The 47,150-nt window shown below is 73.7% G+C and carries 35 protein-coding genes and 1 rRNA gene; 26 read left to right on the top strand and 10 right to left on the bottom strand.

The window, feature by feature from the left end:
- Together rrf and ACFCY1_RS35985 are read left to right on the top strand one after the other, a co-directional pair.
- A 5S ribosomal RNA gene (gene rrf, locus ACFCY1_RS35990) occupies positions 1-91 on the top strand; the annotation flags it as partial.
- A gap of 59 nt (positions 92-150) precedes the next feature.
- Positions 151-996, top strand: coding sequence for a phosphatase PAP2 family protein (locus tag ACFCY1_RS35985; RefSeq protein ID WP_079272802.1), 846 nt, complete (start codon positions 151-153; stop codon positions 994-996).
- Between the two features lie 8 nt (positions 997-1,004).
- Here ACFCY1_RS35985 and ACFCY1_RS35980 read toward each other — a convergent pair whose 3' ends face one another.
- Together ACFCY1_RS35980 and ACFCY1_RS35975 are read right to left on the bottom strand one after the other, a co-directional pair.
- The gene (locus ACFCY1_RS35980) at positions 1,005-1,568 is read right to left on the bottom strand and encodes a GPR1/FUN34/YaaH family transporter (RefSeq protein ID WP_049658771.1); all 564 of its coding nucleotides are present in this window, start codon (positions 1,566-1,568) and stop codon (positions 1,005-1,007) included.
- A 316-nt stretch (positions 1,569-1,884) separates the two neighbouring features.
- A complete protein-coding gene (locus tag ACFCY1_RS35975) occupies positions 1,885-4,446 on the bottom strand; it encodes a SpoIIE family protein phosphatase (protein WP_049658769.1) in 2,562 nt (853 codons plus the stop codon).
- A gap of 573 nt (positions 4,447-5,019) precedes the next feature.
- Between ACFCY1_RS35975 and ACFCY1_RS35970 the strand changes: the two genes are divergently transcribed.
- From ACFCY1_RS35970 to ACFCY1_RS35930, 9 genes are all read left to right on the top strand, one after another.
- Positions 5,020-9,528: a hybrid sensor histidine kinase/response regulator gene (locus tag ACFCY1_RS35970; RefSeq protein ID WP_074005718.1), complete on the top strand. Its 4,509-nt coding sequence runs from the start codon at positions 5,020-5,022 to the stop codon at positions 9,526-9,528.
- Between the two features lie 293 nt (positions 9,529-9,821).
- A complete protein-coding gene (locus ACFCY1_RS35965; RefSeq protein ID WP_049659044.1) occupies positions 9,822-10,460 on the top strand; it encodes a response regulator in 639 nt (212 codons plus the stop codon).
- Positions 10,461-10,608: 148 nt separating this feature from the next.
- Positions 10,609-13,284: a DNA translocase FtsK gene (locus ACFCY1_RS35960; protein WP_117489687.1), complete on the top strand. Its 2,676-nt coding sequence runs from the start codon at positions 10,609-10,611 to the stop codon at positions 13,282-13,284.
- 283 nt (positions 13,285-13,567) lie between these two features.
- Positions 13,568-14,431: a helix-turn-helix domain-containing protein gene (locus tag ACFCY1_RS35955; protein ID WP_375877275.1), complete on the top strand. Its 864-nt coding sequence runs from the start codon at positions 13,568-13,570 to the stop codon at positions 14,429-14,431.
- Positions 14,432-14,527: 96 nt separating this feature from the next.
- Complete coding sequence (gene rimO / locus ACFCY1_RS35950) at positions 14,528-16,033, top strand: 30S ribosomal protein S12 methylthiotransferase RimO (RefSeq protein ID WP_049660304.1); 1,506 nt, start codon at positions 14,528-14,530, stop codon at positions 16,031-16,033.
- Entirely contained in the window at positions 16,030-16,668 is a 639-nt protein-coding gene (gene pgsA, locus ACFCY1_RS35945; protein ID WP_049660306.1) for a CDP-diacylglycerol--glycerol-3-phosphate 3-phosphatidyltransferase, read from the top strand. The genes rimO and pgsA overlap by 4 nt, the downstream gene beginning before the upstream one ends.
- A 79-nt stretch (positions 16,669-16,747) precedes the next feature.
- Positions 16,748-17,242: a CinA family protein gene (locus ACFCY1_RS35940; RefSeq protein ID WP_199823226.1), complete on the top strand. Its 495-nt coding sequence runs from the start codon at positions 16,748-16,750 to the stop codon at positions 17,240-17,242.
- Between the two features lie 349 nt (positions 17,243-17,591).
- Positions 17,592-17,960, top strand: coding sequence for a helix-turn-helix domain-containing protein (locus ACFCY1_RS35935; RefSeq protein ID WP_049660741.1), 369 nt, complete (start codon positions 17,592-17,594; stop codon positions 17,958-17,960).
- A gap of 55 nt (positions 17,961-18,015) precedes the next feature.
- A complete protein-coding gene (locus tag ACFCY1_RS35930; RefSeq protein ID WP_375877274.1) occupies positions 18,016-18,315 on the top strand; it encodes a hypothetical protein in 300 nt (99 codons plus the stop codon).
- Positions 18,316-18,384: 69 nt separating this feature from the next.
- On the opposite strand, the gene ACFCY1_RS35925 is transcribed toward ACFCY1_RS35930, so the two are convergent.
- Positions 18,385-23,097: an ATP-dependent helicase gene (locus ACFCY1_RS35925; RefSeq protein ID WP_375877273.1), complete on the bottom strand. Its 4,713-nt coding sequence runs from the start codon at positions 23,095-23,097 to the stop codon at positions 18,385-18,387.
- Positions 23,098-23,256: 159 nt separating this feature from the next.
- Between ACFCY1_RS35925 and ACFCY1_RS35920 the strand changes: the two genes are divergently transcribed.
- From ACFCY1_RS35920 to rny, 7 genes are all read left to right on the top strand, one after another.
- A complete protein-coding gene (locus tag ACFCY1_RS35920; RefSeq protein ID WP_375877272.1) occupies positions 23,257-24,768 on the top strand; it encodes a S8 family serine peptidase in 1,512 nt (503 codons plus the stop codon).
- Between the two features lie 92 nt (positions 24,769-24,860).
- Entirely contained in the window at positions 24,861-25,451 is a 591-nt protein-coding gene (locus ACFCY1_RS35915) for a GNAT family N-acetyltransferase (RefSeq protein ID WP_074005700.1), read from the top strand.
- The gene (locus ACFCY1_RS35910) at positions 25,448-25,642 is read left to right on the top strand and encodes a DUF3046 domain-containing protein (RefSeq protein ID WP_375877271.1); all 195 of its coding nucleotides are present in this window, start codon (positions 25,448-25,450) and stop codon (positions 25,640-25,642) included. Before ACFCY1_RS35915 ends, ACFCY1_RS35910 begins: the two co-directional genes overlap by 4 nt.
- Positions 25,643-25,760: 118 nt before the next feature.
- Positions 25,761-26,906 (top strand): AI-2E family transporter, encoded by a 1,146-nt coding sequence (locus tag ACFCY1_RS35905; RefSeq protein ID WP_117489693.1) that lies wholly within the window; start codon positions 25,761-25,763, stop codon positions 26,904-26,906.
- Between the two features lie 195 nt (positions 26,907-27,101).
- Positions 27,102-28,214, top strand: a complete 1,113-nt coding sequence (gene recA / locus ACFCY1_RS35900; protein WP_049659177.1) for a recombinase RecA — start codon at positions 27,102-27,104, stop codon at positions 28,212-28,214.
- A gap of 4 nt (positions 28,215-28,218) precedes the next feature.
- Positions 28,219-29,271: a recombination regulator RecX gene (recX, locus tag ACFCY1_RS35895; protein WP_375877270.1), complete on the top strand. Its 1,053-nt coding sequence runs from the start codon at positions 28,219-28,221 to the stop codon at positions 29,269-29,271.
- Positions 29,272-29,404: 133 nt separating this feature from the next.
- Entirely contained in the window at positions 29,405-30,874 is a 1,470-nt protein-coding gene (rny, locus tag ACFCY1_RS35890; RefSeq protein ID WP_375877269.1) for a ribonuclease Y, read from the top strand.
- 28 nt (positions 30,875-30,902) lie between these two features.
- Here the strand turns inward: rny and ACFCY1_RS35885 are convergent, their stop codons facing one another.
- The 5 genes from ACFCY1_RS35885 to ACFCY1_RS35865 all read right to left on the bottom strand — a co-directional run bounded on the left by ACFCY1_RS35885 (position 30,903) and on the right by ACFCY1_RS35865 (position 36,093).
- Positions 30,903-32,618, bottom strand: a complete 1,716-nt coding sequence (locus tag ACFCY1_RS35885) for an FAD-dependent monooxygenase (protein ID WP_375877268.1) — start codon at positions 32,616-32,618, stop codon at positions 30,903-30,905.
- Positions 32,619-32,740: 122 nt separating this feature from the next.
- Positions 32,741-33,589 carry an amino acid ABC transporter permease gene (locus ACFCY1_RS35880; protein WP_074005696.1) on the bottom strand — a complete coding sequence of 283 codons (849 nt, stop codon included), beginning with the start codon at positions 33,587-33,589 and terminating at the stop codon, positions 32,741-32,743.
- Entirely contained in the window at positions 33,586-34,236 is a 651-nt protein-coding gene (locus tag ACFCY1_RS35875) for an amino acid ABC transporter permease (RefSeq protein ID WP_049655583.1), read from the bottom strand. The genes ACFCY1_RS35880 and ACFCY1_RS35875 overlap by 4 nt, the downstream gene beginning before the upstream one ends.
- A gap of 53 nt (positions 34,237-34,289) precedes the next feature.
- The gene (locus ACFCY1_RS35870) at positions 34,290-35,198 is read right to left on the bottom strand and encodes a glutamate ABC transporter substrate-binding protein (RefSeq protein ID WP_074005695.1); all 909 of its coding nucleotides are present in this window, start codon (positions 35,196-35,198) and stop codon (positions 34,290-34,292) included.
- Positions 35,199-35,319: 121 nt separating this feature from the next.
- The gene (locus ACFCY1_RS35865; RefSeq protein ID WP_049655580.1) at positions 35,320-36,093 is read right to left on the bottom strand and encodes an amino acid ABC transporter ATP-binding protein; all 774 of its coding nucleotides are present in this window, start codon (positions 36,091-36,093) and stop codon (positions 35,320-35,322) included.
- A gap of 391 nt (positions 36,094-36,484) precedes the next feature.
- On the opposite strand from ACFCY1_RS35865, the gene ACFCY1_RS35860 reads away from it, so the two are divergent.
- Positions 36,485-37,264, top strand: a complete 780-nt coding sequence (locus ACFCY1_RS35860) for a response regulator transcription factor (protein WP_375877267.1) — start codon at positions 36,485-36,487, stop codon at positions 37,262-37,264.
- Between the two features lie 6 nt (positions 37,265-37,270).
- Positions 37,271-38,704, top strand: coding sequence for a HAMP domain-containing sensor histidine kinase (locus tag ACFCY1_RS35855; RefSeq protein WP_049655577.1), 1,434 nt, complete (start codon positions 37,271-37,273; stop codon positions 38,702-38,704).
- 15 nt (positions 38,705-38,719) lie between these two features.
- Here the strand turns inward: ACFCY1_RS35855 and ACFCY1_RS35850 are convergent, their stop codons facing one another.
- Positions 38,720-39,739, bottom strand: a complete 1,020-nt coding sequence (locus ACFCY1_RS35850; RefSeq protein WP_074005693.1) for a TAXI family TRAP transporter solute-binding subunit — start codon at positions 39,737-39,739, stop codon at positions 38,720-38,722.
- A gap of 95 nt (positions 39,740-39,834) precedes the next feature.
- Here ACFCY1_RS35850 and miaB point away from each other — a divergent pair, with 95 nt between their 5' ends.
- Together miaB and ACFCY1_RS35840 are read left to right on the top strand one after the other, a co-directional pair.
- Complete coding sequence (miaB, locus tag ACFCY1_RS35845; RefSeq protein WP_255357448.1) at positions 39,835-41,337, top strand: tRNA (N6-isopentenyl adenosine(37)-C2)-methylthiotransferase MiaB; 1,503 nt, start codon at positions 39,835-39,837, stop codon at positions 41,335-41,337.
- Positions 41,338-41,415: 78 nt separating this feature from the next.
- Positions 41,416-42,114 (top strand): class III extradiol dioxygenase subunit B-like domain-containing protein, encoded by a 699-nt coding sequence (locus tag ACFCY1_RS35840; RefSeq protein WP_375877266.1) that lies wholly within the window; start codon positions 41,416-41,418, stop codon positions 42,112-42,114.
- Positions 42,115-42,139: 25 nt separating this feature from the next.
- Here the strand turns inward: ACFCY1_RS35840 and ACFCY1_RS35835 are convergent, their stop codons facing one another.
- Positions 42,140-42,409, bottom strand: coding sequence for an antitoxin (locus tag ACFCY1_RS35835; RefSeq protein ID WP_241853171.1), 270 nt, complete (start codon positions 42,407-42,409; stop codon positions 42,140-42,142).
- A gap of 163 nt (positions 42,410-42,572) precedes the next feature.
- On the opposite strand from ACFCY1_RS35835, the gene miaA reads away from it, so the two are divergent.
- The 4 genes from miaA to ACFCY1_RS35815 all read left to right on the top strand — a co-directional run.
- Positions 42,573-43,517, top strand: coding sequence for a tRNA (adenosine(37)-N6)-dimethylallyltransferase MiaA (miaA, locus tag ACFCY1_RS35830; protein ID WP_375877265.1), 945 nt, complete (start codon positions 42,573-42,575; stop codon positions 43,515-43,517).
- Positions 43,518-43,745: 228 nt separating this feature from the next.
- Positions 43,746-44,258 carry a hypothetical protein gene (locus ACFCY1_RS35825; protein WP_049658893.1) on the top strand — a complete coding sequence of 171 codons (513 nt, stop codon included), beginning with the start codon at positions 43,746-43,748 and terminating at the stop codon, positions 44,256-44,258.
- A 32-nt stretch (positions 44,259-44,290) separates the two neighbouring features.
- Entirely contained in the window at positions 44,291-45,196 is a 906-nt protein-coding gene (gene dapF, locus ACFCY1_RS35820; RefSeq protein ID WP_375877264.1) for a diaminopimelate epimerase, read from the top strand.
- 259 nt (positions 45,197-45,455) lie between these two features.
- A partial coding sequence (locus ACFCY1_RS35815) for a RelA/SpoT family protein (protein ID WP_375877263.1) occupies positions 45,456-47,150 on the top strand: 1,695 nt, incomplete at its 3' end.

Here is a 47,150-nt window from a genome sequence, read left to right as displayed (position 1 = left end):
GCCCGGTTACATTCCGAACCCGGAAGCTAAGCCTTACAGCGCCGATGGTACTGCAGGGGGGACCCTGTGGGAGAGTAGGACGCCGCCGAACAATTATTCCGAAAAGCCCCTTCCCATCCGGGAAGGGGCTTTTTGCGTTACCCTCTGCCAATGCAGAACCTGACCCTGACCTGGCAGTCCGCCGGGGCCGTCTCCGTCGGCCTCTACGCGGGCGCGTACGCCGCGGCGAAGGGCCGGAAGCCGGCGCTGTCCGCGTTGTTGCGGGAGGCCGGCACGCTGCTGGCGCTGTTCGCCCTCTGGCAGTTGGTCGGGCACCTCTCGGTGATGAGTACGGACCACGCGCTGGACCGCGCGAGCTGGATCCACCACACCGAGCAGGTGATCGGACTGCCGGACGAGGCCTCCTGGCAGAAGGCGGTCACGCCGTACCCGGTGCTGGTGAGGCTGGCGAACTACTACTACGCGGCCATGCACTTCGCCGTGATGCTCGGCGTCCTGCTCTGGGTGTTCGTGCGGCACCGCGAGCGCTACGCGTGGGTGCGCAACACGGTGGTGATCACGACCGCGGTCTGTCTGCTGGTGCAGTTCATCCCGGTGGCGCCGCCGCGGATGCTCCCGGAGAGCGGCTTCGTCGACGTGGCCGCCCAGTACGGGCAGTCGGTGTACGGCGGAGCGGTCGGCGGTGTGCTGGTGGCCGACCAGCTGTCGGCGATGCCCTCGGTGCACGTCGCCTGGTGCGTGCTGGCGGCGGTCGCGGTGATCCGGGTGTCGCGCAGTTCGCTGCGATGGGTGATGGTGCTGCACCCGGTGCTGACGGTGGCCGTGGTCGTGGTGACGGCCAACCACTTCTGGCTGGACGGCATCGTGGCGGTGGCGATCCTGCTTCTGGCCTACGCCGTGCTGGCGGTGGCGGCACGGCGCCGGGGCCGGGCCTCCGCCGGGACGGAGGTCCGGCCCCTCAGCGCCGCCGAGGAGCGGCTGGAGCAGGTGGGCTGAACCGACGGTCACTTGACCGGCAGGGCGAGCTTTCCCCAGGAGCCGTTGCTCAGTGCGGAGGTGGCCCGGTACCAGGCGGCGAGCCCGGAGGCGGCCGCGATCCAGCCGCCGGTCTTGGCCAGGCCGCCGTAGCCGCCGAAGCTGGCGACGGCGGAGAGCACCAGGGAGACCGTCAGCAGGCCGTAGACGGCGCGGCCGAGCAGGCCGGCGCCCCAGCTCGCGGCGGTCAGGGTGAGGCCGAGCAGGGCCCACAGCAGCAGGAAGAGGCCGGCGGCGTTCTTTCCGGCTCCGCCGGCCGCGGACCAGGCCGCCCAGAAGGCGCCGAGGCTGGTGAAGGCGGTTCCGGTGAAGCCCTCGCCGCCGCGGAGCTGCCAGAGGCCCGCGATGAAGAGGGTGACGCCGCCGAGGAGGAGGGCGAGGTCGGCCGCGTTCCCGACTCCGGCGCCGTGCAGGACGCCGGTGGAGAGCAGGCCGTAGGCGAGCAGTGTGAGACCGAGCGCGAGGTAGCCGAGGTTACCCGCGTCGGCTCCGGTGGAGCGGGCGTTCGTTGCCCCGGTAGCTTCGTTGCTCACCGGAGGCTCCTTTCACTCTGGGCGCGCGCAGGGCGCAGTGACGCTGTGGTGTCGTCCGGATGAGTGCGGAGAGGAGTGCAGAGAGGTGGAGAGAAGGAGTGGGGATGAGGGCCGCGCGCGACCGCGCCGAGGGCGCACGGCTGTGAGCGTGCGCGGCTGCGGTCGAAGGTGATGGGCCGGCGGACGTGGTGGGCCGGCGGAGAGCCGCCGGTCACGTCCCGGCCGGGGGATTCCCCGGTGGGATCGGTCTACCCGGCCGAAGGCGCTTGTACCATTGTGAATATAACAATTTGTGACTGCGTCAGCGGATGACCGCTCACACCTGACGCCGGGTGGGCACCCGCAGGGTCAGGATCGCCATGTCGTCGGACGGCGGCTCCGGGGCGAAGCGCTCGACCGCGCGCTGCACCCGAGCCGCGACCGCTCCGGCCGTCAGCCCGGTACAGCCGGTGAGCACCTCGGCGAGGCCGTCGTCGCCCAGCATCCGCCGGCCCTCGCGGCGTTCGGTGACCCCGTCGGTGACGCAGAGCAGGACCTCGCCGGGCGCGAGCACCAGGCGCTCGGCGGTGAGGTCGAGGTCGTCCATGACGCCGAGCAGCGGCTGCGGGGTGGCGGCGCGGTCGACCTGGCCGTCGGTGCGCAGTCGCAGCGGCAGCGGATGGCCGGCGCAGACCAGGGAGAGCTCGGTGCTGCCGTCCGGAAGGGGCGTCAGCTCGCCGTAGAGCAGGGTGAGGAAGCGGCTGCGCGAACCCTCGTCCAGGATGGCCGCGTTGAGCCGGCGCAGCACCTGTGGGGCGTCCAGGCCCTCGCGGGCGAGCAGCCGCAGTGAGTGCCGGGCCAGGCCGGTGACCGAGGCGGCCTCGGGGCCGGTGCCGCAGACGTCGCCGATGGCGAAGCCGTAGGTGCCCTCGCGGATGGTGAACAGGTCGTAGAAGTCGCCGCCGACCTCGTTGCCCTCGCCGGCCGCCTGGTAGTAGACGTCCACCTCGACGCCGGGGATCTCCGGCAGGTCCGGAGGGAGCAGGCTTCGCTGGAGGGCCTGGCTGGTGGCGGTGCGCTCGGAGTAGAGGCGGGAGTTGTCCAGGGCGAGGGCGGCCCGGCGGGAGAGGTCCTCGGCGAGTTCGAGGATCTCCTGGCGGAACCGGACGCCGGCCGGGACGCCGAGCACCAGCAGGCCGATGACGCGGTTGCGGGCGGTCAGCGCGAGGACGACGGTCTCGCCGAGCAGGCCGGCCAGGTCCGGGCCGTCGGTGAGGCCGCCGGCCTCGGCGGTCTCGGCGGGGGCCGTCCAGAACCGGACGCCGTGCGAGGGGCCGGCCTCCGGGACGGGGGTCTTGTCGAGCAGGGCGCGCAGCGGGTCGATGCGGTCCTCGTCCTCGTGCAGGACGAAGGCGAGCCGGGCCGGGGAGGAGTGGTCGGCGGTGGTGTAGACGGCGCACCAGGAGGCGAGGGTGGGGACGGCCATCTGGGCCATCAGCGCGAGGGTCTGCTCGTGTTCGAGGGTGCCGGCCAGCAGGTCGGAGGCCTCGACCAGGAAGGAGAGCGAGCCGCGGCGCAGCTGTTCGAGCTCGGTCAGCCGGGTGCTCTCGACGGCGAGGGCGACCCGGTCGGCGGCGAACTGGAGGCGCAGCGCGTCCTCGTTGTCGTAGCGGCCGGGCACGGCGGCGGCGATGCCGAGCGAGCCGATCAGCCGGCCCTCGACCTTGAGCGGGACGGTGATCAGGGAGCGCATGCCGCTGTCGGAGAGCAACGGCAGGCCGGTGGGCCGGGTGGCGAGGTCCTCGTGGACGGAGGGCAGCCGGGCGGAGTCGTAGCGGTTGCCGGTGCCGACCGGGAAGCGGGCGTGCCGGCGGTGCCCGGAGGTGAGGCCGGTGGCGGCGCGGACCTCGAACTCGGCCTCGTCGTCGGTGGTGAGCAGCAGGTACGCGGCGTCGCCGTCGAGCAGGTCGCGGGCGCGTTCGACGGTGCGCTGCAACAGGGTGTCGAGGTCGTCGGTGGCGACCGGGCCGGCCAGCAGGTCGAGCCGGGGGCCGGCCGGGTCGGGGCGCTCGCCGGGCAGGGCGCGGGCGGGGGAGCGCAGCACCGCGCGGTCGGGTTCGAGGACGAGCAGGCAGAGGGTGGAGGGGACGCCCTCGGTGTCCCGCAGCCGGACCTGGACGCCGTACACCTCGACCTCGCGGCCGTCCTGGCGGCGGACGCCGTAGCCGCCCTCCCAGCGGGCCATCCGCAGGGTGTCGGTCAGGCCGAGGCCGCGGGCGGGGGCCTGCGGCCAGACCGCGAGGTCGGCCCAGGGACGGCCGAGGACGGCGGCGGCGGGGTGCTGGAAGAGCGCCTCGGCGTCCGGGTTCCAGGCCAGCACCCGGCCGTCCTCGTCGAGCTGGACGACGGCGACGTGCACCGGGCCCGGACCGCTGGGCAGGTCGCTGCCGGGGGTCGCGGGAACGGCGTAGCGGGTGCCGGACACGTGTACGGGCAGGGCGAGGCGGAACCAGACGGTCTTGCGGCCAGCCGCGTACTCGACGCCCCACCGTTCGGCGAGGGCGGAGCACATCAGCAGGCCGCGGCCGCCCTCGCCGTCCGGGTCGGCGTAGCGGTCGGAGTCGACGACCGGACCGTCGCCGAGCGAGGGCAGGCCGCGCTCGGGATGGTGGTCGGTGACCTCGATCCGGACGCTCTCCTCCTCGCGCAGGCAGCAGACCTCGGCGGCGGTGCCGGCGTGCACGACGGCGTTGGTGACGAGCTCGCTGACCAGCACGACCGCGTCGTCGACGACCTCGGGCAGCCCCCAGCCGAGCAGCGCGTCCCGGACGAAGCCCCGTGCGGCGGCCGCGGACCGGCCGTCGGGGTCGAAGGTGGCGGCTGCGCGCGCGGTGACCACGTTGCCACTTCTCCTCTGCTGCTCTTGCCCTGGCTGTCCGGGGGCGCGGCGCCGACTCCCCGTGCGCGCCGTCGGGGTGAGCGGCGGCGCTGGGTCGGGCCGTGGCCCGGTGCAGCGCTCCACCCTACTTTCCGCTTGGTTCCCCGTGGGGGCGGGGAGTCGAAACTGGCACCAGAGGGTGATTCTGCCCACCTGTTTCGGACGGTGCGGTACGAACCGAGCGCAACCGGCCCTTCACCCGGTGCCGGTGCTGCCAGACTGGGGGGTCCGCGACGGCCGGTGGGAGCAGTACGGTCGTCGGGGTGCCGGCGCGCCGCGGGCCGCCGGTACGCAGCCCGACCGGGCCGGTGCCCGGGTGCGTGCCGCACCGGCACGGGTCGGTCACCGGACAGTTCACGATGTGGGAGGGGCCCGTTGAGTTCGGCCACCAAGGACGCAACCGGAACGACGCCGCCCGCCCCGCGCGGTGGGCGCCCCGGGGCCGCGCCGCGGAACGCGGCCGGTCGGCGGGTGAGTCACAACCGTGGCGCGGAGCCCGCCGAGCTGCGCAAGCTGCTGTCGGCGCTGACCGCGATGCGGGACGGAAACTTCCGCCGCCGGCTGACCGTCCCCGGGGACGGGCCGTTGGCCGAGATCGCCGCGGTCTTCAACGAGGTCGCCGAACGCAACCAGCACCTGACCGGTGAGCTGGCGCGGGTCCGCCGGGCGGTGGGCCGCGAGGGCCGGCTGAACGAGCGGCTGGAGACCGGCGCGGGCGAGGGCGCCTGGATGGCGGCGGTCGACAACTGCAACGCGCTGATCGACGACCTGGCCCGCCCGATGGCCGACGTGGGCCGGGTGCTCACCTCGATCGCCGAGGGCGACCTGGACCAGAAGATGGAGCTGCGCTCGCTGCACAGCAACGGGGTGAGCCACCCGCTGCGCGGCGAGTACCTGAAGATCGGGCGGACCGTCAACGGGCTGGTGGACCAGCTCTCCGAGTTCACCGACGAGGTGACCCGGGTGGCCCGCGAGGTCGGCACCGAGGGCAAGCTCGGCGGCCAGGCCAAGGTCCGCAGCGTGTCCGGGAGCTGGAAGGACCTGGCGGACTCGGTCAACACCATGGCGGGCCGGCTGACCGCCCAGGTCCGCAACATCGCCCAGGTGACCACGGCGGTCGCCAAGGGCGACCTGTCCCGCAAGGTCACCGTCGAGGTGGCCGGCGAGATGCTGGAGCTGAAGAACACCGTCAACACGATGGTGGACCAGCTGAACGGGTTCGCCGCGCAGGTCACCGGGGTGGCCAGGGACGTGGGGACGGAGGGTCGGCTCGGCGGTCAGGCCCAGGTGCCGGGCGTGGCCGGGGTCTGGCGGGACCTGACCGACTCGGTGAACTTCATGGCCGACAACCTGACCGGCCAGGTCCGCAACATCGCCCAGGTGACCACGGCGGTGGCGCGCGGGGACCTCTCGCAGAAGATCGAGGTGGACGCGCGCGGCGAGATGCTGGAGCTGAAGAACACCATCAACACGATGGTCGACCAGCTCTCCGGCTTCGCCGAGCAGGTGACCAGGGTGGCCCGCCAGGTGGGCACCGAGGGGCGGCTCGGCGGGCAGGCCCAGGTGCCCGGGGCGGCCGGGGTCTGGCGGGACCTGACCGACAACGTCAACTTCATGGCGAACAACCTCACCGATCAGGTGCGCAACATCGCCCAGGTGACGACCGCGGTCGCCAAGGGCGACCTGTCGCAGAAGATCCAGGTGGACGCGCGCGGGGAGATCCTGGAGCTGAAGAACACCATCAACACGATGGTGGACCAGCTGGGCGCCTTCGCGGACGAGGTCACCCGGGTCGCCCGGGACGTCGGCACCGAGGGCATCCTCGGCGGCCAGGCCAGCGTGCCCGGCGTGGCCGGCATCTGGAAGGACCTGACCAACTCCGTCAACCTGATGGCCAACAACCTGACCAGCCAGGTCCGGAACATCGCCGAGGTGACCACGGCGGTGGCGCGCGGCGACGTCTCCAAGAAGATCACCGTCGACGCCCGGGGCGAGATCCTGGAGCTGGTGACGACCGTCAACACCATGGTCGACCAGCTGTCGGCGTTCGCCGACGAGGTGACCCGGGTGGCCCGCGAGGTGGGCACCGAGGGCATCCTGGGCGGCCAGGCCCGGGTGCGCGGGGTGTCGGGCATCTGGAAGGACCTGACCGACAACGTCAACTTCATGGCGTCGAACCTGACCGGACAGGTGCGCAACATCGCCGAGGTCGCCGGTGCGGTGGCCCGCGGCGACCTCTCCAAGAAGATCGCGATCGACGCGCAGGGCGAGGTGGCGGCGCTCGCCGCGACCCTCAACACCATGGTCGACCAGCTGTCCTCCTTCGCGGTGGAGGTCACCCGGGTGGCCCGCGAGGTCGGCACCGACGGCACCCTGGGCGGCCAGGCGAGCGTGCCGGGCGTGGCCGGCATCTGGAAGGACCTGACCGACAACGTCAACCTGATGGCCAACAACCTCACCGGCCAGGTGCGGAACATCGCGCTGGTGATCACCGCGGTGGCCCGCGGCGACCTCTCGCAGAAGATCGACGTCGACGCGCGCGGCGAGATCCTCCAGCTCAAGACCAGCATCAACACCATGGTCGACCAGCTCTCCGCGTTCGCCGACGAGGTCACCCGGGTCGCCCGCGAGGTGGGCACCGACGGACGGCTCGGCGGCCAGGCCCGGGTACCCGGCGTGGACGGCACCTGGCAGGACCTCACCGAGTCGGTGAACGAACTGGCCAACAACCTGACCCGGCAGGTGCGCGCGATCGCCCAGGTCGCCACCGCGGTCACCAGGGGCGACCTGAGCCTGCGGATCGACGTGGACGCCGCGGGCGAGCTCGACGAGCTCAAGGACAACATCAACCAGATGATCGCCAACCTGCGCGAGACCACCCGCACCAACCAGGAGCAGGACTGGCTCAAGACCAACCTGGCCCGGATCTCCGGCCTGCTCCAGGGCCGCCGGGACCTGGAGGCCGTCGCCTCGCTGATCATGACCGAGCTGACCCCGGTGGTCTCGGCCCAGCACGGCGCCTTCTTCCTCGCCCAGCCGGCCGGCCGCACCGCTGAGCTGATCACCGAGGACGACGACGAGAACGACACCGTGCTGCGCCTGATCGGCAGCTACGGCTACCAGCGGCGGGCGATGCCGACCACCTTCCGGCCCGGCGAGTCGCTGATCGGCCAGGCCGCGGTGGAGAAGCGGGCGATCATCCTCAAGGAGGCGCCGCCCGGGTACCTGAAGATCGCCTCCGGCCTCGGCGAGGCCTCCCCGGCCCACATCGTGGTGCTGCCGGTGCTGTTCGAGGGCCGGCTGCTGGGCGTGATCGAGCTGGCCACCTTCAGCTCCTTCACCACCGTCGCGCTGGACTTCCTGAACCAGATCGCCGACCTGATCGGCGTCACCGTCAACACCATCAGCGTCAACACCAAGACCGAGGGCCTGCTGCTGGAGTCCCAGCGGCTGACCGCCGAACTCTCGATGCGGTCCGCCGAGTTGGAGGCCCGCCAGGAGGAACTGGAGCGCACCAACGAGGAGTTGCAGGAGAAGGCCGAGCAACTCGCCCAGCAGAACCGCGACATCGAGATCAAGAACGGCGAGATCGAGGAGGCCCGGCAGGTCCTGGAGGAGCGCGCCGAGCAGCTCGCCCTGGCCTCCCGGTACAAGAGCGAGTTCCTCGCCAACATGTCGCACGAGCTGCGCACCCCGCTCAACTCGCTGCTGATCCTGGCCAAGCTGCTCTCCGACAACAACGAGGGCAACCTCTCGCCCAAGCAGGTCGAGTTCGCCGACACCATCCACGGCGCGGGCTCCGACCTGCTCCAGCTGATCAACGACATCCTCGACCTGTCCAAGGTCGAGGCCGGGAAGATGGACGTCCGCCCGGCCCGGATCGCCCTGGTCCAGCTGGTCGACTACGTCGAGGCCACCTTCCAGCCGGTCGCGCTGGACAAGAACCTGGACTTCGCCGTCCGGGTCTCGCCCGCCCTGCCGGTCACCCTGCACACCGACGAGCAGCGGCTCCAGCAGGTGCTGCGCAACCTGATCTCCAACGCGGTGAAGTTCACCGACGCCGGAGCCGTCGACTTCTCGATCCGCCAGGCCGGCCGGGAGGTCCCGCAGCACGTGCGCGAGCGGCTGCTGGAGTCCGGCTCGATCCAGGGCCCGGACGACGAGCTGATCGCCTTCTCGGTCTCCGACACCGGCATCGGCATCCCCGACAACAAGCTGCGGGAGATCTTCGAGGCGTTCAAGCAGGCCGACGGCACCACCAGCCGCAAGTACGGCGGAACCGGCCTCGGCCTGTCCATCAGCCGGGAGATCGCCAGGCTGCTCGGCGGCGAGATCCACGCCGAGAGCGAGCTGGGCAAGGGCTCGACCTTCACGCTCTACCTGCCGCTGCGCACCGAGGCCCCGGAGCCCGTCGGCGACCCGCGCCAGGGCGCTCCGGGCAGCCTGGCGCCGCGGGCCTCGGTCGGGGTGACCCCGGTGGGCCTTCCGGTGCCGGTCGGCGAGAACCCGGCCGACCACTGGGCCCAGGAGGTCCGCGAGCTGGCCGAGGAGCGCCGCCGCGGCGCGGTGGAGCGCCGGCGCAGCGCCGCCCTGGAGAGCGCCGCCGGCCCGCGGACGGTGGAGCCCGTACCGCCCCGCCCGGCCGGCGGCGGCCGCCGCTTCGACGGCCAGCAGGTGCTGATCGTGGACGACGACGTCCGCAACGTGTTCGCCCTCACCAGCGTGCTGGAGCAGCACGGCCTGACCGTCCTGTACGCGGAGAACGGCCGCGAGGGCATCGAGATGCTGGAGCAGCACGAGAGCGTGGCGCTGGTCCTGATGGACATCATGATGCCGGAGATGGACGGCTACGCGACCACCGAGGCGATCCGCCGGATGCCCCAGTTCGCCGGCCTGCCGATCATCGCGCTGACCGCCAAGGCGATGAAGGGCGACCGGGAGAAGTCGCTGCAGGCGGGCGCCACCGACCACATCACCAAGCCGGTGGAGACCGACCACCTGCTGTCGGTCATGCACGAGTGGTTGAGCGGCGACCGGGCGTGACCCGGGGGGAGGCGTGAACCCCGGCCCGGGCCCCGGGGTTCACTCCGGTCGGTCGGCCGGTTTGCTGGCGGTCGGGCCCGGGAACCCGGTAGGGTCACCGATCGTTGCGAACAGTGACCGGACGGCAACACGCTGGTGAGCGTGCGCCGGAGCACTGACTGCGCGCCGCCCCGGATCGGGTCACGACGGGGCGATGTGCCGGGCGAGGGGGTGCGGCTAGCATGACCGGGGTAGCGGTGGGCAGTACGCGGGTGCCTGCACCGGGCGGCAGGCAGGCGACAGGAGGGCGAGCCCTGATGCAGAAGGCCAAGATCCTCCTGGTCGACGACCGACCGGAGAACCTGCTGGCGCTGGAGGCGATCCTCTCGGCGCTGGACCAGACGCTGGTGCGCGCGGCCTCCGGTGAGGAGGCGCTCAAGGCGCTGCTCACCGACGACTTCGCGGTGATCCTGCTGGACGTGCAGATGCCGGGGATGGACGGCTTCGAGACGGCCGCCCACATCAAGCGCCGGGAGCGCACCCGGGACATCCCGATCATCTTCCTGACCGCGATCAACCACGGTCCGCACCACACCTTCCGCGGCTACGCGGCCGGCGCGGTGGACTACATCTCCAAGCCCTTCGACCCGTGGGTGCTGCGCGCCAAGGTCTCCGTCTTCGTCGACCTGTACGCGAAGAACTGCCAGCTGAAGGAGCAGGCGGCGCTGCTGCGCCTGCAACTGGAGGAGGGCGGCGGCGAGCAGGCCCTCGGCGGGGCGCTGCTGGGCGAGCTGTCCGCGCGGCTGGCGGCGGTCGAGGAGCAGGCGGAGGCGCTCGGCAAGCAGCTGGACGGGGGCGAGGACGCCGGGGTGGCCGCCACCGCCGCGCACCTGGAGCGCAAGCTCGCGGGGCTGCGCCGGGCCCTGGACGCGATGCGTCCGGGCAGTTCCTGACCCGCGGCCGGCGTTCACCCGTCCGGGTGGTCCGGTGTGCTGCGACCGGGTGAATCCCGGTCAGGGTGACGGTGTGTCTGCGACACGTCCGGGCGCCCGGGCTCGGGCACATGTGCACTGGTCGCCCGCCCCGGTAGGCTGCTGACCCATGGCCACTCGCACGCCCGGGAACGCAGCACGTAAGACGAGTCCGGGAGCGTCCAGGAAGGCCGCGGCGAAGGCCCCGGGCAAGCCGCCCGCGAAGAAGGCGGCGGCGAAGAAGGCGGCCCCCGCGAAGAAGGCCGCGGCCAAGCAGGCCCCGCCCCCGCCGAAGCCGTCCAGGTCGGTGCTGATGGGCACGCTCAACGCCCTGGGCAGCCCGATCGGCGCGATCTTCCGGGGCTTCGGCGACGGGGCCAAGAACCTGCATCCGGCCCACCGCAAGGACGGCGTGGGCCTGCTGCTGTTCGGGCTCGCGCTGGTGACCGCGGCCGGCACCTGGTTCAGCCCGCAGGGCTGGCTGGGCGAGGGCGCCACCGCCGTGGTGTCCGGGCTGTTCGGCCGGCTCGACGTGCTGGTGCCGTTCCTGCTGGCCGCGATGGCGATCCGGCTCTGGCGCCACCCGGAGCTGCCGGAGGCCAACGGCCGGATCATGATCGGGCTGAGCGCGCTGCTGGTCGGCGTCCTCGGCCTGGTCCACATCGGCTGCGGCGCGCCCATGATGGGCAGCGGCGCCTCCCGGATACGGGCGGCCGGCGGGATCATCGGCTGGGCCGTCTCCACCCCGATGATGGCCGCCGCCGGACCGGCGCTCGCCGTGCCGCTGCTCCTGCTGCTGGCCTTCTTCGGCCTGCTGGTGGTCACCGCCACCCCGATCAACCGGATCGGCGACCGGGTGCGCGGGGTCGGCATACGGCTCGGCGTGGTCGAGCCCGGGCCCGAGGACGAGCAGCTCTGGGGGCGCACGCCGGAGCGCGAGCTGTCCACCGACCCGCCGGAGGACGCCGACCCCGACGCGCTGCCGTTCACCGTGGACACCGGCAGTGACGACCCCTCGGACGAGGTGGCCGCCCGCCGGCGCCGCCGCCGGCGCAAGCAGACCGACGAGCCGGAGGACGCCGAGCGGATCTCCCTCGACAAGGAGCCGCTGGACCCGTACGCCACCCGCGACCTCGCCGCCGGCGCGGCCGCCGACCTGGACGGCGCGCTGGTCTACGGCGTGCCCGCCTCCTCCGCGGTGGCGGACATGATGCACCAGGTGCAGGACCGCACCGCCCCGCCGGAGGAGGCCGCCGTCCCGGCCGCCCGCAGCGGCGGGCCGGGCGCGCCCGAGGAGCACGGCGCGGCGCCGGTGCGGATGGAGCAGCTCCAGCTCGGCGAGGGCGTCACCTACGCGCTGCCCTCGCTCGACCTGCTGGAGCGCGGCGGCCCGGCCAAGGCCCGCAGCGCCCTCAACGACGAGGTGGTCGCCCAGCTCACCGGCACCTTCGCCGAGTTCAAGGTGGACGCCAAGGTCACCGGCTTCACCCGGGGCCCGACGGTCACCCGCTACGAGGTCGAGCTCGGCCCGGCCGTCAAGGTGGAGCGGATCACCGCGCTCGCCAAGAACATCGCGTACGCGGTGGCCAGCCCGGACGTGCGGATCATCAGCCCGATCCCGGGCAAGTCCGCGGTCGGCATCGAGATCCCCAACCGGGACCGCGAGATGGTCAACCTCGGCGACCTGCTGCGCTCGCGCACGGCCGCCGAGGACACGCACCCGATGGTCGTCGGCATGGGCAAGGACGTCGAGGGCCACACCGTGATGGCCAACCTCGCCAAGATGCCGCACATCCTGGTGGCCGGCGCGACCGGCGCCGGAAAGTCCTCCTGCATCAACTGCCTGATCACCTCGATCCTCGCCCGGGCCACGCCCGACGAGGTGCGGATGGTGCTGGTCGACCCCAAGCGGGTCGAGCTGACCGCGTACGAGGGCATCCCGCACCTGATCACGCCGATCATCACCAACCCCAAGAAGGCCGCCGAGGCCCTCCAGTGGGTGGTGCGCGAGATGGACATGCGCTACGACGACCTCGCGGCGTTCGGCTTCCGGCACGTGGACGACTTCAACGCCGCCGTGAAGGCCGGCAAGGTCACCCCGCCGCTGGGCAGCGAGCGCGAGCTGAGGCCGTACCCGTACCTGCTGGTGATCGTCGACGAGCTGGCCGACCTGATGATGGTCGCCCCGCGCGACGTCGAGGACTCGGTGGTCCGGATCACCCAGCTGGCCCGCGCGGCCGGCATCCACCTGGTGCTCGCCACCCAGCGGCCCTCGGTGGACGTGGTCACCGGCCTGATCAAGGCCAACGTGCCGTCCCGGCTGGCCTTCGCGACCTCCGCGATGGCCGACTCCCGGGTCATCCTGGACCAGCCCGGCGCGGAGAAGCTGATCGGCAAGGGCGACGCGCTCTTCCTGCCGATGGGCGCGAGCAAGCCGATCCGGATGCAGGGCGCGTTCGTCACCGAGGCGGAGATCGCCAGGGTGGTGGAGCACTGCAAGGACCAGCTGAGCGCCGTCTACCGGGACGACGTGATGGTCGGGGCCGGGCCGAAGAAGGAGATCGACGAGGAGATCGGCGACGACCTGGATCTGCTGGTCCAGGCGGCCGAGCTGGTGGTCTCCACCCAGTTCGGCTCGACCTCGATGCTCCAGCGCAAGCTCCGGGTCGGCTTCGCCAAGGCGGGCCGGCTGATGGACCTGATGGAGTCGCGCGGGATCGTCGGCCCGAGCGAGGGCTCCAAGGCCCGCGACGTGCTGGTGAAGCCGGAGGAGCTGGACGGGGTGCTGATCACCCTTCGGGGTTGACGGTCGGCCCCTGGGGCCGGCGGCGCCGTGTCCTGACCGAGGTGTCACTCGTTCGGAGGAGGGTAGGCGCCGTGTGGGGAACCGAACGTCCGTACGCCGCGTCACACGGCGGAAAGCGACCGCCGGGCTCCCCCCGCACGGCTCCGCTGACGGTTCGTCAGCGCCGTGCCGGACCCCGGTCGGACCGGGCGCGCGCATTCGGCCCGTTCCGCTTGAGAAACGATCCGCCCGCGCCCCTAGACTGTTCCCCAGCAGGTGGCCATCCGCTCGAAAGGCGTGCCCCGTGACCATCGGCAAGTCCTCCGACCGCGAGAACGCCATGCCGTCCGTCGAGCCGACCGACGACGTGGTGCAGGCGGCCGATGCCCCGAGCATCGGCCGGGTGCTGTCCACCGCCCGGATCGACGCGGGGCTCACGGTGGACCAGGTGAGTACCGCCACCCGGGTGCGGGTGCCGATCGTCCATGCCATCGAGGAGGACGACTTCGCCCGCTGCGGCGGCGACTTCTACGCCCGAGGGAACATCCGGCTGATCGCCCGCGCGGTCGGCCTGGACGGCGAGGCGCTGGTCGCCCGGTACGACGCCGCGCACGGCGGCCCGCCCGCCGCCAGGCGCCCGGCGACCCAGCTGATCGACAGCGGCCCGATCAAGGTGCCCCGGCGCGGCCGGCCGAACTGGGCGGCCGCCATGGTCGCCGCGATCGTCGCCGTGGTCGCGCTGATCGGCTTCAACCTGGTCAGCGGCAAGGGCGGGCACGGCACCACCGGCTCGGCCAGCGCGCCGCTGCCCAGCGGCTCCGGGACCGGCTCGGTGGCCCCCGCCGCCACGCCCGCCGTCCAGCCGCCGGCGCCCGTGCCGAGCGCCGCCGCGATCGCCGCCGTCCCGGCCGACAAGGTCACCGTGAAGCTGGTCGCCGAGGGCACCAGCTGGGTCTCGGCGATGGACGGCAACGGCAAGTCGCTGTTCCAGAACAACATCGGCAACGGCCAGGACCAGACCTTCACCGACCCCAAGCAGATCAAGCTGGTGCTCGGCAACGGCGGGGCCGTGCACGCGTACGTCAACGGGAAGGACCTCGGCCTCCTGGGCAAGGACGGCCAGGTGGTGCACGTCACGTACACCCCCGGAGACCCGCAGGCGGGCTGACCACAGGGGCCGTCCGGCCCACTGATGATCAGCTGATCCGAGGCGCGCGGCCTCCGGGGCGAACGGCACCGGAGCCCGCGCGTTAATCTTGGGCCTATGCCTGAACGCCGTACTGTCGCCCTTGTCACGCTCGGATGCGCCCGCAACGAGGTGGACTCCGAGGAACTCGCCGGGCGACTGGAGGCCGACGGCTGGTCGCTGGTCGACGACGCCTCCGAAGCGGATGTCGCCGTGGTCAACACCTGCGGCTTCGTCGAGGCCGCCAAGAAGGACTCGGTGGACGCCCTGCTGGAGGCCAACGACCTCAAGGGGCACGGCCGCACCCAGGCCGTCGTCGCGGTCGGCTGCATGGCCGAGCGGTACGGCAAGGAGCTCGCCGACGCCCTCCCCGAGGCGGACGGCGTCCTCGGCTTCGACGACTACGCGGACATCTCCGACCGCCTCCAGACCATCCTCTCCGGCGGCCACCACGCCCCGCACCTCCCGCGCGACCGCCGCAAGCTGCTGCCGATCAGCCCCGCCGAGCGGCAGAGCGCCGCCGAGACCGTCGCCCTGCCCGGCCACGGCACCGAGGCCGCCGCCGAGCCCATCGCCGACCTGCCCGACGGCCTCGCCCCGGCCTCCGGCCCGCGCACCCTGCGCAAGCGGCTGGACGACAGCCCGGTCGCCTCCGTCAAGCTCGCCTCCGGCTGCGACCGGCGCTGCTCCTTCTGCGCCATCCCGGCCTTCCGCGGCTCCTTCATCTCCCGCCGCCCCTCCGACGTGCTCAACGAGGCCCAGTGGCTGGCCGGGCAGGGCGTGCGCGAGATCGTCCTGGTGAGCGAGAACAACACCTCGTACGGCAAGGACCTCGGCGACATCCGGCTGCTGGAGACGCTGCTCGGCGAGATCTCCGCGATCGAGGGCGTCGAGCGGGTCCGGGTCTCCTACCTCCAGCCGGCCGAGATGCGCCCGGGCCTGGTCGACTCGATGACCGGCACCGCCGACGTGGTGCCCTACTTCGACCTGTCCTTCCAGCACTCGGCGCCCGCCGTGCTGCGCCGGATGCGCCGCTTCGGCTCCACCGACCAGTTCCTGGAGCTGCTGGGCACCATCCGCGGCAAGGCCCCGCAGGCCGGCGCCCGGTCCAACTTCATCGTCGGCTTCCCCGGCGAGACCGAGGAGGACTTCGCCGAGCTGGAGCGCTTCGTCACCCACGCCGGGCTGGACGCGATCGGCGTCTTCGGCTACTCGGACGAGGACGGCACCGAGGCCGCGACCTACGACGGCAAGCTCGCCGACGACGTGATCGCCGACCGGGTGGACCGGCTGAGCCGGCTGGCCGAGGAGATGACCGCCCAGCGGGCCGAGCAGCGGATCGGCACCGAGGTCGAGGTGCTGATCGAGTCGATCGAGGACGGCGTGGTCGAGGGCCGCTCGGCCCACCAGGCGCCGGAGACCGACGGCCTGACCACCCTGGAGGGCGTCGAGGCCCCCGCGGTCGGCCAGTTCTGGCGGGCCAAGGTGGTCGCCAGCGAGGGCGTCGACCTGATCGCCGAGGCGCTGGAGCAGGTGCGACTGCCCCGGACGTCGGGGGCCGAGGCCTCGGGAGCCGGGGAATGACCAAGGGGCCCGGCGCCCCGGCCGCGGCCCACCCGGGCAGACCGGTGGCCGCGGCGCCGTCGACCCCGGGGATCTGGAACATCGCCAACGTGCTCACGATGGTCCGGGTGCTGCTGGTGCCGGTCTTCGTGGCGCTGCTGTTCGCCGGCGGCGGGCACGACCCCAAGTGGCGCTCGGTCGCCTGGGCCTCGTTCGCGATCGCGATGATCACCGACCTGTTCGACGGTGAACTGGCCCGGCGCAAGGGCCTGGTCACCGACTTCGGGAAGATCGCCGACCCGATCGCCGACAAGGCGATCATGGGCTCGGCGCTGATCGGCCTCTCGCTGCTCGGCGACCTGCCCTGGTGGGTCACCGCGGTGATCCTGGCCCGCGAGCTCGGCATCACCCTGATGCGGTTCTGGGTGATCCGCTACGGGGTCATCCCGGCCAGCCGCGGCGGCAAGCTCAAGACGCTGACCCAGGGCACCGCGGTCGGCATGTACGTACTGGACCTGACCGGCTGGCTGGCCACCGGGCGGGCGGTGCTGATGGGGCTGGCGGTGCTGCTGACCGTCGGCACCGCGCTGGACTACATCGGGCAGGCGCTGCGCCTGCGCCGCGAGGGACGGACCGCGGCGCGGGCCGGCCGCTGAGCGACGGGGGAACCGGGTGTCGGAGCGGGACGTGGCGGAGCACGGCGCGGCGGCGCGGGGCGTGCCGGTGCGGGACGCGGTGGCGCCGGACGCGGCGGCGCGGGACTTCGCACTGGCCGAGCGGGCGCACGCCGCGCTGCGGGCCGAGGGCGGCACGCTCGCCGTCGCCGAGTCGCTGACCGGGGGGCTGCTGGCCGCCGCGTTGGTGGACGTCCCCGGGGCGTCCGCGACCTTCCGGGGCTCGGTCACCGCGTACGCGACCGAGCTGAAGGCCTCGGTGCTCGGGGTGGACGAGGGCCTGCTGGACGTGTACGGGCCGGTCCACCCGGTGGTGGCCCGACAGATGGCCGAGGGCGTGCGCGCACTGCTGGGGGCCACGTACGGGCTCGCGACGACCGGGGTGGCCGGGCCGGACCCGCAGGACGGGCAGCCGGTGGGCACCGTACACCTGGCCGTCGCCGGCCCGGGGGGAACTCTGGTCAGTTCTCCCCTGCTGTCGGGCGGTCGTGCCACAATCCGTCACGAAGCGGTGACCGCCGCGCTGGAGCTGCTGGTCGGTCGGTTCGCGCGGTAGGCCGGTTCGTACGGCCGGCCGGTTTCGCGCGACCGGGGCCCGTGGGGAGGGCCTCCACCGACCGGGATCGCCGGGCGGGCGCGCGGGTATGGGACAGCGGGAGGATCGTGTTACATCCAACACCCTGGTTGGGCAGAAACCAGGTGGCGAACGAGTTGCGTGACGGTGGCCGGGTGGGTCGCTACGGGTACCACGAGGGGCCCGCGAACCCGGGTGCGACACCGGAACAAGGAGGGGGACGGCCTTGCAGCCCAGAGTGAACACGACCAGGGTCCCCGCACGCGAAGCGGGCAAGGCGGTACGGTGGGGTCGTGACATCTCGATCCGCAGTCCGAGGAGGGAGGCACCGATGATCCTGCTTCGTCGCCTACTGGGCGATGTACTGCGTCGGCAGCGCCAGCGCCAGGGCCGCACACTCCGCGAGGTGTCGGCGGCAGCCAGGGTTTCGCTCGGATACCTCTCCGAGGTCGAGCGGGGACAGAAGGAGGCCTCCTCGGAGCTGCTCTCCGCCATCTGCGACGCACTCGACGTCCGGATGTCCGAGGTCATGCGTGAGGTCAGCGACGAACTGTCGCTCGCTGAACTTGCGGCGATGGCCACCCTCTCCGAAGGTGATCTGCTGAGGCCGGTACTCGAACCGGTTCCGCTGCCCGCCCCCGGCACCGACCGGGCGAACATGTCGCCCAAGGCCGCCGCGATGGACGTGGTCGCCGCCTGATCCCGGCCTCGACTCCCGGGCGCCCCTGCCCGGGGCGAGCGAAGGGAGGGCGGTCGTGCGAACAGACGCGCAGACGCGCCCGATGGCCCGAATACGGGCCCGGGCGCGGCTGTTCCTCCGGGTACGGCGTCCGGTGCGGTGGGTGCTGGCGGCCTCGGCGGCCGGGCTCGCCTGGTGGCTCCTGGTGGTCCGGGGACAGCTGACCGACGGTGCGGCGCTGGGGCTGCTCGTGGCCGGCGGCTGGGGACTCGGTCTCATTCCGGTCCACGCCGACTGGAACGCGACCGGACCGGCCCGGCGCCCGCGTGCGGAGCCGGTAGGGCCGGTGGAGGTACAGCCACCGCCGATCGGGTGATGGACGTGGCCGGAGGCCGCGGGGTCGACGACCCCGCGGCCTCCGGCGTCCTACGGGTGCCGCCGTGGTTCAGGGGCGCAGGCGCAGGCCGCGCGGGGTGGCGTGGAAGCCCGCCTCCTCCAGGGCGCGGCCCAGGGCCGAGCCCAGGGCGGGCTCGCCGTTGGCCCGTTCGACCGTGACGCTGCCGAGCGCGCCCTCCCGGACGGCGGCCGCGAGCGCCCCGGCCGCCAGCGCCCGGGTGGCCTCGTCCTCCGGCCAGGCCAGCAGGGACTTGCCGCCTCGCTCGACGTACAGCGCCGGATCGCCGTCCACCAGGACCACCAGGGCGCCCGCCTTGCGGCCCGGGCGGTGGGCGGTGGGCTCCTTGCCGTCGGGGGCCGCCGGCGGGTCGGGCCAGGGCAGGGCCGCGCCGTAGGCGTTGGCCGGATCGGCGGCGGCCAGCACCAGCGTCTGCGGCGGCTCGCCCGCCGGGGCGGCCGGCCACTCGGCCGCCCGGGCCCGCTCCAACCGGCCGTTCACCGAGCGCAGCCGGTCGGCCGCGCCCTCCATGGCGAACTGGGCGCCGCCCAGGCCCTCGACGAAGTAGCCCCGGCGGGCCCGGCCGCGCTCCTCCATCGCGGCGAGCACCCGGTAGACCCCGGCGAAGCCGCCGGGCACCCGTTCGGCCGCCACCGCGCCCCGGGTGAGCAGTCCGTGGCGGTCCAGCAGGTTCTGTGCCTGGGCGGTGGCCCGGACCGTCGGGTCGGCGGCGAAGGCGGGCAGCAGCGACCAGCGGCCGGCCACCGTCGGCGGGCCGCTGCGCAGGGCGCCGCCGACCCGGCCGAGGGCGCGGCCGGCACCGCCGTAGCGGCCGCGCGGGGTGGACCGGGGCGCGCGGTGGGCGGTGGCGCCCGCCGTCCGGCCGGAGCCGAGCAGGGCGCGCAGCGGGGCGAGGGTGTCGTTGGTGACGAAACCGGCCCAGACCAGGTCCCAGAGCGCCTCGACGACCTCCGGCTCGGCGGTCTCCTCCGGGAGCTGCTGGACGAGTTGGCGGAAGAACAGGCCGTAGCCGCCGGCCAGCGCGGACAGCAGCGCGCTGTGCACCGGGGTGAGCGCGGGCGGGACGGGCTCGGGGCGCAGCAGGTGGGCGTTCTCGGCGAGGTGCAGGCTGAGCCAGCCGTCCTTGCCGGGCAGGGCGCCGGCCCCGCACCAGCCGATCTCGCCGGCCGCCATCAGCTCGTCCAGCAGGCCGGGGGAGTAGTCGGTGAGCCGGGCCGGGAGGATCAGCTTCTCCAGCGCGGAGGCGGGCAGGGCGGTGCCCTGGAGCTGCTCGACCACCCGCAGCAGGCCGTCCGGGCCGCGCAGCCGGTGGCCGGCCAGGTGCTGCCACTGCGGCAGGAAGGCGGCCAGGGCGCGCGGCGGGACCGGCTCGACCTCGTGGCGCAGGGCGGCGAGCGAGCGGCGGCGCAGCCGGCGCAGCACCTCGGCGTCGCACCACTCGGGGGCGGTGTGCCACTCGGGGTCGGTCTGGCTCCCGGCGGGCCTGAAGTGGCCCTGGACCAGGCGGCCGGCGGCGGTCAGGCGGTGCAGGGTGCCGGTGACCACGGCGGTGCCGAGGCCGTAGCGGGCGGCGGCCTCGGCGGCGGTGAACGGGCCGTGGGTGCGGGCGTGGCGGGCGATCAGATCGCCCAGCGGGTCCTTGACCGGCTCGGTGAAGGCCTCCGGGACGCCGACCGGCAGCGGGGTGCCCAGTGCGTCGCGCAGCCGTCCGGCGTCCTCGATCGCGGCCCAGCGGCGCTCGCCGGCGATCCGGACCTGGATCACCCGGCGGGCGGCCTCCAGCTCCAGGGCCCAGAGCGGCTCGGCGCCGCGGACGGTCAACTCGGCCTCGGAGAGCGGGCCGAGCAGGCGCAGGGCGTCGGCGACGCCCTCGGTGTCCCTGAGCCGGCGCTCGGGGGTGAGGCGTTGGAGCTCGGCCTCCAGTTCGGCGAGCACCCGCGGGTCGAGCAGCTCGCTCAGCTCGGCCTGGCCGAGGAGTTCGGACAGCAGCCGGGAGTCGAGCGAGAGGGCGGCGGCGCGGCGCTCGGCGAGCGGGGAGTCGCCCTCGTAGAGGAACTGGGCGACGTAGCCGAACAGCAGCGAGCGGGCGAAGGGCGAGGGCTCGGGGGTGGTGACCTCGACCAGGCGGACGGCGCGGGACTCCAGATCGCCCATCAGCTCGACCAGGCCGGGGACGTCGAAGACGTCCTGCAGGCACTCCCGGACGGCCTCCAGGACGATCGGGAACGAGCCGTACTCGGAGGCGACTTCGAGCAGTTGGGCGGCGCGCTGGCGCTGCTGCCAGAGCGGGGTGCGGCGGCCGGGGCTGCGGCGGGGGAGCAGCAGGGCGCGGCCGGCGCACTCCCGGAAGCGGGAGGCGAACAGGGCGGAGCCGCCGACCTGGTCGGTGACCAGCTGCTCGATCTCGCTTGGGTCGAACAGGGTGGCGTCGGCGCCGACCGGGGCCTCGTCCTGGTCCGACTGCGCCGAGGGGCTGCCGAAGTCGAAGTCGAGGCTCAGCAGGTCGGCGTCGGGCAGGCGCAGCACGATGCCGTCGTCGGCGTGCATGACCTGCGGGTCCAGGCCGTGCCTCTCGCGCAGGCGGGCGCCGAGGGCGAGCGCCCAGGGGGCGTGCACCTGGGCGCCGAAGGGGGAGTGGACGACGATCCGCCAGTCGCCGAGCTCGTCCCGGAAGCGTTCGACCACGATGGTGCGGTCGTCGGGGAGGTGGCCGCAGGCGGCGCGCTGCTCGGCCAGGTAGTCCAGCAGGTTGGCCGCCGCCCAGTCGTCCAGGCCGGCCCGCTTGAGGCGCTCGGTGGCGGCCTCGGGTGGCAGGGCGCCCAGTTCGCGGGTGAAGGCGCCGAGGGCGCGGCCGAGTTCGAGCGGGCGGCCGAGCGTGTCGCCCTTCCAGAACGGGAGCCGGCCGGGGACGCCGGGGGCGGGGGTGACCAGCACCTTGTCGTGGGTGATCTCCTCGATCCGCCAGGAGGTGGTGCCGAGGGTGAACACGTCGCCGACGCGGGACTCGTAGACCATCTCCTCGTCGAGCTCGCCCACCCGTCGCCCACCACCACCCTTCTTCTCGGGGTCCGAGCCCGCGATGAAGACGCCGAACAGGCCGCGGTCGGGGATGGTGCCGCCGGAGGTGACGGCCAGCCGCTGGGCGCCGGGGCGGCCGGTCACGGTGCCGGCCACCCGGTCCCACACCAGGCGGGGGCGCAGCTCGGCGAAGGCGTCCGAGGGGTAGCGGCCGGCCAGCATGTCGAGCACGGCGTCGAAGGCGGACTGCGGGAGGGTCGCGAAGGGCGCGGCGCGGCGGACCACGGCGAGCAGGTCGTCCACCGGCCAGGTGTCCAGGGCCGTCATCGCGACCAGCTGCTGGGCGAGCACGTCCAGCGGGTTGCGCGGAATGCGCAGCGCCTCGATCCGGCCGGCCCGCATCCGCTCGGTGACCACGGCGGACTGGACGAGGTCCCCCCGGTACTTGGGGAAGAAGACGCCGGTGGAGACGGCGCCGACCTGGTGGCCGGCCCGGCCGACCCGCTGCAGGCCGGAGGCGACCGAGGGCGGGGACTCGACCTGGACGACCAGTTCGACGGCGCCCATGTCGATGCCCAGCTCCAGGCTGGAGGTGGCGACCACGGCGGGCAGCCGGCCGGCCTTCAACTCCTCCTCGACGAGCGACCGTTGCTCCTTGGAGACGGAGCCGTGGTGGGCCCGGGCGATGACCGGGGGCGCGCCCTTGGCCGCGCCCGATCCGCCCATCAGCTCGGCCGGGGCGTGCGCCTCGGGGACGGCGGCGCCGGTGGCGCGCTCGTAGGCGATCTCGTTCAGCCGGTTGCACAGCCGCTCGGCCAGCCGGCGGGAGTTGGCGAAGACGATGGTCGAGCGGTGCGCCTCGACCAGGTCGACGATCCGCTCCTCGACGTGCGGCCAGATCGAGGCCTGCCGCTGCGGGTCGGTGCCGGCGGCGCCGCCGGTGGCCGGGGCGGCGGGCAGGTCGTCCAGGTCGGGGACGGGGACGACCACCGAGAGGTCGAACTCCTTGGCAGTGGCGGGCTGGACCACGGCGGCGCCGCGCCGCGGGCTCAGGAAGCGGGCCACCTCCTCGACCGGGCGGACCGTCGCGGACAGGCCGATCCGGCGGGCCGGGCGGTCCAGCAGTTCGTCCAGCCGTTCCAGGCTGAGCGCGAGGTGCGCGCCGCGCTTGGTGTCGGCGACCGCGTGCACCTCGTCCAGGATCACCGTGTCCACGCCGCGCAGGGCCTCCCGGGAGGCGGAGGTGAGCAGCAGGAACAGCGACTCGGGGGTGGTGATCAGGATGTCCGGCGGATGGGTCGCGAAGCGGCGGCGGTCGGCGGCCGGGGTGTCGCCGGAGCGGATGGCGACCTGGACCTCGGGCTCGGGCAGGCCGAGTCGGACGGCGGCCTGGCGCAGGCCGGCCAGGGGGGCGCGCAGGTTCCGTTCGACGTCCACCGCGAGGGCCTTGAGCGGTGAGACGTACAGGACCCGGCAGCGGTGCCTCGGCTCGGCGGGGGGAGGGGTGCTGCTGAGCCGGTCGAGGGCGGAGAGGAAGGCGGCCAGCGTCTTGCCGGAGCCGGTGGGGGCGACCACCAGGACGTCCGTCCCCCGCTGGATGGCCTGCCAGGCCTCGGCCTGCGCGGCGGTGGGGGCGGAGAAGGCACCGGTGAACCAGGCCCGGGTGGCCGGGGCGAAGCCGGCCAGGGGGTCGTCGGCGGGCGGGGTCGGGTGCTGGGGCGCCATGCCCCCATGGTGCCGGGTGGGACCGACAAGCGGGGGCGGGCGGGAGGTTCGGAGGAGGGGTGCAAGCCGGGGAGCAGAAACCACAATCCGCTCATATGGTGAGGAATCGGATGGGTGATCCACCCGTGACCCACCGGACCGACGAGCGGAGACCGTGCGATGGCGCAGGCGCACCCGTCGGGCGGGCCCGCCCGACGCCGTCGGGTCCGCGGGCCCGCCCGGGCGCTGCTTGCGATGCTGCTGATGGCGCTCGTGGTGGGCGGCGCCGTCCCGTCCGTGTCCGGGGCGGGGCGGGCGTACCTCAGCTACCTGGTGCTGGCCGAGGGCGAGGACGCCGCCGGCGCCGCCCGGGCCGGGGCGGAGAGCCGGGCGGCGGGCGGGCAGGTGGTCCAGGAGTACCCGCAGATCGGGGCCGTGCTGGTGTACGCGACCGGCCCGTTCGCCGACCGGGTGCGGGGCCGGCCCGGGATCGCCGCGGTCGGGGCGACCAGGACCGCGCCGGTGGTCGCGCCGCCGCGGGCGGTGACGGGGGCGGGGGACTTCACGGCGGGTGCCGGGACCGGTGGCCGGGCGGTCGGTGACCGGATGGACGGGGAGACCGTCACGGTGCCCGATCCGGGGGAGGCGGGCGCCTGGAACCTCGCCATGCTCGGCGGTGCCGCCCGCGGGGCGGCGGACGCCTCGGCGGTCTCCGGCGGTGCCGCACCGAGCGCCGACGCGCTGCGCGGGGTGCTGGTCGCGGTGCTGGACTCCGGGGTCGACGACACCCACCCGGACCTGCGGGCCGCCGTCGACCCGAAGGCCTCCGCCTCCTGCGCGGACGGCCGGCCCGACGCCCGCACCGGCGCCTGGCGGCCCGACCCCGGGGTGGTCGAGAGCGGCCACGGCACGCACGTCGCCGGGATCGTCGGCGCCACCCGGGACGGCCACGGCGTCACCGGGGTGGCGCCCGGGGTGCGGATCGCCGCCGTCCGGCTGCTCGGGCCGCTCGGGCAGTACTACGCGGAGAACATCGTCTGCGGCATGCTCTGGGCCGCCGACCACGGGGCCAAGGCGGTCAACAACAGCTACTTCGCCGACCCGTGGAAGTACAACTGCCCCGGGGACGCGGACCAGGCCGCGCTGATCGCGGCCGTCGGGCGGGCCGCCGGGTACGCCCGGCGGGCGGGGGCGGTGGTGGTCGCCTCGGCGGGCAACGACGGGCAGGACCTCGGCGCCTCGCGGACCGACGAGCGGAGCCCCAACGACCGGGTCTCGGGGCCGGCGCCCCTGCGTCACCTGGGCACGGAGTGCGTACGGCTGCCCGGTGAGCTGCCCGGGGTGGTCACCGTCACGGCGGTGAACCGGGACGGGCACCCGGCGGCCTACTCCAACTACGGGCGCGGACGGGTATCGCTGGCCGCGCCCGGCGGCGACCCGGACGGCGGGCCGCAGGGGGCGGTCGTCTCCGACTGGCCGGACGGGCGGTACGCGGCGCTGGCGGGGACCTCGATGGCGGCCGCGCACGTGACCGGGGCGGTGGCGGTGGCGGCGGCCCTGCACCCGGAGCTGGGGGCGGACGGGTTGGCCGCGCTGCTGGCCGGGGCGGCGGCGCCGGGGTGTCCCCCGGGGCTCCTGGGCTGCGGGGAACGGCAGTACTTCGGGGCGGGGCTGCTGGTGCTGCCCCGGTGACGGGGGCGCGGGCCGCGCCCCGCGCGCCCGTCGGGTGGTGGGGCGGGGAAAAGCAGGTGACGGGGCGGTGGGACGGGGGTGAGGATCGGGGCATGGGTGATTCGGGTGCGGCCGTGTTCCTGACGACCGAGCGGCTGGTGCTGCGGCGCTTCACGACGGCGGACGCGGACCGGCTCGTGGAGCTGGACGGGGACCCTGCGGTGATGCGCTTCCTCACCGGGGGGAAGCCGAGTCCGCGGGAGTGGGTCGAGGGGGAGCTGCTGCCGCGCTACCTGGAGCACTACCGGCGCTACGGCGACCTCGGCTGGTGGGCGGCCGAGGAGCGGGCGGGCGGGGCGTTCCTGGGGTGGTTCGAGTTCCGGCCGACGCGGGAGGGGGAGCGCGGGGAGGTCGAGCTCGGGTACCGCTTGCGGCAGGCCGCGTGGGGGCGCGGCTATGCGACGGAGGGGGCGCGGGCGCTGGTCCGGCTCGGGTTCGCGGAGCTGGGGGTGGAGCGGGTGGTGGCGTACACCATGGCGGTGAACGCGGGCTCGCGGCGGGTGATGGAGAAGAGCGGGCTGTCGTACGTCCGCACGTTCCACGAGGACTACCCGGAGATGATCCCGGGCAGCGAGCACGGCGAGGTCGAGTACGCGCTGACGGCCGGGGAGTGGCGGGCCCGGTCCGGGATACTTGGGGCATGAGGCTGACGGAGTTCTGGCGACGGATGTACGCGCACTTCGGGGAGGGGTACGCGGAGTCGTTCGCGACCGACCATGTGATGAGCGAGCTGGGCGGGCGGACGGTGCGGCAGGCGCTGGAGGCGGGCTGGGAGGCCAAGGACGTCTGGCGGGTGGTCTGCGACACCCAGGGCGTCTCCGGGGTGCTGCGCTGACTGCCGGCCCCCCGGGGGCATGGGACAGACTGTTCGGGTGACAAATAGCGCGGAACAGAAGAATTCGGACCGGGACGCCGAGGGCGCTCCGGCGGGTGGGGGTCTGTGGGGCGGCGGGATGCCGCGTTGGCTGCCGCGGGCGATGGTGCTGTTCCTGGTGCTGGTGGGGGCCTTCCAGCTCGCGGACTGGGCGTTCCGGCAGTTGATCGACCTGTTCGTGATGCTGCTGGTGTCGTTCTTCCTGTCGCTGGCGCTGGAGCCGGCCGTGGACCGGATGGCCGCGCGGGGGGTGCGCCGGGGGGTCGGGACCTTCCTGGTGTTCGTGGCGGTCGGGATCGCGGTGGTGGGCTTCCTCGCCGCGCTCGGCACCCTGCTGGTCGACCAGGTGGCGAAGCTCGCGGGGGACCTGCCGCACCTGGTCGACAACCTGATCGACTGGATCAACCGGACCTTCCACCAGGACCTCTCGCTGGGCGAGCTGCAGAATCGATTGCTCAAGGATTCCGGCACCATCGAGACCTACGTCCAGCAGGCCGCCGACAACGCCTGGGGCGTCTCGTCCACCGTGATCGGCGGGCTCTTCAAGGCCTTCACGGTCGGGCTGTTCACCTTCTACTTCACCGCCGAGGGCCCGCGGGTGCGCCGGACGGTCTGTTCGATGCTGCCGCCCGCCAAGCAGGCCGAGGTGCTGCGGGCCTGGGAGATCGCGCTCGCCAAGACCGGCGGCTACCTGTACTCCCGGGCGCTGCTCGCGGTGGTGTCGGCCGCCGGGCACTGGGTGATGTTCGAACTGCTCGGCCTGCCGTACGCGGCGGCGCTGGCGGTCTGGGTCGGCGTCATGTCGCAGTTCGTGCCGACCCTCGGGACCTACCTGGCCGGGACGCTGCCGGTGCTGGTGGCGCTGACGGTGAAGCCCGTGGACGCGCTCTGGGTGCTGGTCTTCGTGGTGGTGTACCAGCAGATCGAGAATTACCTGCTGCAGCCGAGGATCACCGCGCGGACGGTGGACGTGCACCCGGCGGTGGCCTTCGGCTCGGTGATCGCGGGCGCGGCGCTGCTCGGCGCGGTCGGCGCGGTGATCGCGATCCCGGCGGCGGCGACGCTCCAGGGCTTCGTGGGGACGTACGTACGGCGGTACGAGGTGGCCACCGACCCGCGGATCGACCGGGGCGAGCAGCGGCGGGCCCGGCGGGAGCTGCGCCGGGAGGCGGCCCGGCGGCTGCGCCGGATGGTCGGCGGGGACGGGGCGAGGCGCGGGGAGTGACCCGGGGCGCCGCCCCCGGGGTGTTTCCGGGGGCGGCGGGGCCCGGACGTGCGACGCTTGAATCGAACAGATGTTCTTTGTACTCTCCGGCGTGGAGTTTTCCACAGGCGGAGCCCGGCCGGGCCCGTTTGTCAGTGGGACGCGCTAGCGTCGAGGACGATGAAGCGCACAGCACAGAACCCGAGGGAAAAAGCCATGGCAGGTACGGATCGCGAGAAGGCCCTTGAGACCGCGCTCGCCCAGATCGAGCGGCAGTTCGGCAAGGGCTCGGTGATGCGCCTCGGCGAGAAGGCCAACGAGCCGGTCGAGGTGATCTCCACCGGGTCCACCGCCCTGGACGTCGCCCTCGGGGTCGGCGGCATCCCGCGTGGCCGCGTGGTCGAGATCTACGGCCCCGAGTCCTCCGGCAAGACCACCCTGACCCTGCACCTGGCCGCCAACGCCCAGAAGGCCGGCGGCACGGTCGCGTTCGTCGACGCGGAGCACGCGCTCGACCCGGAGTACGCCAAGAAGCTCGGCGTGGACACCGACGCCCTGCTGGTCAGCCAGCCGGACACCGGTGAGCAGGCGCTGGAGATCACCGACATGCTGATCCGCTCCGGCGCGATCGACCTGGTGATCATCGACTCGGTCGCGGCGCTCGTGCCGCGCGCCGAGATCGAGGGCGAGATGGGCGACTCGCACGTCGGTCTGCAGGCCCGGCTGATGAGCCAGGCGCTGCGCAAGATCGCCGGTGCGCTGAACCAGTCGAACACCACCGCGATCTTCATCAACCAGCTGCGCGAGAAGATCGGCGTGATGTTCGGTTCGCCGGAGACCACGACCGGTGGCCGGGCGCTGAAGTTCTACGCCTCGGTCCGCCTCGACATCCGCCGGATCGAGACCCTGAAGGACGGCACCGAGGCGGTCGGCAACCGCACCCGCGTCAAGGTGGTCAAGAACAAGGTCGCCGCGCCGTTCAAGCAGGCCGAGTTCGACATCCTCTACGGCGTGGGCATCAGCCGCGAGGGCGGCCTGATCGACATGGGCGTGGAGCACGGCTTCATCCGCAAGTCGGGCGCCTGGTACACGTACGAGGGCGACCAGCTCGGCCAGGGCAAGGAGAACGCCCGCAACTTCCTGAGGGACAACCCGCAGCTCGCCGACGAGATCGAGCGGAAGATCAAGGGCAAGCTCGGCATCGGCCCGAAGGTGGAGGAGCCGGCCGAGGAGAGTGCCGAGGCCGCCGCCGACGGCGCGGCCAAGCCGATCACCGCGACCGCCACCAAGACGGCCGCGGCGAAGAAGACGGCGGCGGCCAAGGCCTGAGCCGTTGACGCAGTACGACACGGTGGGCGGCGGCCCGGCGGGCCCGGAGGACGACGACTACGGGCCGCCGGACTGGTTCGCCGCGGTCGCGGAGGAGGACGAGCACGGGCCGCCGGACTGGTTCGCAGCCGTCGCGGAGGAGCCCGAGCCGGTGGCCGCGAAGCCCCGGGCCTCGCGCTCCCGGCGCGGCCGTCCGTCCACCGCGCAGTGGGCATCCGGCGCCGAGCCGGAGTTCGACCTGGCTCCGACCCGGGCGGTGCGCGGCGCGGCGCCCGGGCCGGAGCCGGCGGAAACCCCGGTCGAGGCGCTCGGCCTGGTCTCCGCCTCCGAGCTGCCCACCGGCCGCCGGCGGCGGCGCTCGGCCCTGGAGGCCGAGCAAACCGAAGCGGCCGGGCCCGCTTCGACACCGACGGCCGTGGAGAGCGGCCGCGGCGGCGGCGAGGCGGCCGGTCACGGGGGTGTGGCCGCCTCGGCCTCCCGTCGCGACGGGCGCCGGGGCCGCTCCGGCACCGGGCTGCCCGGGGAGGAGGGCTCCGGCCGTACCTCCCGGAAGCAGGCCGAGGAGTCGGCCGACCCGGAGACCCGCGCCCGGGACATCTGCCTGCGGCTGCTGACCGGCGCCGCCAAGACCCGCAAGCAGCTCGCCGACGCCCTGCGCAAGCGGGAGATCCCGGAGGAGGCCGCCGACGCGGTGCTCACCCGGCTCGAAGAGGTCGGGCTGATCGACGACGCGGCCTTCGCCGCGGCCTGGGTGGAGTCCCGGCACGCCGTCCGGGGCCTGTCCCGGCGGGCGCTGGCCCAGGAGCTGCGCACCAAGGGCGTCGCCGCGGACCTGGTCGAGCAGGCCGTCGCCCAGCTCGACCACGACGACGAGACGGACGCGGCCAGGGCGCTGGTCGAGCGCAAGCTGCGGTCCACCCGGGGGCTGGACACCCAGGTGCGCACCCGGCGGCTGGTCGGGATGCTGGCCCGGCGCGGCTACTCCGAAGGACTGGCGTTCCGGGTGGTGCGCAGCGCGCTGGAAGAGGAGTGGAGTGAACCGTCGGGTCGGGAGTAGTGGCAGTTCTGTAGGTGTCTTGGAGTGGACCAGGTCAACTCTTGACCCTCCCGTGACCCCCACCTAGCCTCGCCTTCAGTGCCCGGGGCGCCTCCGGACGGCGGCGCGCGCGGCGACGGGGGAGTGGGCGGGAATGGGGATCTCGGCGGGCACCGGCCCGGGCGGCTCACTGGTGCCGGTCGCCGGATCGGCCGCACTCCTGCTGCTGGTGGTCGTGGCCGCCGCCGGGCTGGCGATCAGGCGGCTCCGGGCGGCCCGGCGCGGTGCGCTGGCCGAGGCCGAGCAGGCCCGCCGGTGGGCCGAGGAGCAGTCCGCCCGGCAGCGGACCGAACTGGCCCGCCGCGAGGAGGACATGGCCGAGGAGCTGCGCAGGCTGCGCCGCCGGGAGGACGAACTGGCCGAGCGCTCCGCCGAGGTGGAGCAGTCCCGGGGCGAGGCCGAGGCGCTGGTCGCCCGGCGGGCGGCGGCGTTGGAGCGGGCCGCCGGGCTCTCCGCCGAGCAGGCCCGCGCCGAACTCCTGCGGGAGGCCGAGGACTCGGCCCGGCGGGAGGCCGCGGTCACCGTCCGGGAGATCGAGCGCGAGGCCCGGGAGGAGGGCGAGCGCCGGGCCCGGGACATCGTCGCCGGGGCGGTCCAGCGGCTGGCGACGGAGCAGACCGCGGAGAGCGCCGTCACCGTCCTGCGGCTGCCGAACGAGGACATGAAGGGCCGGATCATCGGCCGCGAGGGCCGCAACATCCGCGCCTTCGAGGCGGTCACCGGCGTGAACCTGATCGTCGACGACACCCCCGAGTCGGTGCAGCTGTCCTGCTTCGACCCGGTCCGCCGGGAGACCGCCCGGCTCACCCTGGAGCAGCTGGTCGAGGACGGCCGGATCCACCCGACCCGGATCGAGAGCCTGTACGAGCGCAGCCGCGAGGAGGTCGGGCAGAGCTGCGTCCGGGCCGGCGAGGACGCCCTGCTGGAGGCCCGGGTCGACGGGGTGCACCCCGAACTCGTCCGCACCCTGGGCTCGTTGCGCTACCGGGCGTCGTACGGGCAGAACGTGCTCGGGCACCTGCTGGAGTCCGCGCACCTGGCCGGGATGATGGCCGCCGAGCTCGGGGTGGACCCGGAGCCGGTGCGGCGCGCGGCGCTGCTGCACGACATCGGCAAGGCGCTCACCCACGAGTCGGAGGGCAGCCACGCCGCGGTCGGCGCGGAGCTCGCCCGGCGGTACGGGGAGTCCGCCGAGGTGGTGCACGCGATCGCCGCCCACCACAACGAGGTCGATCCGCGCACCGTGACGGCCGTGCTGACCCAGGCCGCGGACGGTTGCTCGGGCGGCCGGCCGGGTGCGCGCAAGGAGTCGCTGGAGCTGTACGTCCGGCGGCTGGCGCGGCTGGAGGAGATCGCGCGTTCGCACGAGGGCGTGGCCGAGGTGTTCGCGATGCAGGCGGGCCGCGAGGTGCGGGTGATGGTCCGTCCGGACGCGGTGGATGATCTCGGTGCGGAGCTGATCGCCCGTGAGGTCGCCCGCCAGGTCTCCACCGAGCTGACGTACCCGGGCCAGATCCGGGTGACGGTGGTCCGCGAGAGCCGGGCCACGGCGGTGGCCGGCTGAGACCGTGGCCCGCCGCGGCCCGGAGGCCTCAGCTCGGGGAGTCCACCTGCTGGGGCGAGGGCTGCTCGGCCGGGTCGGGCGCCGGGCCGAGCGTGGCCGGGCCGCCGCGGGCGCGGTCGGCGAGGGCGAGCAGGTCCTCGGCGACGGCCCCCTGGGTGGTGCCGACCAGGTGGCCGTCCGGGCGGATCAGCAGGACGGTGTGCGGCCCGGCGCCCGGGTAGTCCTCGGTGACCAGCACCTCGGCGGGGACGGGCAGCGCGGCGGCGACCTCGGCGAGGCGGGGCATCAGGCCGGCGCCGAGCCAGTGCTCGGAGGACCAGACGGCGGTGCCGGGGGCGACCAGCAGCAGCAGGAAGGTGGTGCCGAGCCGGGCGTGCAGGTGGTCGGGGGTGCCGTCGTCGGCGAGCACCGGCAGGTCCGGGACGAGTACGCCGGGGGCGGTGGCGGGCAGCAGCTCGCTGAGCGAGGTGGTGCCGCGCGCGCCGCGCTGCACCGGGACCCGGGCCGGGACGCCGGAGGGCGCCGCCGGGTAGGCGGGCGCGCCGCCGAACCGGCCGGTGCCGAGCTGGCCGTCGGCGAGCAGCGGGGCGTGCTTGCGGAAGCCGCCGACCAGCAGCGAGCGCCGGGTCTGCTGCCAGCCGCGCAGCGGGCGCAGCAGCGGCATGGACTGGTCGACCGCGCGCAGCCGGGCGCCGACCGCCCCGCGCCGCTCGGCCTCGTAGCCGTCCAGCAGGGAGCCGCCGGGCTGCGGGCCGCCGGAGTGGAGGTGCCAGGCGAGGGCGAGCCGCCAGGCGAGGTTGTCGGCGTCGCGCAGCCCGTCCGCGAGGTTCTGCATGCCGAGTGCGCCGTGCAGGTGGGCGGCGTCGCCGGCCAGGAAGCAGCGGCCGCTGCGGAAGCGGGCGGCGAGCCGCTGCTGGGCGGTGTGGTCGGCGGCGGCCAGCAGTTCGAAGCGGGGCAGTTCGCCGCACCAGCCGGTGAGGGTGGAGGTGACCCGGGTGAGCAGGGTGTCGCCGGTGACGATGCCGGGCCAGGTGGCGTGCGGGTCGACGGTCTCGGTGGCGGCGGGGCGGCCGGGGGGCAGCCGCCAGTCGAGCCGCCAGACGCCGTCCGGCAGCGGACGGGCGGAGGCCTCGCGGTCGCCCCGCCACGGGGGCTCGCGGTGCAGCCGGGCGCCGTCGAAGGGCAGGTCGACCCGGACGGTGGCGATGGCGTTGCGGTCGACCGCCGGGCGGCCGGGGAAGCGGATCTTCAGGAGCTTGCGGACGGTGGATCTGGCGCCGTCGCAGCCGACCAGGTGGCTGCCGCGCCACCAGGTGGCGGAGCCGTCCTGGGTGCCCGTGGTGCGGAGGCTGACGCCGTCCCGGTCCTGTTCGAGTTCGACGACCCGGTTGAGCGGGACCAGCCTGATCAGCGGGGTGCCGGTCAGGGCGTCGCGCAGCCCGCGCTGGAGGCGGTGCTGGGGCAGGTGGTAGGTGGGCGAGTCGGTGAGGTCGATCCGCAGCACCTCCTGGCGGCGGCGCCAGACGGCGAAGGAGTCCCACAGCGCGGAGTCCGAGACGGCCCGCGGGTAGCCGATCCGGGTCAGGAAGGCGGCGGTGTCGGCGCCGAGGACGAGGCTGCGCGGGCCTTCCGGGCAGAGGCCGGAGCCCTCGTCCAGGACGATGGTGGGGACCTCGTGCCGGGCCAGGGCGAGGGCCAGGGCCAGACCGACCGGTCCGGCCCCGACCACGATCACCGGGTCCATGAGGGAACCTCCGGGCACGAACCGGCCGATCGGCCGGCGTCAGTTACCGCTGCCGCATATGCCGCGTGGATGCTCCCGGGAGGTGTCACGAAGAGCAATGCAACAGTTCGCCTGCGTGTCCGTCAAGCAGAAGTCGAAGTGCGCCGGTTCGCGCCGCGACGGCCGCGTGCTTCGATCCAGCGTGCGAGCGCGGTCAACAGGAGGCACATCGCGATGTAGATCGGTCCGATCACCAGCACCACGGGGATGTAGGGGAAGCCCGCGGCGTTCATCGGCTGGCTGGCGATCTTCTTGCCGATGAACAGCAGCTCCTGGTAGGTGATGATCAGACCGAGCGAGGTGTCCTTGAGGGTGACGACCAGCTGGCCGATCATCGAGGGCAGCATCGAACGGACGGCCTGCGGCACCAGGATCGACGTCATCACCTGGGTCTTGCGCATGCCGAGCCCGTACGCCGCCTCGCCCTGGCCGCGCGGGACGGCGTTGACGCCGCTGCGGATGATCTCGGCCTGGACCGCCCCGTTGTAGAGGGTGAGGCCGAGCACCAGCGCCCACATCGACTCCTTGGCGAAGAAGGCGTAGTAGAGCCCGACGATCAGGATCAGCAGCGGCATCGCCCGGAAGAACTGGGTGAAGGCCGTGCAGAACCAGCGGACCGGCTTGTGGTCGGAGAGCTGACCGGCCGCCAGCAGGGCGCCCAGGGCGAGCGAGAAGACCGCCGCCAGCCCGAAGGCCTTCAGGGTGGCCAGCAGGCCGTCCAGGATCATCTGCTGGACGAAGTTGTACTGGAACGGGTCCCACAGGTCGGGGTCGAACTGGCCGTTGTCGTTCAGCGCGGTGAAGACGTACCAGAGGAGACCGGCGATGCCGAGCACCGAGAGGACGCCGAACGCGCGGTACCGGGTGCGGGCCTTCGGGCCGGGGGCGTCGTAGAGGACGCTGGCCGAAGCCTGGCGGTTCAGAACACTCATCGGGCCACCGCCAGTCGGGATTCCAGGAAGCGGAAGAACGTGGCGATCGTCGCGCTGATCAGCAGGTAGGCGCAGGCCACCCAGAAGAAGATGGCGAAGATCGAGAAGCCGCGCTCGGAGAAGGTCTGCTGGGCGCTGTACAGCTCGGAGACGCTGAACGCGCCGGCGATCGCCGAGTTCCTGGGCAGGGCGATGAACACGCTGCTCATCGGGCCCAGGACGGTGCGGGCGGCCTGCGGCAGGACGACCAGGGTGAGGGTCTGGCCGAAGGACATGCCCAGGCTGCGGGCGGCCTCCGCCTGGCCGAGCGGCACGGTGTTGATGCCGGAGCGGATCACCTCGCAGACGAACGAGGCGGTGTACCCGCCGAGCGCCAGCACCGCGAACACCAGGTGGCTGAAGTGCACGCCCAGCGGCGGCAGGCCGAAGGTGACGGCGAAGAACAGCAGGGTCAGCGGGGTGTTGCGGAAGAGCGTGACCCAGGCGGTGCCGAAGGCGCGCAGGACCGGCACCGGGGAGACCCGGAAGGCCGCCAGCAGGGTGCCCAGCAGCAGGGCGAGCAGAGCGCTGAGCGCGCTCACCTCGATCGTCTGTAGGAAGCCGTCGCGGAACAACGCGAAGTTGTCGTCCTCGAACAGGAACCCCATCCGGCGGCCCTCCTCTCAGTTCATGGTCGGGAAGTCGACGTACGGCGGGTGGATCAGTAGCGCTCGAGGGCCGGGACGTCCGGCGCGGCGGAGCCGGAGGCGCCCAGGGTCGCGTCGTAGGCCTTCTTCCAGTCGCCGTTGTCCTCGTGGGCCTTGAGGGCGTCGCTGATGGCGTCGCGCAGCGCCTTGTCGTCCTTGTTGAGGCCGACGCCGTAGTTCTCCTTGGTGAACGGCTTGCCGACCACCTTGAGCTTGGGGGCGTACTTGGAGGCGTAGCCCTTGAGGATCGCGTCGTCGGTGGTGACCGCGTCGACCTCGCCGGACATCAGCTTCTCGACGCAGGCCGAGTAGGTGTCGAACTGCGTGACCTTCGGGTTGTACTGCTGGATGTTCTTGATCGAGGTCGAGCCGGTGGCGGTGCAGACGTTCTTGCCGCCGGTGCTCTCCGCGCCGGTGATCGTGGTGTTGTCGGCCTTCACCAGCAGGTCCTGGCCGGCGATGTAGTACGGGCCGGCGAAGGAGACGCTCTTCTTGCGCTCGTCGTTGATGCTGTAGGTGCCGACGTAGAAGTCGATCTGGCCCTTGGCGATGGCCGGCTCGCGCTGCGAGGAGACCAGGGTCTGCCACTTGATCTGCTGCGGGGTGAAGCCGAGGTCGGCGGCGATCATCTTGGCGATCTCGATGTCGAAGCCGCTGCGGTCGCCGCTGGCGACGTCCTCCCAGCCGAGGTTCGGCTGGTCGGCCTTGGCGCCGATGATCAGCTGGCCGCGCTTCCTGGCCTCGGCGAGGACCGCGGAGTCGACCTTGACGTCGGTCTTGACCGTGTAGGTCGGCAGCGCCGGGGCGGCGCTGCCGCCGCTGCTCGCGGCGGTGGTGCCGGGGGTGCCGTCCTTGCCGCAGGCGGCGGTGGCGGTGAGCGCGACGGCACAGAGCGCGACGGCGAGGGTGCGGGACGTCCTCATGAGGGTTCTCCTGGGGGTGGGCCGCGGTGTCAACCGGGCTCTGGCGTCTGGAAGGCGTTGCACGGCGGGACCGGCCGGCACCGGTGACGAAGCCGGGGGCGGCCCCGCCGGTCTCGAAGCGTCAGTGGTGGAGGATCTTCGAGAGGAAGTCCTTGGCGCGGTCGGAGCGCGGTGCGGTGAAGAAGGCGTCCGGGGTGTTCTGCTCGACGATCTTCCCGTCGGCCATGAACAGCACCCGGTTGGCGGCGGAGCGCGCGAAGCCCATCTCGTGGGTGACCACGACCATCGTCATGCCGTCCGCGGCCAGTTGGCGCATGACCTCCAGCACCTCGTTGACCATCTCCGGGTCCAGCGCCGAGGTGGGCTCGTCGAAGAGCATCACCTTGGGCTTCATCGCCAGCGCCCGGGCGATCGCCACGCGCTGCTGCTGGCCGCCGGAGAGCTGGGCCGGGAACTTGTCCGCCTGCGCGCCGACGCCGACCCGCTCCAGCAGCTCCCGGGCGGTCTTCTCGGCCTGCGGGCGGGGCACCTTGCGCACCTTCACCTGGCCGATGACCACGTTCTCCAGCACGGTCTTGTGCGCGAACAGGTTGAAGCTCTGGAACACCATGCCGACCTCGGCGCGCAGCCGGGCCAGCTCCTTGCCCTCGTCGGGCAGCGGCCGGCCGTCGATGGTGATCGTGCCGGAGTCGATCGTCTCCAGCCGGTTGATCGTCCGGCAGAGCGTCGACTTGCCCGAACCGGACGGGCCGATCAGTACGACCACCTCGCCCTGGGCGATCCTGAGGTCGATGTCCTGCAGCACGTGCAGCGCGCCGTAGTGCTTGTTGACCTTGCTCAGCACGACCAGGGGGGCGGCTGCGGTGGTTGAGTCCTCGACCGGGCTCTCGGTCATCGCGCCTGCTCCCTCTGTCGTCGAATAACGCCTGCCCGAGAAGTCTCAACTCCCTTGGGAGGCAGTGGTGGTGCGAATCCGGGGGCCGCGGCCGGCGGAGCCGCAGCCCCCGGTGGGCCGACCTTAGGAGCCGTGACCGTTCGCCGTCAGCCGATCTGAGCGGAACTTGAGGATCACGAAACGGCCACGCGTCGCCCACGCGCTGTTCGCGCGGGCGCCGACGGGGCATGTCACAGCGGGAATCCGCTCCGGTGCTCCCCGTCCCCCACGGGCCCGGTGCGCGGTCGAACCTGGCGTCGGGCCGTTCACTGGCTCATACTGCGCAGGACCGGGACCTGACCGATCGGCCCGGTGATCACTGGTGATCAGGTGGGGGAAGGAGGAGAACAGGATGCGACTTCTGCTCGTCGAGGACGACGAACGCGTGGCCGCCGCGCTGGTCGCGGTGCTGGGCCGGCACGGCTTCCAGGTCCGGCACGCCCGCAGCGGGCACGAGGCGCTGGACGCCCTGGTGCCGGACGGCAACGAGCCGTACCGCGTGGTGCTGCTCGACCTCGGGCTGCCCGACCGCGACGGCTTCGAGGTGTGCAGCCGGATCAGGGCCGGCAGCGGCGTCCCGGTGATCATGGTCACCGCCCGCGCCGACGTCCGCTCCCGGATCCACGGCCTCAACCTGGGCGCCGACGACTACGTCACCAAGCCGTACGACATGGGCGAGCTGCTCGCCCGCATCCACGCCGTGGCCCGCCGCGGCGCCGCCCCCGCCGCGGTGCCGGTGCCCGCGCCCGACACCGTGCCGCAGCAGCGCGGCCCGCTGGAGTCCCGCGGCATCCGGATCGACCGGGAGCGCCGCCGGGTCAGCGTGGACGGCCGCGACGTGCCGCTCACCCGCAAGGAGTTCGACCTGCTCGCGCTGCTCGCCCAGAGCCCGGGCGTGGTCTACCGGCGCGAGCAGATCTTCAGCGAGGTCTGGCGCAGCGGCTGGGAGGGCAACGGGCGCACTCTGGAGGTGCACATCGGCTCGCTGCGCAACAAGCTGGCGCTGCCCGGCCTGGTCGAGGCCGTGCGCGGGGTCGGCTACCGGCTGATCCCCGACTGTCCGGCGCCCGCCGCCCCCGCCCCGTCGGCCGCCGCCCCGTCCGCCCCCGCTCCCGCTCCCGCGGAGCACTGACCGCACGTGCGCACCCGCCTGCTCGGCATCCTGATCGCCCTCATGCTCTGCGTCCTGGCCGCCCTGGGGCTGCCGCTCGCGGCGGCGGTCGCGGCGGCCGAGCAGACCAAGGTCGTCGTCGACCGGCTCGACGACGCCGCCCGCCTCGCCCAGGACCTGCCCACCTCCGGCGCCGCCGACTCCGCCCGCAAGGGCGAACCGGAACCCGCCCCGGGCGACCTCAGCCGGCAGCGCGCGATCCTCTCCGAGGTCCGCCGCTACCACGACCTGTACGGCGTCCGCCTGGGCATCTTCCAGCGCGACGGGGTGGCGATCGCCGCCGCCCCGGGCGACTGGCGGGTGCCCGGCGAGGGCTGGGGCGCCCAGGCCTTCCAGGAGGCGCTGGACGGGCGGCGCAGCCACAACCCGCCGCAGGTCTGGCCGTGGACGCCGGACCGGACGATCATCGTCGCCGCCCCGGTGGTGCGCGACGGCGACGTGGTCGCGGTGGTGCTGAGCGAGTCCCCGACCGAGGCGCTGCGCACCCGGGTGCTGCACAAGTGGCTGGTGATCGTCGCGGGTGAGGCCGCCGCGATGATCGTCGCCGTGCTGCTCGCCGTCCGGCTCACCGAGTGGGTGCTGCGCCCGGTGCGCACCCTGGACCGGGCCACCCACGACATCGCCACCGGCCGGATGGCCGCCCGGGTCGCCCCCGGCGGCGGACCGCCCGAACTCCAGCGGCTGGCCCGCTCGTTCAACGAGATGGCGGACCACGTGGTGCTCGCCATGGACCAGCAGAAGGCCTTCGTCGCGGACGCCTCGCACCAGCTGCGCAACCCGCTGTCGGCCCTGCTGCTGCGGGTCGAGCTGCTCGGCCTGGAACTGCCCGAGGGCCACGAGGAGGAGCTCAGCGGCGTACGGGAGGAGGGCGTCCGGCTGGCCCGGGTGCTGGACGACCTGCTCGGGCTGGCCACCGCCGAGCACGCCCGCCCCGAACCGGAGCGCACCGACCTCGCCGAGCTCACCCTGGCCCGGGTCGACGCCTGGCGGCCGGCGGCCGAGCAGCGCGGGATCACGCTGCGCTGGGACGGCCCGGCGCTGGCGATCGGGATGGCCGACCCGATCGGCTTCGGCTCGGCCCTGGACGCCGTGGTCGACAACGCGCTCAAGTTCGGCCCGCCCGGCAGCGAGGTGCGGCTGCGGGTCGCGGTGCGCCGGGACGAGGTCGCGGTGACCGTCACCGACGCCGGGCCCGGCCTCACCGAGGACGAGCTGTCCCGGGCCGGGGACCGGTTCTGGCGCAGCCCGCGGCACCAGAACGTGGACGGTTCGGGGCTCGGGCTGTCCATCGCCCGCACCCTGCTGGCGGCCGGCGGCGGCACGCTCGGCTTCGCGCCGGTCAAGCCGACCGGGCTCGCGGTGACGCTGGCGGTGCCCCGGCCGGAGAAGCCGGAGAAGTAGCCGCCGGGGCGGGGTCTACGGCTTCACCGAGCGGTAGTAGCGCGCCGCGCCGGTGTGCAGCGGGAGCGGGTCGGTGTAGACGGCGGTGCGCAGGTCGACCAGCTGGGCCGCGTGCACCTGGGCGCCGATCTGGTCCCGGCTGTCGATCACCGCGCGGGTCATGCCCTCGACCAGGCCCGGGTCCACGTCGTCCCGGGTGATCAGCAGGTTGGGCACGGCCACCGTGGCGACCGCGTCCTTCGGTTCGGCGTTCGGGTAGGTGCCCTTGGGCATGGTGGCCGCCCGGTAGGCGTCGGTGCCGCCGCCCTCGGCCTTGTGCAGGGCCTCGGCGAGGTCGCTCAGCGGCACGATCCGGATCCGGACGTGCTCGGAGAGGTCGGTGAGCGCGCTGGTGGGCAGGCCGCCGGACCAGAAGAAGGCGTCCAGGGTGCCCGCGCGCAGGTCGTCGGCGGCCTCGCCGACGCCCTTCGACACCGGGACGATGTCATGGTCCGGGTCCAGCCCGGCGGCGGTCAGCAGCCGCCTGGTCACCAGGTTCACCCCGGACTGCGGCAGCCCGACGCCGACCTTCAGGCCCTTGAGGTCGGCGGTGCGCCGCACCGGGGAGGAGGCCGGGACGACCAGCTGCAGGTAGTCGTCGTACAGCCGGGCGATCGCCCGCAGCTTCTCCTTGCCGGGCTCGTGGTAGTCGGCGACCGCGTCGGCGGTGGCGATCGCGAAGGTGTCCCGGCCGTCGATCACCCGGCCGATGTTGTCGACCGAGCCCTCGGAGTTGTCCAGGGCCAGCCGCACCCCCGGCATCGCCCGCGAGACGTGGCCCTGGAGCAGCTGCCCGTACCGGTCGTAGACGCCGCGCTGCACCCCGGTGGCGAAGCGGACCTCGCCGCGCGGGTACCCGGGCGAGCGGCCCGCCGACAGCCACCAGCCGCCGAACCCGGCCACCAGCAGCACCAGCACCAGCACCGTCCGCCACAACGGGCTGCGGGCCGCGGCACGGACGGCGGCGCCGGGACGGTACGGAGTGGTGGGGGTCATGCAGGGATACTGCCAGGCGCTCCGGCCGAACGGGAGGGGAACGGGTGGTGGAAGCTCCGGGAAAAGCCCTTCGCCGCTGCCCGTACCCTGGTCTGGTGAGCGGTGAGAGCGGATTGAAGAGCTACAAGGTCGTCACGCACGGCTGTCAGATGAACGTCCACGACTCCGAGCGGCTGTCCGGCCTGCTGGAGGACGCGGGGTACGTCAAGGCCGGGCCCGAGGGCGACCCGGACCTGGTGGTGTTCAACACCTGCGCGGTGCGCGAGAACGCCGACAACAAGCTGTACGGCAACCTCGGCCAGCTCGCGCCGGTCAAGACCCGCCACAAGGGCATGCAGATCGCCGTCGGCGGCTGCCTGGCCCAGAAGGACCGCGAGACCATCGTCAAGCGCGCCCCCTGGGTCGACGTGGTCTTCGGCACCCACAACATCGGCCACCTGCCGGCGCTGCTGGAGCGGGCCGCGGTCGAGCGCAAGGCCCAGGTCGAGATCCTGGAGTCGCTGGAGACCTTCCCCTCCACCCTGCCGACCCGCCGCGAATCCGCGTACGCCGCCTGGGTCGCCATCTCGGTCGGCTGCAACAACACCTGCACCTTCTGCATCGTCCCCGCGCTGCGCGGCAAGGAGGAGGACCGCCGCCCCGGCGACGTCCTCGCCGAGATCGAGGCGCTGGTGGGCGAGGGCGTCATCGAGGTGACCCTGCTCGGCCAGAACGTCAACGCCTACGGCTCCGACCTGGGCGACCGCGAGGCCTTCTCCAAGCTGCTGCGCGCCGCCGGCCAGATCGAGGGCCTGGAGCGGATCCGCTTCACCTCGCCGCACCCGCGCGACTTCACCGACGACGTGATCGCCGCGATGGCCGAGACCCCGAACGTGATGCACCAGCTGCACATGCCGCTGCAGTCCGGCTCGGACCGCGTCCTCAAGGCGATGCGCCGCTCCTACCGGCAGGAGCGTTTCCTCGGGATCATCCGGAAGGTCCGCGAGGCGATGCCCGACGCGGCGATCTCCACCGACATCATCGTGGGCTTCCCCGGCGAGACCGAGGAGGACTTCGAGGAGACGATGCACGTCGTCCGCGAGGCCCGCTTCACCAACGCCTTCACCTTCCAGTACTCCAAGCGCCCCGGCACCCCCGCCGCGGAGATGGCGGACCAGGTGCCGAAGGAGGTCGTGCAGGCCCGCTACGACCGGCTGATCGCCCTCCAGGAGGAGATCTCCTGGGAGGAGAACAAGAAGCAGGTCGGGCGGACCCTGGAGATCCTGGTCGCCGAGGGCGAGGGCAAGAAGGACGACCAGACCCGGCGGCTCTCCGGCCGCGCCCCCGACAACCGGCTGGTGCACTTCACGAAGCCGGAGGAGCCGGTGCGCCCCGGCGACACGGTGACCGTCGAGATCACCTACGCCGCCCCGCACCACCTGCTCGCCGAGGGCCCCGCGCTCGCGGTGCGCCGCACCCGGGCCGGCGACGCCTGGGAGAAGCGCCAGGCCGCGCCCGCCGCCAAGCCGGCCGGCGTGCTGCTCGGCCTGCCGAAGATCGGCGCCCCGGCGGAGCTGCCCCTGGCCGCGCCGGCGGGCGGGGCCTGCTGCGGCGACTGACACCGTGCCCGGTACGGCGGCCTGACGGGAGGATCCACTCCCGCCGGGCCGCCGTCGTCGTTGGCTAGAGTGATCCGCATGCTGGTAGCCGCCGCCGTGTGCCCCTGTCCGCCGCTGCTCGTCCCCGAGGTCGCCGCCGGGGCCGCGCCCGAGCTGGACGGCCTGCGCGCGGCCTGCGACGAGGCGCTCGCGGTGCTGGTCGCGGCCGGACCGCAGCTGGTCGTGGTGGTCGGCACCGGGCCGGCGGCCGAGGTGTGGACCGAGGGCGGGGCCGGCTCCTTCCACCGCTACGGGGTGCCGCTGGTCGCCAAGCTGCCCGGCGACCGGGTCGAGGGGCCGGAGCTGGCCCCCTCGCTGACCGTCGGCGCCTGGCTGCTGGAGCGCGCCGGGGTGGGCCTGCCCACGCACGCCTGCGCGGTGCCCGCCGACGCCCCCGCCGACCGGATGCTCGGCCTCGGCCAGGGCCTGGCCGGGCTCGCCGACCGGGTCGCCCTGCTGGTGCTCGGCGACGGCAGCGCCTGCCGCTCGGTGAAGGCGCCGGGCTACCTGGACGAGCGGGCCGAGGGCTTCGACACCGCGCTGGCCGCCGCCCTGGGCACGGCCGACCTGCCCGCCCTGGCCGCACTGGACCCGGGCCTGGCCGCCGAGCTCAAGGCCGACGGCCGGGCGCCCTGGCAGGTGCTGGCCGGCGCCGCGCAGGGCGCCGGCCTCACCGGGCGGCTGGGCTACCAGGACGCGCCGTACGGGGTCGGGTACTTCGTGGCGTCCTGGTCCTAGCAAGTCGGCGGGGCAGGCCTGCGGTTCAGGACCGCGGGGCCTGCGGGGGCTGCTCCTCGTCGCCGGGCTTCGGCTTGTGGGCGAAGTCGCCGACCGCGCCCTTGGCCTTGCCGGCGCCGTGCTCGATCTTGTCGCTGTACTTGCCCTTGGTCGCCTTGTCGATCGCGCCGCCGGCCTTGTCCACGGCCTTCTCGATCTGGTCGCTGTGCTTGCCGGCGAACTCGCTGGCCTTGTCCTTGAGCTCCTCGGCCTTGCCCTTGAGGTTGTCCATCAGACCCATGGCGATCTCCTTCATCCGCTGTTCCCCGCACAACGACCGGGCTCGGCAAAGCGTTCGCAAACCGGCCCAACCGGGGAAACGGCCGGAAAGTGTCCGGGAAACAGTCATATCCTCGCGCAGTCGCGGGCGGGTGGCAGCCCGGTCCGCGGGCGCCCGGCCGTTTTGCGAGACTGGAGCGGTGAGCAGCTCCCGTACCCCGTGCGTCATCTCGATCGTCGGCGCGACCGCCGCCGGCAAGTCCGACCTGGCCGTCGCCATCGCCCGCAGTCTCGACGGCGAGGTGATCAACACCGACTCGATGCAGCTGTACCGGGGCATGGACATCGGCACCGCCAAGCTCACGATGGAGGAGCGCGGGGGGGTGCCGCACCACCTGATGGACGTCTGGGACGTCACCGAGGCCGCCAGCGTCGCCGAGTACCAGCGGCTGGCCCGGGCCGAGATCGACCGGCTGCTCGCCGCCGGCCGCACGCCCGTCCTGGTCGGCGGATCCGGGCTGTACGTCCGGGCGGCGATCGACGAGATGGAGTTCCCGGGCACCGACGCGGCGGTGCGGGCCCGGCTGGAGGCCGAGCTGGAGCACGCCGGCCCGTACGCGCTGCACCGGCGGCTGGCCGAGCTGGACCCGGCGGCCGCCGAGGCGATCCTCACCGGCAACGGGCGGCGGATCGTCCGCGCCCTGGAGGTCATCGAGATCACCGGGCAGCCGTTCACCGCCAACCTGCCGAGCAACACCGCCGTCTACGAGGCGGTGCAGATCGGCGTCGCCGTGCCGCGCCCCGAGCTGGACGAGCGGATCGCGCTGCGGGTCGACCGGATGTGGGAGGCCGGACTGCTGGACGAGGTGCGGGAGCTGGAGAAGGTCGGACTGCGGGAGGGCAGGACCGCCTCCCGGGCGCTCGGCTACCAGCAGGTGCTCGACCACTTCGCCGGCGGGTGCACCGAGGACGAGGCCCGGGCCGAGACCGTCCGGGCCACCAAGCGCTTCGCCCGCCGCCAGGAGTCCTGGTTCCGCCGCGACGACCGGATCCACTGGCTCTCCCGGCCGGCCGGCACCGACCCCGTCGAGCTGCTGGAACACTCCCTGGAACTGATCGACCGTCAGGGAGTTCCGGCCGCGTAGGAAGGGTTTCCGGCCAATCCGGCGGTGCACCTGCGCGCGCAGGCGACCGTGCAGGACGAACCGGCGGTCACGGGCCGATCACGTGATGGCCACGGATCACCCGTCGACCCCGGTCAGGCCCGGAACGCCCCTCTGGACATGCCATCATCGATGCCGTAGGGGTCGACCGAACGGGCCGGCCGTGCCCGGCCGCGAGTCCGCTCGTGTCGAACTGTCAGGGGAGGCCGTGTGTCGACGGGTACCGGCCCCGAATCCGGCCAGGGCGGGAGCGTCACCGTACCGGCCGAGGAGTTCGACGAGTCGACGATGGGCGACCTGCCCGTGCTGACCGGCCTGGAGGCGCCGACCTCCTACGCGGCTGCGGTGCCCGCCCTGGACACCCGCACCCCGCCCGGCGGCGCGGTGCACGAACGGGAGATCCGCCCGCTGCGCCGGCTGCGCTGGTGGCAGACGCTGCCGATCGCCCTGCTGGGCACCCTCGGCTCGCTGATGTTCGCCTTCCCGCTCGCCTTCGGCTCGGCCGGGGCGCGCGCCACCATGGTCGGGATGCTCGGGCTGCTGTTCACCGCCGCCTCGATGGGCTGGGGCGCGATGGCCGCCCGGCACGCCGGCTACACGTGGCCGGGGCTGCCGCGCCGGGGCTCCGGGCAGCGGGCCGGCTGGAAGGCGATCGCGGTCTACACCCTGATCGCGCTGGCCGCCTGCGCGCTCGCGGTCTGGCGGGTCGCCTACCTGCGCTGAGCGCCTCCCGGCGGCTCAGTACCATCGGAGGGGTGAGCGCATCCTCCCCCCAGCAGGTCGGCATCCCCTTCTTCAAGGGCCACGGCACCCAGAACGACTTCGTCATCGTCCCGGACCCGGACGGCGCGCTGGAGATCGGTCCCGAGACCGTCGCCGCGCTGTGCGACCGGCGGGCCGGCATCGGCGGGGACGGGCTGCTGCGCGTGGTGCGCGCCGCCGCCGACCCGGCCGCCGCGGCGATGGCCGACCGGGCCGAGTGGTTCATGGACTACCGCAACTCGGACGGCAGCATCGCCGAGATGTGCGGCAACGGCCTGCGGGTCTTCGCCCGCTTCCTGGTCGAGGCCGGACTGGCCGAGCCGGGCGAACTGGCCGTCGCCACCCGCTCCGGGGTGCTCACCGCGAAGGTCGCCGGGGCCGCCGCGGACGGCACGCCCGGCGACGTCACCATCGACATGGGCCGGGCCCGGCTGCCCGGGCCGGACGGCATCGAGGTCGCGGTCGGCGAGCGGCGCTGGCCGGCCCTGAACGTCAACATGGGCAACCCGCACGCGGTGGCCTTCGTGGAGAGCCTGGACCACGCCGGGGACCTGTACACCGCGCCGCTCACCAGCCCGGCGGACGCCTACCCGGAGGGCGTCAACGTCGAGTTCGTGGTGGACCGCGGGCCGCGGCACGTCGCGATGCGGGTGCACGAGCGCGGCTCGGGCGAGACCCGCTCCTGCGGCACCGGCGCCTGCGCGGTGGCGGTGGCGGCCATCCGCCGGGACGGCGCCGACCCGGCGGTCACCGGCGAGGCGGTCTCGTACACCGTGGACGTGCTGGGCGGCCGGCTGGTCATCACCGAGCACCCGGACGGCCGGGTGGAGATGGCCGGGCCGGCGGTGATCGTGGCCGAGGGCCGGCTGGACGGGCGCTGGTGGGAGTCGGTGCGTTAGGGCCCGTCTCCGGTGGGGCTCGTCCTCGAACCCGCGTCCGCGGGGCGACAGGCCCGGGGGCCGGCAGCCCGGTTTGCCCAATTCGTTCGGTGATGAATCCCCCCGATCGGGTGATACCGGTCGCGGACGGGAATCAGGGCGTCGCGGAACGTGCTCTGCTCGGTAGCATGGACCACCGGGTCGATCACCCCATGGGGAGGGGTGTCGAGATCACCCCCTCGGACGGGGCGGCGCCCGGCGACCGTTGCCGGAGGTGCCGATGACCATCGAAGCCGGGCAGCCCCTGGGGCAGCCGACGACCGTACGGCAGGGAGGGGCCAGGCGGCCCCTCGGGGAGCTCGGCCTGGCCGCCCTCGGCCGGGCCGGGCGGGCCGCCCTGCTCGCCACCGGCCGGCCGCCCGTGCCGGACGCCCTGGAACCGCTCGTCCGGGTCCACCGCCGGCACCATCCGCAGGCCGACCTCGGCCTGCTCGCCCGGGCCTACCGGCTCGCCGAGGCCAGCCACCGCGGCCAGAAGCGCAAGAGCGGCGAGCCGTACATCACCCACCCGCTGGCCGTCACCATGATCCTGGCCCAACTCGGCGCCGGGACGACCACCCTGGTCGCCTCGCTGCTCCACGACACCGTCGAGGACACCGAGTTGACGCTGGACCAGGTGGGCGCCGGGTTCGGGCCGGAAGTCGCCTACCTGGTCGACGGGGTGACGAAGCTGGAGAAGGTCGACTTCGGGGCCGCCGCCGAGGCCGAGACCTTCCGCAAGATGCTGGTCGCCACCGGGGACGACGTCCGGGTGATGGTGATCAAGCTCGCCGACCGGCTGCACAACATGCGCACCATCCGGCACATGAAGCCGGCCAGCCAGGTGCGGATCGCCAAGGTCACCCGGGACGTGCTGATCCCGCTGGCCGAGCGGCTCGGCATCCAGGTGCTCAAGGCGGAGCTGGAGGACATCGTCTTCGCCACCCTGCACCCCGAGGAGCACGCCCGCACCCGCGCCCTGATGACCGGTCACGAGGCCGAGCCGGACACCCTGCTGGAGCCCTTCGCCCGGCAGCTGGCCCGCCAGCTGGCCGAGGGCGGGGTGGCCGCCGAGGTGACCGTCCGGCCCCGGCACTGCGTCTCGCTGCACCGGGTGCTGCTCCGGCGGGCCGCCGTGCCCGGGCCGGACGGCCGGCCGCAGGGGCCGCGGCCGGCCGACTTCGGGCGGCTGCTGGTGGTGGTCGAGGAGAACGCCGACTGCTACGCCGTGCTCGGCGAGCTGCACACCTGCTGGACGCCGCTGCCCGGGGAGTTCAAGGACTTCGTGGCCGCGCCCAAGTTCAACCTCTACCAGTCCCTGCACACCGCCGTGGCGCTCAGCGGCGGCGCGGTGGTCGAGGTGCTGGTCCGCACCCGGCGGATGCACGAGGTGGCCGAGACCGGGGTGGTCGCGCTCGGGGACCCGTCCCCGGCCGGTGCCGTCCAGGACGCCGACGAGCTGGACCGCACCGACCCGGCCCGCCCGGGCTGGCTCAGCCGGCTGCTGGAGTGGCAGCAGGAGACGCCCGACCCGGACGCCTTCTGGTCCGCGCTCACCGCCGACCTGGCCGGCGACCGCGAGATCACCGTGGTGACGGAGAGCGGCGAAACGCTTCAGCTGCGGGCCGGCGCCACCTGCGTGGACGCGGCCTACCTGCTCGGCGAGGAGACCGGCCACCGATGTATCGGCGCGCGGGTCAACGGGCGGCTCACCGCGCTGTCCACCGTGCTGGAGGACGGCGACCAGATCGCGGTGCTCACCGAGACCCTCCCGGCCGGCGGCGGACCGCCCTCCGGCCCCGCCCCCGAGTGGCTGGCGCACGCCCGCACCCCCGCCGCCCGGCTGGCCATCGAGCGCTGGCTGGCCGATCCCCCGGCCCGGCAGCCGGCGGTCCGCACCGGCCCGGCCGGCGGCCAGCCCGCCCCGCCCGGGCGC

Origin of the sequence: Kitasatospora sp. NPDC056273 (genome assembly GCF_042268845.1) — a bacterium.
In the GTDB taxonomy this organism is placed as follows: Bacteria; Actinomycetota; Actinomycetes; order Streptomycetales; family Streptomycetaceae; genus Kitasatospora.
The sequence above is the reverse complement of the archived record's forward strand: the minus strand, read 5'-3'. Positions and strand labels throughout refer to the sequence as shown.

Coding starts and splice junctions, on each gene's coding strand:
- ACFCY1_RS35880 (WP_074005696.1), bottom strand. CDS start 33,589: ATGAGTGTTCTGAACCGCCAGGCTTCGGCCAGCGTCCTCTACGACGCC.
- rny (WP_375877269.1), top strand. CDS start 29,405: ATGGGGATCTCGGCGGGCACCGGCCCGGGCGGCTCACTGGTGCCGGTC.
- ACFCY1_RS35865 (WP_049655580.1), bottom strand. CDS start 36,093: ATGACCGAGAGCCCGGTCGAGGACTCAACCACCGCAGCCGCCCCCCTG.
- ACFCY1_RS35920 (WP_375877272.1), top strand. CDS start 23,257: ATGGCGCAGGCGCACCCGTCGGGCGGGCCCGCCCGACGCCGTCGGGTC.
- rimO (WP_049660304.1), top strand. CDS start 14,528: ATGCCTGAACGCCGTACTGTCGCCCTTGTCACGCTCGGATGCGCCCGC.
- pgsA (WP_049660306.1), top strand. CDS start 16,030: ATGACCAAGGGGCCCGGCGCCCCGGCCGCGGCCCACCCGGGCAGACCG.
- ACFCY1_RS35860 (WP_375877267.1), top strand. CDS start 36,485: ATGCGACTTCTGCTCGTCGAGGACGACGAACGCGTGGCCGCCGCGCTG.
- ACFCY1_RS35835 (WP_241853171.1), bottom strand. CDS start 42,409: ATGAAGGAGATCGCCATGGGTCTGATGGACAACCTCAAGGGCAAGGCC.
- ACFCY1_RS35910 (WP_375877271.1), top strand. CDS start 25,448: ATGAGGCTGACGGAGTTCTGGCGACGGATGTACGCGCACTTCGGGGAG.
- ACFCY1_RS35870 (WP_074005695.1), bottom strand. CDS start 35,198: ATGAGGACGTCCCGCACCCTCGCCGTCGCGCTCTGTGCCGTCGCGCTC.
- ACFCY1_RS35935 (WP_049660741.1), top strand. CDS start 17,592: ATGATCCTGCTTCGTCGCCTACTGGGCGATGTACTGCGTCGGCAGCGC.
- ACFCY1_RS35970 (WP_074005718.1), top strand. CDS start 5,020: ATGCGGGACGGAAACTTCCGCCGCCGGCTGACCGTCCCCGGGGACGGG.
- ACFCY1_RS35850 (WP_074005693.1), bottom strand. CDS start 39,739: ATGACCCCCACCACTCCGTACCGTCCCGGCGCCGCCGTCCGTGCCGCG.
- ACFCY1_RS35875 (WP_049655583.1), bottom strand. CDS start 34,236: ATGGGGTTCCTGTTCGAGGACGACAACTTCGCGTTGTTCCGCGACGGC.
- ACFCY1_RS35960 (WP_117489687.1), top strand. CDS start 10,609: ATGGCCACTCGCACGCCCGGGAACGCAGCACGTAAGACGAGTCCGGGA.
- ACFCY1_RS35925 (WP_375877273.1), bottom strand. CDS start 23,097: ATGGCGCCCCAGCACCCGACCCCGCCCGCCGACGACCCCCTGGCCGGC.
- ACFCY1_RS35985 (WP_079272802.1), top strand. CDS start 151: ATGCAGAACCTGACCCTGACCTGGCAGTCCGCCGGGGCCGTCTCCGTC.
- recA (WP_049659177.1), top strand. CDS start 27,102: ATGGCAGGTACGGATCGCGAGAAGGCCCTTGAGACCGCGCTCGCCCAG.
- ACFCY1_RS35905 (WP_117489693.1), top strand. CDS start 25,761: ATGCCGCGTTGGCTGCCGCGGGCGATGGTGCTGTTCCTGGTGCTGGTG.
- ACFCY1_RS35885 (WP_375877268.1), bottom strand. CDS start 32,618: ATGGACCCGGTGATCGTGGTCGGGGCCGGACCGGTCGGTCTGGCCCTG.
- ACFCY1_RS35915 (WP_074005700.1), top strand. CDS start 24,861: ATGGGTGATTCGGGTGCGGCCGTGTTCCTGACGACCGAGCGGCTGGTG.
- ACFCY1_RS35840 (WP_375877266.1), top strand. CDS start 41,416: ATGCTGGTAGCCGCCGCCGTGTGCCCCTGTCCGCCGCTGCTCGTCCCC.